This is a genomic window from Bacillus sp. SIMBA_074 (assembly GCF_046534555.1).
In the GTDB taxonomy this organism is placed as follows: domain Bacteria; phylum Bacillota; class Bacilli; order Bacillales; family Bacillaceae_G; genus Bacillus_A; species Bacillus_A mycoides.
Genome location: NZ_JAWRYM010000002.1, coordinates 171960 through 229630, shown reverse-complemented (window position 1 = coordinate 229630; position 57671 = coordinate 171960). Strand labels below are relative to the sequence as shown.

Below are 57671 nucleotides of genomic sequence, written 5' to 3'. Positions count from 1 at the left end.
CAATCGGGATTCCTCAAGAAGCGATAGCGGGAACGAACTTTGCGAGTAAGAAGTTGCTTCGCTTTGGGATCATTTTACTTGGAATGCGGTTAAATCTTGTAGATATTGCGAAGGCGGGGCCGAAAGTATTGGTCATCGCAGCGGTTGTTATTACATTTACGATTTTCGTTGTATATGGACTAACGAAAGTATTTAAGGTAGAAAAGAAACTCGGAATTTTAACAGCGTGCGGAACAGCAATTTGCGGTGCGGCTGCGGTCGTGGCAATTGCACCGCAAGTGAAAGCGAAGGATGAAGAAACGGCAGTTGGGGCAGCGATTATTGCAATTTTAGGTACAATATTTACACTTATTTATACGCTGTTATACCCAGTGCTTGGCTTCTCACCCTACGGTTACGGTGTGTTCTCAGGTGCGACATTGCACGAAATCGCTCACGTTATCGCTGCGGCGGCGCCAGGAGGTAGCACGGCTGTAGACATCGCAGTTATTGTGAAATTAACGCGCGTAGCGATGCTTGTGCCAGTAGCGATTTTAATTGGATTATGGTTTGGTAAGAGCGAGGGAAGCAAGGAAAAAAGATCGTGGCGCGACCTTCCAATTCCTTGGTTCATCTTCGGATTTTTAGCAATGAGTGCGGTGCATTCGCTTGGGATTATCCCAGAAGTTGTTGCCGGATATATTGTAGTAATTGCGTACATGCTTATTGCAATGGCGATGGCAGGGCTAGGTTTAAATGTAGAGTTTAAAACGTTCCGCAAATTAGGAAGTAGGGCATTCGTGGCAGGGCTAATTGGCTCGGTTTGCCTTTCGGTACTTGGGTATGTTCTTGTGTATGCTTTAGGATTTATGTAGTAGCAAAGAGGCATCTTATAGATGTCTCTTTTTTTTACCTTTTTTTGTAAAGATATCTTTACTTGGATTTGGAAAATATTTATAATTAAAGTAAAGATATCTTTACTTTCGAAGGTGGAGCCTATGGGTGTGAAAAATAAAATTAAGGAATTACGAAAACAACATCATATAACGCAAGTGGAAATGGCAAAGGCGATGCAGGTGACGCGGCAGACGATTGTGGCGATTGAAAACCATCATTATAATCCGAGTCTAGAGCTATCCCTAAAAATCGCCAAATATTTTGGGATGAAGGTAGAGGAAATATTTACGCTGGAGTAAGGGGAGAGAAAATGAACGACACTAAAAAGTTGTATATCGCTACTGTCTTAGGATTATGTGGAGGGGACGTTTTAGTTCGTATTATGGACCCATCCATACCGATGTTATCGCTTATAGTTAGTAACATTTTAGCAATTGTATTTCTGATATTGTATACGAATTACAAAAAGCGGAAGTACAAAAAAGAAGAACTTCCAGATATAGATGAGCGGGTAAATGAAAATATAAAAAAGTATGTAAATGTCTCATTTATATTCGCATTTCTTTTGCTTATTGTTTATATTGTTGCAAGCAAAGCGATAGGGCGAATTACTATACCGATTCCAGAAATATTCATTGTATGTAGTTTCTTATTTGCTGGTAGTCTCGTCATAGGAGTAATGGCGGGAAAACGAGCATAACGATAGGAGGAATGAAAATGCAAGATGAGTTTGAGAGATTTCAGTCGGATAAAGCGTTTAAATATTTAGGGTTGTTTTTAACAATGAGTTTAGCGGTATGGAGTTTGTATAATTTAATTGTTTATGGAAATGCGGGCATGCCGTTTGTTTTATTTGTATTAGGACAGTTTGTTTATTTCTTTGTGAACTATTGGCCGAAATGGAAATATAGAAATCAAAAAGAGGCTGATCATGTATGAGTAAGCAAGAGGTTATACGGTTCATAGGAAGTTTGTTTTTAGCGGGTCTTGTTTTAAATGTGAGTTTAATGATTTTAAGTATTTCTTGGGGAACGATCTTCATATCGAATGTAGCACTAGTCATTTTATATGGTATTTCGGAATATAGAGAACAGAAGCGTTTGGAAGAAGAGAGAGTACCGTCAATTGATGAGCGAGTTGTGAACAATATGAAGTCATATTTTACGATTTGTATTACAAGCTGCGTTTTTTTTGTTCATTATGTATCTTTGTGTAAATAAGTATTTAGATAGGCAAGTAGTACATGTAAATGAGTTATTATATATTGCTATTTTTGGTTTATTAATAAGTATGGCATCGACGAGTGTGTTAGCAACAAGGAATAGATAGAAAAAGGGGAACTGGGATGGGATTACCGGTATTATGTGTCGCTACGGCTATTTTTGCTTTGTTTTGGGGAATACAAAACTTCTCTCGTAATCCAGTGCCAAGTGCATGTATTATGATTGGTGCTGTAGGTTTATCATACTATTTATTAATTTTAGCGCATTATCATAAAACAGCAACAAGTGTTGTTGTAGGGGCAATTATTTTATTTTGTGGTCGTGCTATACAAAAGGGGTTATTTCCATAAAAGCTGTTTATACAAAAGGTATAAACAGCTTTTTGTATTTTTTTTACAAATCACTTGAAAGTTACGTTACGTCACCTTTTATAATGAAAGAGAAGAGGTGATGGAAGTGATTTCGATTCAAGAACTTACGAAGGAAACAGGGGTTACAGTAAGAACGTTACGCTATTATGATCAAATCGATTTATTAAAGCCGAGCGGAAAAACAGAGGGTGGTCATCGGTTATATAGCGAGGCTGATGTAATTCGTCTGCAGCAAATTTTATTTTTAAAAGAAATGGGTTTTTCATTAAAAGAGATTAAGAATATGTTAGTAAAAGGTGAACTTAACTTAAAAGACTCGCTTGAAAAGCAACTTAGATTTGTACAGGAAGAACAAAAGAAATTCAATCGAATGGAGCGTGTTTTACAGGCCGTTGTTTATTCGGTAGATGTGGAGGGAGAACTGGATTGGAAAGTTATGTTTGAACTCATTCAGCTTTCGAAACAGTCTCCTCGAATACGTGAAATATTCCAAAATGAAATATTTTCAAAGGAAGAGCAGGATTTACTTCGTAATTTACCAAATATGAGCGAGGAAGATCCGAATGTTTTAGAGTGGGTAGATTTATTAAAGCAATTTCGTAACTTTATGAAAGAAGGTAAGGGAGCATCAAGTGATGAGGTGCAGGAGGCTATAAGTAGGCTAATGCGGAAGTGTTTAGAGATGGCAAATGGTGATGAAGCATTTTTAGATAAATTGTGGGAAGTAAGAAAATCAAAAGAAGATTCACATAAAATGAGTATGTATCCAATTGAAGAGGAGCTTTTAGTATATATGGATGAGGCTTTTCTTATATATGATGAAAGGGAGAAGGATAAATGAGTATACTCGCAGAATATCGATGGTATTTTTTAATTGGTGCAGAGATTGTATTTTGGATATCAGCTATTGGATTCTTTTTATTGCGTTACGGGTTTCGCTTACGGAAAGCGAGCTTTATTATGGGGATTGTATTGCTGTTAAATGAAGTTTTTATTCTAACTTTAGGTGTAGTGGATTATTACCAAACAGGAAAGTTTTCTAACTTTCAAATCATCACGGTAATCATCTTATTATATGCAGTTTTTTATGGGAAAAAGGATTTGAAAAAATTAGATATACGTATACAAAAACTAGTTGCGAAATGGCGGAATGAACCGACGCCCATTATTGAAGAAGCGATAGAATTGACAGGTATGGCTTATGCAAAACAGGAAATAAAAAGTTGGGCTTTGCATCTCATTTTATTCGTTGCTGTTCATATATTCTTTTTCTTCTTGTATGGGTTTATACCGTTTGAACAATGGGGCAATTGGTTAGAGTCAGGAATCGTTTTAAATAAATCTGCAAGTCGTGTGAGCCAAGTTTGGGCGGTTATATTTGTAGTGGATACAGTTATTTCATTTTCATATGTGATTTTTCCAAAGAAGGAGAAAGGGAAAGAGAAGCTACTTTCATAGAGGAAAGTAGCTTTTTGTTTCCCTTTCGGTATACAAATAGTTTTTATAGGAGAGGATGACAATAGGAAAAAGAACTAGTTTTATATGTCTATTTCTCTTTAGTTTAGTAGCATGCGCACAACCTACCAGTACAATTGATAAGAAGAATGATGTCATTGCAAAGAGAAAAGACATTTCTAATCTAGATAAATTTGAAAAGTTTGTTTTGCATGTTGAACAAGGGAAAGTGAATAAAATAAGAATTGTACAGTATACACATGAAGGTGATCCGATTTTTCAAACGGTAGAATATAGAGGAGGAGACATATTTCATGTGTTAGATAATAGGCAAGATCGATTTTCTGGTGATCGTAAAGGGTTATATGAAGATAGTTGTAAGAGGATTGTTAAAGAACAGCGTGAATTAGAAACCGCTTATAGGTTAATAGATTGTACAAATGAAAATGGACGCAATGGATATGACTTATTATATATACCTAAAAAATAAAACTGATAGAGGAAGGAAGTTCTTACTCCTTCCTTTTTCCATATATATTGTCGAAAATTTTACCGAATATCTGTTCGTTTTTTTTTAGGTTTTTTATAGGCATTCGTGTTAAAATAATAATACAGATTTTTTATGAGGAGGTCGGTTTTTAGTTGGAACATCCATTTGAAATTATCTCAGAGTATTCCCCGCAAGGTGATCAGCCGGGAGCGATAGAGAAGCTTGTAGAGGGAATTAATAGTGGAAAGAAAAAGCAAGTGTTGCTTGGAGCGACAGGAACGGGTAAGACATTTACGATTTCAAATGTCATTAAAGAAGTGCAGAAGCCAACACTTGTAATGGCTCATAATAAAACGTTAGCAGGACAGTTATATAGTGAGCTGAAAGATTTCTTTCCTAACAATTCTGTGGAGTATTTTGTTAGTTATTACGATTATTATCAGCCGGAAGCGTACGTACCACATACGGATACGTTTATTGAAAAAGATGCGCAAATTAACGATGAAATTGATAAATTACGCCACTCGGCAACGTCTTCTTTATTTGAAAGAGATGATGTTATTATCGTTGCGAGTGTTTCGTGCATATACGGTTTAGGTTCTCCGGAAGAATACCGCGAGTTAGTTGTTTCGCTTCGAGTTGGTATGGAAAAGGACCGCAATCAATTGCTTCGTGAACTTGTTGATGTACAGTATGGACGTAATGATATTGATTTTAAGCGTGGTACATTCCGTGTGCGCGGAGATGTAGTTGAAATCTTCCCCGCATCACTTGATGAGCATTGTATTCGAATTGAATTTTTTGGGGATGAAATAGATCGTATTCGAGAAGTAAATGCATTAACGGGTGAAGTATTAGCAGAACGTGATCATGTAGCAATCTTCCCGGCATCTCACTTCGTTACACGTGAAGAAAAGCTGAAGGTCGCTATTGAAAATATCGAAAAAGAATTAGAAGAGCGTTTAAAAGAATTAAATGATAACGGTAAGTTGTTAGAGGCGCAGCGCATAGAACAGCGAACGCGTTATGATTTAGAAATGATGCGCGAGATGGGCTTTTGTTCAGGGATTGAAAACTATTCCCGTCATTTAACACTTCGTCCAGCAGGTTCAACGCCGTATACGCTTTTAGATTATTTTCCAGAGGATTTCTTAATCGTTATGGATGAGTCGCACGTATCGGTTCCGCAAGTAAGAGCGATGTATAACGGGGACCAAGCACGTAAGCAAGTGCTTGTTGATCATGGATTCCGTCTGCCATCAGCTTTAGATAATAGACCGCTCACGTTTGATGAGTTTGAAGAGAAAACGAATCAAGTTATTTACGTTTCGGCAACGCCAGGACCGTACGAGTTAGAGCAGTCACCGAAAGCAATAGAACAAATTATTCGTCCAACAGGGCTTTTAGATCCACCAATTGATATACGACCAATTGAAGGACAAATAGATGATTTATTAGGAGAAATCCATGACCGGATTGCGAAAAATGAACGTGTATTAATTACGACTTTAACGAAGAAAATGTCAGAGGATTTAACGGACTATTTAAAAGATGTAGGAATTAAAGTGAATTATCTTCACTCTGAAATTAAAACATTAGAGCGTATTGAAATTATCCGTGATCTTCGCCTTGGTAAGTTTGATGTACTTGTCGGTATTAACTTATTACGAGAAGGATTAGATATTCCAGAAGTATCACTTGTAGCTATTTTAGATGCTGATAAGGAAGGTTTCTTACGTTCAGAGCGTTCATTAATTCAAACAATTGGTCGTGCGGCGCGTAATGCAAACGGCCGCGTTATTATGTACGCAGATCGCATAACGAGATCAATGGGAATTGCAATTGAAGAAACACAGCGTCGTCGTAGTATACAAGAAGCTTACAATGAAAAGCATGGTATTACGCCGAAAACGATTCAAAAAGGAGTACGTGACGTTATTCGTGCGACAACAGCAGCTGAGGATACGGAAATATATGAAGCAACACCAGCTAAGAAGATGACGAAAAAAGAACGTGAAAATACAATTGCGAAGATGGAAGCAGAGATGAAAGAAGCAGCAAAGGCATTAGATTTCGAGCGTGCAGCTGAATTAAGAGATTTACTATTAGAATTAAAAGCGGAAGGGTGAAAAGAGTGAGTAAAGATTTTATTGTTGTAAAAGGTGCTAGAGCGCATAATTTAAAAAATATTGACGTAACCATTCCGAGAAATCAGCTTGTTGTTGTGACGGGATTGTCTGGTTCGGGGAAATCATCGTTAGCATTCGATACGATTTATGCAGAAGGGCAGCGTAGATACGTGGAATCTTTATCTGCGTATGCGCGCCAGTTTTTAGGGCAAATGGATAAGCCGGATGTTGATATGATTGAAGGTTTATCTCCAGCGATTTCAATTGATCAAAAAACGACGAGTCGTAATCCTCGTTCAACGGTTGGAACGGTAACGGAGATTTATGATTATTTACGTTTATTATTTGCACGAATTGGTACGCCGATTTGTCCGAATCATGGAATTGAAATTACATCACAAACAGTGGAACAGATGGTAGACCGTGTTCTTGAATATCCTGAACGTACGAAGTTGCAAGTGCTAGCGCCTATCGTGTCAGGGCGTAAAGGTGCGCATGCGAAAGTATTAGAAGATATTAAGAAGCAAGGTTATGTTCGTGTGCGCGTTGATGGAGAGATGCTGGATGTATCGGAAGAGATTACTTTAGAAAAAAATAAGAAGCATTCAATTGAAGTTGTTATTGACCGTATTGTTGTGAAAGAAGGAATTGCAAGCCGACTTGCAGATTCACTAGAAAGTGCTTTAAAGCTTGGCGGGGGCCGAGTTTTAATCGATGTAATGGGAGAGGAAGAACTTCTATTTAGTGAACATCATGCTTGTCCACATTGTGGTTTTTCAATCGGAGAATTAGAGCCGCGTATGTTCTCGTTTAATAGTCCGTTCGGCGCGTGTCCTTCTTGTGATGGACTTGGATCGAAGTTAGAGGTAGATTTAGAACTTGTTATTCCGAACTGGGATGTATCATTAAATAAACATGCGATTGCTCCTTGGGAACCGACAAGTTCACAATATTACCCGCAATTATTAAAATCTGTGTGTAATCATTACGGCATCGATATGGATATGCCGGTGAAAGATATACCGAAGGATTTATTTGATAAAGTGCTGTACGGAAGCGGGGAAGAGAAGCTTTATTTCCGCTATGTGAATGAATTTGGTCAAGTAAAGGAAAATGAGATTTTATTTGAAGGTGTTATTCCGAATATTGAGCGTCGTTATCGTGAGACGAGTTCTGATTATATTCGTGAGCAAATGGAGAAATATATGGCAGAGCAAGCTTGTCCGAAGTGTAAAGGTGGACGCTTAAAGCCTGAGAGTTTAGCTGTTTTCGTTGGTGATAAAACGATTGCCGATGTAACGAAATATTCTGTTCAAGAAGTACAGGAGTTCTTCTCAACTGTTGAGTTAACGGAGAAACAACAAAAAATTGCTCATTTAATTTTAAGAGAAATTCAGGAACGTGTTGGGTTCTTAGTGAACGTCGGTTTAGATTATTTAACGTTAAGTCGTGCCGCAGGAACTTTATCAGGTGGTGAGGCGCAGCGTATTCGTTTAGCGACACAAATTGGTTCTCGCCTTACTGGCGTACTTTACATTCTTGATGAGCCTTCTATTGGTTTACATCAGCGTGATAATGATCGTCTTATTCGTACATTGCAGGAAATGCGTGATTTAGGAAATACGTTAATTGTTGTTGAGCATGATGAAGATACGATGATGGCTGCTGATTATTTACTTGATATCGGACCTGGTGCAGGTATTCATGGTGGTCAAGTTGTATCAGCAGGTACACCAGCTGAAGTTATGCAAGACGAGAATTCATTAACTGGGAAATATTTAAGCGGTAAAGAGTTTATTCCGGTACCACTTGAAAGACGTAAAGGTGACGGACGTAAAGTGGAGATTGTCGGTGCGAAAGAAAATAACTTAAAGAATGCGAAAATGTCATTCCCTCTAGGAACATTTGTAGCAGTAACAGGCGTATCTGGCTCTGGAAAAAGTACGATAATTAATGAAGTACTATACAAATCATTAGCTCAAAAGCTATATAAAGCGAAAGCGAAGCCAGGGGCTCATAAAGAAATTAAAGGTCTTGAGCAGTTAGATAAAGTGATTGATATTGATCAATCACCAATCGGGCGTACACCACGTTCAAATCCGGCGACATACACTGGCGTATTTGATGATATTCGTGATGTATTTGCGCACACGAATGAAGCGAAAGTACGTGGGTATCAAAAAGGACGTTTCAGCTTTAATGTAAAAGGCGGCCGTTGTGAAGCGTGCCGTGGTGATGGAATTATTAAAATCGAAATGCATTTCTTACCAGACGTGTATGTTCCGTGTGAAGTTTGTCACGGTAAACGTTACAACCGTGAAACGTTAGAAGTGAAATATAAAGATAAGAATATTTCTGAAGTGTTAGGGATGACAATTGAAGATGGGGTAGAGTTCTTTGCTAATATCCCGAAAATTAAGCGTAAACTTCAAACTCTTGTAGATGTAGGGCTTGGTTATATGAAATTAGGACAACCAGCTACGACGTTATCAGGTGGTGAGGCGCAGCGTGTGAAATTAGCTTCTGAATTACATCGTCGTTCTACAGGGCGTACGTTATACATTTTAGATGAGCCAACGACTGGCTTACATGCACATGATATTGCACGTCTTCTAGAAGTGTTGCAGCGTCTTGTTGAGAGCGGTGAGACAGTACTTGTAATTGAGCATAATTTAGATGTTATTAAAACAGCTGATTATATCATTGACCTTGGACCGGAAGGCGGAGACAAAGGCGGACAAATCGTCGCTTCTGGAACGCCAGAACAAGTAGTGAAAGAAGAACGCTCGTATACAGGTAAGTATTTAAAAGAGATTTTAGATCGTGATAAGGCAAGAATGAAAGAGAAAATAAAAGAAGTAGAGTTATCGCAATAAGTTTAGTAATGAAAACCGAGTGGGAATTACACTCGGTTTTTATTTCATAGGGGGAGAAAATGGAGTTTTTAGAGATATTGAGAAAGAAAAATATGAAGGTAAGAGAGTTTCAAAAGTGGGGTGTATATTTTCGCAAGCGCTGGGAGGATCATTTTGCAAACCATTTAAGTGATGAGGAAAAAGAAGAAATTTTCCTGTATGGAGATAAGTATGCATGTGGGTATCTTTGGCACATATTTAGTTATGAGAAAAAGAAGTGTTTAGAGGGTGAAGAAGCGGAGAACGCGTTTCATAATGAAGTGAAAAATGGTTGCTATATCTTCTATCAACACTGTGATGATGTACTGCTAATAAAAGATGCGAGTTTATTAATTATGGATGATATATTATGTGAAACAGATGATATGTATAAAGGCGATATCTATATTGTAGATAAAGATTTCACTTGGACCTTTGTAAAAACTCATGAACATAGATGGTGTGGCCCTTATTTCACAAGAAAATGTTAGTAGGTATACAAGCATGAAGAATAGAATAAGTTGATATAAGTGTTCGTATCATACTTGCGTTTATTGTCTATTAGCGTATGATGAAATATATATGTTAAAAGGATGTGTAAGGAAATGAGATGGATTGTATCACTTCTTGTAAATAGCGTTGTGTTAATCGCTGTATCCGGACTTTTAAAAGGGGTTGCACCAGACGCATTTTACATAGCAAATATACAAACTGCAATTATTGCGAGTATTATATTGGCGATTTTAAACGTATTTGTAAAGCCACTTTTAATTTTAATTACGCTACCAATTACTCTTGTAACTTTCGGTTTCTTCTTAATCGTTATTAATGCGATTACGTTAAAGATGACGGATTCGTTATTAGGGGACGCCTTTAATATATCTGGATTTGGTGTAGCGATTGTTGCGGCAATTTGTATTTCTATTTTTAATATGATAATTGAAAAAGTAATTGTTGAACCATTACATGAAAAAAAGAGAAAATGACAAAAAGAAAAACATTTCATGATTCACATGAAATGTTTTTTTCTATTTATTAGAAACCGAGTTTCTTGTTTCCAGAAAAAAATGGTACAATATCCGATAGAATGGAATTTTACATCAAATGAGACTGAACCCGCAGCGGAGTGGAGGTTTATACATATGCCGAAAGTAAGGACAAAAGATTTAATTGAACAATTTCAATTGGAGTTAGTAAGTGGTGAAGAAGGGATTCATCGTCCGATTGATACGAGTGATTTATCGCGACCTGGAATTGAAATGGCAGGATTTTTTACATATTATCCAGCTGATCGCGTGCAGCTTCTTGGGAAAACGGAGCTTACGTTCTTTGATACGTTAACGACAGAGCAAAAGCAAGAGAGAATGAAAGCGCTTTGTACTGAGGAGACGCCTTGTATTATTGTAACTCGTAATCAAGATGTACCGGATGAGTTATTACAAGCATCACGTGAATCAGGCGTGCCTTTATTACGTTCTGCTCAAACGACGACGAGATTATCAAGTCGTTTAACAAACTATTTAGAAGGTAAGTTAGCGCCAACAACAGCTGTTCATGGTGTGCTAGTAGATATTTATGGTGTTGGTGTTTTAATTACAGGTCAAAGTGGTGTCGGGAAAAGTGAGACAGCGCTTGAACTTGTAAAGCGTGGTCACCGCCTTGTTGCGGATGATAGCGTAGAAATTCGTCAAGAAGATGAAGATACATTAGTAGGGAGCTCACCTGATTTAATTGAGCACTTATTAGAAATTCGTGGTCTAGGTATCATTAACGTAATGACGTTATTCGGTGCAGGGGCAGTACGAAATTATAAACGTATTACACTTGTTATTAATCTTGAAATTTGGGATCAAAAGAAAAATTATGATCGCTTAGGTCTTGATGAAGAGAAGATGAAGATTATTGATACAGAACTTACGAAGATTACACTTCCAGTTCGTCCTGGTCGAAACTTGGCTGTTATTATTGAAGTAGCAGCGATGAACTTCAGATTAAAACGTATGGGAGTCAATGCGGCACAACAGTTCTCTGAACGATTAATGAGTGCGATTGAGTTAGGAAATCAAGAGTAGACTCTGGAGAGGGAGGTCATATATATGCTGTTAGGTTCTGTACCACAGCTTGACCGTATAGCAGTCCAACTTGGGCCGTTCCCTGTTTATTGGTATGGGGTTATTATCGGTACAGGTGTGCTATTAGGTCTTTGGCTAGCAACTCGCGAGGGAGAAAGGCTTGGTATTCACAAAGATACATTTATCGACCTTGTATTAATCGCAGTACCAATTGCCATTCTTTTTGCGAGAATGTATTATGTCATTTTTGAATGGGAATATTATTCGCAAAATCCGAGTCAAATTATTAATATTCGTCAAGGTGGTTTGGCGATTCATGGTGGTTTAATCGGGGCTGTTATTACAGGAATCCTTTTTGCGAAACGACGCGGGCTTTCATTCTGGAAGTTAGCGGATATTGCTGCGCCGAGTATTTTACTAGGACAAGCAATTGGCCGATGGGGAAACTTTATGAACCAAGAGGCGCATGGTGATGAAGTAACGAGACAGTTTTTAGAAGGTCTTCATTTACCAGATTTCATTATTAATCAAATGTACATTGATGGTGTGTATTATCACCCAACGTTTTTATATGAATCATTATGGAACTTTGCAGGTGTTATTTTACTACTCGCGTTACGAAAAGTGAATTTACGCCGTGGTGAATTATTCTTCACGTATTTAATTTGGTATTCAGTGGGACGCTTCTTCGTAGAAGGTTTGCGTACAGATAGTTTAATGTTAGGACCACTTCGTATTGCACAAGTAATGTCTATTGGAATTGTTGTTATTTCTATCATTTTCATTATTGTGAGACGAAAAATGGGGCAAGCTGATAAAAGATATTTAGAAAATTAGAGAAAAGTAGCATCTTATATAAGATGCTGCTTCTTTCATATTCAGGTAATGAAAGGATTAAGGACGATGGAAATAAATACAGTGTTATTTGATTTAGATGGAACGTTAATTAATACAAATGAACTTATTATCTCTTCTTTTTTACATACGTTAAATCACTATTATTCTAATCAGTATAAGCGTGAAGATGTATTGCCATTTATCGGTCCATCTTTGCATGATACTTTTAGTAAGATTGATGCAAGTAAGGTTGAAGAGATGATTACATGTTATCGTCAATTTAATCATGAGCATCATGATGAATTAGTGGAAGAGTATGAAACTGTATATGAAACGGTTCAAGAATTGAAGAAGCAAGGTTATAAGATCGGCATCGTTACAACGAAAGCGAGACAGACGGTTGAAATGGGATTAAAGCTTTCGAAACTTGATCAGTTTTTTGATGTTGTCGTGACGATTGATGATGTGGAACATGTGAAACCACATCCAGAACCACTTCAAAAAGCATTGAAATTATTAGATGCAAAGCCAGAAGAAACATTGATGGTTGGTGATAATCATCATGATATCGTCGGTGGACAAAATGCAGGTACGAAAACAGTAGCGGTTTCATGGACATTGAAAGGTAGAGCGTATTTAGAAGCGTATAAACCAGATTATGTGCTAGATAAAATGAGTGATTTACTACCGATTTTGTCCCGCATTAACGGGTAGTAAGATTCCTGCCGGTTAAAGTGTCACTTTTATATAAGTAGAGGAGAGAGTTCAGTGCGACGGACAACGCGCTATCCTGTTTCAGGAGAAAATTCATTGTGGAATGTGTATAAAACAGTTTCTTTTTGGAAGGTAATGAAAAACTTTATTATCATCCAAATCGCACGTTACATGCCATTTTTATCCGTAAAGAATTGGTTATATCGCACGTTTTTACGGATGGAAGTAGGAAAGAAAACGTCGTTTGCACTTATGGTAATGCCAGATATTATGTTTCCAGAAAAGATTACTGTGGGAGACAATTCAATTATCGGCTATAATACAACGCTTTTAGCGCATGAATATTTAATTCGTGAGTATCGACTTGGAGAAATCGTCATAGGGAATGAAGTTATGATTGGAGCGAATACGACAATTTTGCCAGGTGTGAAAATTGGAGATGGAGCTATCGTTTCTGCAGGCACACTTGTCCATAAAGATGTACCAGGCGGCGCTTTCGTAGGCGGAAATCCGATGCGTATTATTTATACGAAAGAGGAAATGGCCACTAGAGAAGGTTGATGTTAAAAATGTAACATTTCCCTTCTCTTTTTATGAATAAAAAGGAAATAATTGATTATAATATACTGTTTTGTTTTTTACGGAATCGTTTATACTTATAGATAGAAGAATGTGTGAACGAAGAAAACAAAAAACTGGAGGATATATGGGGAAAAATCAAAGAATATATAAGGAGAACGGACAAGTTATCTCTTTTAATCAGTTAGCGGACTTCTTTTATAAAAAAGGGATGAGGGCTTATAAAGGGCAAAAATTGCAAGATGCAATTAAATATTTTCGAAGAGCAGCGCAAAGCGAGAAGGAGCCGTTTATTTTATGCCAACTAGCAATAGCATTATCTGAATCTGGTGAATATCAAGAGTCGAATCAGATATTTCTAAAGCTTGTTAGATCCAATCCTGAACTTGAGCAATGCTATTATTTTATTTCAAATAATTATGCATATATGGGCTTGTTTCAACAGGCGAAGAAGTATGCAGAGCGATATTTAGAAGTTGCGGAAGAGAAGGAATTTGTAGAAGATACATTAGAATTGCTTGAGATTATGGAAGAAGATGCAATGGGTGCGGAAGAGATTGAGGATGAAGATGAGCTAATTGTTATGCAAGAAGAAGCGAACCGCTACATTCGTAACGGACAATTAGAAGAGGCGATTGCTACACTAGAGGTTGTTACGAAAGAATATCCAGAATTTTGGTCAGGACATAATAATTTAGCGATTGCACATTTTCAATCAGGTAATGTAGATCAAGCGCTTAAGTTAACAGAAATGATTTTAGAGAAAAATCCTGGTAATATGCATGCGCTTTGTAATACGCTTATTTTTCTATATTCAATTGGAGAGCATAAGCAAGTAGAGTCATTAGCGGGGCAGTTAGTTTCGGTATATCCAATTTCATTTGAGCATCGTTTGAAACTTGGAACAACGCTTGCAACAATTGGTCATTTTGAACCTGCATATAAATGGTTCAAAGTATTAAAGCGTCAAGGGTACGAAGGAGACGTCAGTTTTTATTACTGGTTTGCATACTCTGCGTATATGGTGAAGGAACAGCAAGTAGCTGAAAAAATGTGGCAACATGTTGTAGAATTGCATCCTGATAAAAAAGGAAAAGAACCGTGGAATGCACTGAATTTAGCAGATGAAGGACAAAATCTTTTATTTGAAGAGTTACGAAAATCATTTCAGCAAAGTACGACGCTAGAAGAGAAAATGCTAGCTTTATATTTAATGAATGAATTGTCAACACCAGAGAAGGTTGGATTCTTCTTTGATGTAACGCAAGCGAAAAATGGTGTTCCAATCGTATCGCAACTTGCAAAATATTTCTTTTTACTTAATAGTCATAAAAGCATCCCAGCTGATTTACAGCAATTTGAACAGTGCGTACGAATCGCGGATGCATTATACAATTATACGAAAAAAGACGATGAATTAATCGAAGAGTGTTTAAATTTTTGGTTTTGCACGTTCATACGTTTATATACATCTGGAGCGACTTTTACAAATGTGTACGGTTGGTCAGCGGCAATTGAATACATTGTACGCGGCGAACAAAGAAATAAGATGACACAGGCAGAGCTTGGTGATGTATATAATGTATCTGTAGCGACTGTACGAAAGTATGTGCAGGCTGTTAAGCGCACGCACACGTAGGGTAGGCAAATCATTGGGAAAAAAATGATGCTAACAGTATAATGAGGGTAACTTAATGTGTATGAATGAATGGGAGTGAATAGTGTGTCAGAAGAAAAAATTTATGATGTCATTATTATTGGTGCAGGACCAGCTGGTATGACAGCTGCGGTATATACATCTCGTGCGAATTTAAGCACACTGATGCTTGAGCGTGGTATTCCAGGTGGACAAATGGCAAATACAGAAGATGTAGAGAACTATCCAGGTTATGAGTCTATTTTAGGACCAGACTTATCAAATAAAATGTTTGAGCATGCGAAGAAATTTGGTGCTGAATATGCATACGGTGATGTAAAAGCAATCATCGATGGTAAAGAGTACAAAACAATTATTGCCGGTAAAAAAGAATATAAAGCACGTGCAATTATCGTTGCAAGCGGTGCAGAGTATAAAAAAATTGGTGTGCCAGGTGAAACAGAACTTGGCGGCCGCGGTGTATCATATTGTGCAGTATGTGATGGTGCATTCTTTAAAGGGAAAGAACTTGTTGTTATTGGCGGCGGAGATTCTGCTGTTGAAGAGGGTGTGTTCTTAACACGCTTCGCATCAAAAGTAACGATCGTTCACCGTCGTGACACTCTTCGTGCACAGAAAATTTTACAAGATCGTGCTTTCCAAAATGAGAAAGTAGATTTCATTTGGAATCACACTATAAAAGAAATTAACGATGCAAATGGTAAAGTAGGAAGCGTAACACTTGTAGATGTAAATAGTGGAGAAGAACAAGAAGTTAAAACTGACGGCGTTTTCATATACATCGGTATGTTACCATTATCAAAACCGTTTGTTGAGCTAGGTATTACAAATGAAAATGGTTATGTTGAAACGAACGAGCGTATGGAAACGAAAGTTCCTGGTATTTTCGCAGCTGGTGATGTTCGTGAAAAAATGCTTCGTCAAATTGTAACGGCAACAGGCGATGGTAGTATTGCAGCGCAGAGTGCACAGCATTATATAGAAGAGTTAGTAGAGGAACTAAAGACTGTAACAGAAAAATAAGGTTATTTTTCCTTTTGAGAAGAAAGCTACCGATAGGTGGCTTTCTTTTTTTGTCCAAATGTCAAACTATTGTCAAAAATAATTAAGAATATAATGATTCTTATTGTTATACTAGAATTTACGGGAAAAATCATTATAAGAAATGAGGAATTTATTCAGTATGGAATGGCGTAATATATATCGTGGATTTTGTATGGGCGTTAGTGATTTAATTCCTGGTGTGAGCGGCGGAACAATCGCTGTTGTGTTAGGGATTTATGAACAATTGCTCGCAGCAATTAGCGGATTCTTTAGTCGTGAATGGAAAAAACATTTAGCGTTTTTAATACCACTTGCAGCTGGTGTAGCGGCAGCTTTTCTAACGTTAAGTCACGTTATTAAATATTTATTAGCAAATCATTATGAACCGACTCAATTTTTCTTCCTCGGTTTAATTATTAGTATATTACCGATGTTAATGAGAGAAGCTGATGCAAAGGCAACGTTTAAAGGTAGTCATATTGCCCTGTTAATAATTGCAGCAATTCTTGTTGCAATAACAGCATTCTTTAAACCAGATAAGGCAGCTGATCCGATTACGACGTTAACAATTTTAAATGCAATTGGTTTATTTTTCGCAGGATGGATGGCTAGTATGGCTATGCTTCTTCCTGGAATTAGTGGATCGTTTATTTTATTAATTATTGGTGTGTATCCAACAGCAATTAACGCTTTAACTACACTCAATTTACCGTTAATCGTGGTTATCGGTGCCGGCGTGATGGCCGGATTTGTTGTAAGTAGTAAAGGAATTAGTTATTTGTTAGATCGTTATAAAAGTATGACATTTGCGGCAATTATTGGGCTCGTTATCGGGTCGATTGTCATTGTATTCCCTGGCATTCCGACTGGTGGAATTTCAATTGTAAGTTCAATTATTACTTTTATTTTAGGATTTGCGGTTGTTACTTATTTCGGTAAGAAATAAGTGTTTTAATCCCCTTAACGATAAAAATCGTTAAGGGGATTTTTATGTGCTATTCATGGGAAGTAAGGCATTTTGATTGCTTGTTATAGAAAGAATTTTTACAATTGCTTAGCGAAAGGGGACTGGCACCTTCGTTGTAGCAAACTGTTTTTGATAGTATAATGAAATGAGTATGCAGTGAGAAATTTTGCTGCAAGTAGCTGAGGTGAAGAAACATGCAAAGAGTGACAAACTGTGTGTTAATTAGAGATAATGAAGTACTCTTACTCCAAAAACCTCGCCGGAATTGGTGGGTTGCACCGGGCGGGAAAATGGAGCGTGGTGAGACAGTAAGAGATTCCGTTGTTCGCGAGTATCGTGAAGAAACAGGTATTTATTTAAAGAATCCAGCATTAAAAGGGGTCTTCACTTTTGTCATCCAAGAAGGTGATAAAGTTGTTTCTGAATGGATGATGTTCTCCTTTTTAGCAACAGATTTTGCAGGAGAAAACAAATTAGAGAGCGAAGAAGGCATCATTGGTTGGCATACATTTGATAAAATTGATGATTTAGCAATGGCACCAGGAGATTATCACATTATTGATTATTTAATTAAAGGGAATGGTATAATCTACGGTACATTTGTATATACCCCAGATTTTGAGTTGCTTTCATATCGATTAGATCCGAGTTAAACCTGCAAGGAGAGGATACGATGACAGAGAATAATGATATAAAAATGGTAATTATTACAGGGATGTCTGGAGCTGGAAAAACAGTAGCATTACAAAGTTTTGAAGATTTAGGATATTTTTGTGTAGATAATTTACCACCGATGTTATTGCCGAAGTTTATTGAACTTATGGCGGATTCAAAGGGTAAAATGAATAAAGTAGCACTCGGTATTGATTTACGTGGCCGAGAGTTTTTTGAATATTTATGGGGAGCACTTGATGATTTATCAGAACGTACATGGATTATTCCTCATATTTTATTTTTAGATGCGAAAGATAGCACACTTGTAACTCGCTATAAAGAAACGAGACGTTCGCATCCACTTGCGCCAACTGGCTTGCCGTTAAAGGGAATTGAAGCTGAGCGTGGTCTATTAACTGATATGAAGGCGCGAGCGAATATTGTGCTTGATACGTCTGATTTGAAACCGAAAGAATTACGAGAGAAAATTGTTCACATATTCTCAACAGAAACTGAGCAAGCATTTCGTGTAAATGTTATGTCATTTGGATTTAAGTACGGAATTCCAATTGATGCTGATTTAGTATTTGATGTTCGTTTTTTACCAAATCCATATTATATTCCACATATGAAGCCATTAACAGGACTGGATGAAGAAGTTTCGTCGTATGTGTTGAAATTTAATGAAACACATAAGTTTTTAGAGAAATTGACGGATCTTATCACTTTCATGCTGCCTCATTATAAAAGAGAAGGCAAGAGTCAACTTGTAATTGCGATTGGATGTACAGGTGGGCAACATCGTTCTGTTACGCTTACAGAGTACCTTGGGAAACATTTGAAACCAGAGTATAGCGTTCATGTATCTCATCGTGATGTGGAGAAGAGAAAGGGCCATTAAGGGATGAAAAAAGAGAGAAAACCTAAAATTGTTATCATGGGAGGTGGAACTGGACTTTCTGTTTTATTAAGGGGATTAAAACAATATCCTGTTGATATTACAGCAGTTGTAACAGTAGCCGACGATGGAGGCAGTTCAGGTAGATTACGTGATGAGCTAGAAATTCCACCTCCAGGTGATATTCGTAACGTACTTGTTGCGTTATCGGATGTAGAACCATTAGTGGAGGCTTTATTTCAGCACCGTTTTACAACTGGAGACGGACTGAAAGGGCATGCGTTAGGAAATTTACTATTGGCAGGTATGACTTCGATTACAGGAGACTTTTACCACGCGATTACGGAAACGAGTAAAGTATTAAATGTCAGAGGACGTGTATTACCGGCAGCGAATCAAAGTGCGGTACTTCATGCAGAATTAGAAGATGGAGAAATTGTAACAGGTGAATCAAAGATTCCTCATTTCGGGAAGAAGATTAATCGTGTCTTTTTAACTCCAGAAGATGTAGAACCGTTATGTGAAACGTTGACGGAAATTAAACGAGCTGATTTGCTTGTTTTCGGTCCAGGAAGTCTGTACACAAGTATATTACCAAATTTAGTTGTTAACAAAATTGGAGACGCTGTTCTTGCTGCAAAAGCGAAGAAGGTATATGTATGTAATGTTATGACGCAAGCGGGCGAAACGAAGGGTTATACTGCGTTTGATCATGTGCAGGCGTTACATGATCATTTAGGTAAACCATTTATCGACACTGCGATTGTAAATAATCGTGATATTCCTCGTGAATTACGTAAGTTATATGAGGAAGAAATGTCGGAACCAGTTGCACTGGATACAGATCGCTTTGCTGAACATAATATTGAAATCATTCAAGATCGATTAGCGAAATATGATGATCGTGTTGTAAGACATGATACATTAAAGTTAGCTTCTATTTTATATTCATTGTTATAAATGTGCGTTGCCTCGTTTGAGGTAACGCTCCTCATTCATATAGGACAAGATTTTTGTTCCAAAGTAATAGTATAAGGAGGTGTTGACTGTGTCATTTGCATCAGAAACAAAGAAAGAGTTGACCAATCTTGAAATGAAGGAATGCTGTGAGAAATCAGAATTATCGGCGTTGCTTCGAATGAATGGATCGCTTTCTTTTTCAAACCGTCGCCTATCTATCGATATTCAAACGGAAAATGCGGCAATTGCAAGAAGGATTTATACGCTTTTGAAAAAAGGATATGATGTGACGGTAGAATTACTTGTTCGTAAAAAAATGCGATTGAAGAAAAATAATGTATATATCGTGCGGCTTGTTGAGAAGTCTCGCGAAATATTAGCAGATCTTCACATTGTTCGAGATGACTTTTCGTTTATTCGAAATATATCGCAGGAATTAATCGAGAAGAAATGTTGTAAACGATCGTATTTACGCGGTGCATTTTTAGCAGGTGGTTCAGTAAATAACCCAGAAACATCATCTTATCATTTAGAGATCTTTTCGTTATATAAGGAACATAATGATTCTATATGTGAACTGATGAACGGATTTGATTTAAATAGTAAGACGTTGGAAAGAAGAAAAGGGTACATTACGTATTTGAAAGAAGCTGAAAAAATTACAGAGTTTTTAAATATTATAGGTGCTCATAATGCACTTTTAAGATTTGAAGATATTCGAATTGTTCGCGATATGCGTAATTCAGTAAATCGTTTAGTTAACTGCGAAACAGCTAATTTAAATAAAACAATTGGTGCAGCGCTAAGGCAAATTGAGAACATCCGCTATATTGATGAGACGGTTGGGCTTGATATTTTGCCAGATAAATTAAGAGAAATTGCACAGTTACGAAGAGATTATCAAGATGTAACATTGAAAGAGTTAGGTGAGATGGTATCCGGGGGGAAAATTAGTAAATCGGGTATTAATCATCGTTTGCGTAAAATCGATGAAATTGCAGAGAAATTACGCGCGGGGGAAACAGTAGCAAAAAAATAAAAGGTTAAAGGGGAAATGGAGCTGTGGTTCAAAAACTGGTTAAAGTGGCATTAAAAAACGGCTTACAAGCACGTCCGGCTGCGTTGTTTGTACAAGAGGCAAATCGCTTTCATGCGGATATCTTCATCGAGAAAGATGGAAAGACAGTGAATGCAAAGAGCATAATGGGGATTATGAGCTTAGCAATCGGAACTGGTAGCATGATTACAATCACAACAGAAGGTTCAGATGCAGAAGAGGCTTTGGAAGCATTAACTGCATATGTACAATAAAGGGTTATCGCGAATGTGCGATAGCTTTTTTTATTTTTCTGTTTGTGGGGTGCGTGATACCCTTGTACATAATAAAAAAGCGCCCTGTAATAGGACGCTTCCGCTTTTAGATGTATCCAGCTCCAGTGGCTAGAATCTTCGGTCGTTTCGCTTTTACATTCGAGGCAAAAAGCGCCTCGGATGTAAAAGCTCCAACGCCCTGCGATTCTGAACGAGCCACTTCCGCTTTTAGATGTATCCAGCTCCAGCGGCTAGAATGGTCGGTGGCTTCGCTTCTTCCGTCGAGGTAAAAAGCACCTCTTTGTCAGAAGCTCCATCCTCCTCTCATTCTGAACGAGCCGCCTCCGCTTTTAAGTATATCCAGCTCCGGCGGCTAGAACAGTCGGTCGTTTCACCCCTTCATTCGAGGCAAAAGGCGCCGCGGAATCAGGGGTTCCAACTTCCTCCTGTTCTAAACGAGCCGCCTCCGCTTTTAAGTGTCTTAACGATTTGTAAAGATTTTATCGATTAAGCCGTATTCTAGAGCTCTTTCTGCTGTCATGAAGTTGTCGCGGTCTGTGTCGCGTTGTAGAACTTCAAGTGGTTGACCTGTGCGGTCAGCAAGAATTTGGTTTAATTTTTCACGTAAGAATAGGATACGTTTTGCAGCGATTTCGATTTCAGTCGCTTGACCTTGTGCTCCGCCAAGTGGTTGGTGAATCATAACTTCACTGTTTGGAAGTGCGTAACGTTTTCCTTTTTCACCTGCTGCAAGTAAGAATGCACCCATAGATGCAGCCATACCGATACAGATTGTTGATACTTGTGGTTTAATAAACTGCATTGTATCGTAAATTGCCATACCAGCTGTGATAGAACCACCAGGGCTGTTGATGTAAATGTGAATATCTTTTTCTGGATCTTGAGATTCCAAGAATAAAAGCTGGGAAACGATTGAGTTTGCTACATTGTCATCAATTGCGCTACCAAGCATAATGATGCGATCCTTTAATAGTCGAGAGTAAATATCGTAAGCGCGTTCTCCACGATTTGTTTGTTCAATTACTGTAGGAATTAAATTCATCTGTTATTTCCTCCTTTAAAAGCTTTCTTAGTCTTATAATACAATTATGGTCAATGAAGGTCAAACGAAACCACTTTAAATCAAAAAATATGTAGTTGTATCATGATTTATTCGCTATGTTTTTAAAATTCCCTGCTTATGTATCTTCAACATCATAACCGAATTACATAAATTTAAACGTGATTAATGGTGTGGGAAAGGCAAAAGAACGCCTTTTGTATAGAAGCGTTCTTTCATTTTTTATTCTTTTAACAGATAGGTTACTTTATTTAAGATTTTCTCGATTTGTTTTGCGTTTTTACTATACATATCACTCGCTGATTTTGATTTCGTTTCTAAAGAGAATAATTCAAGATCAGCATTGCATTTCTTTAAGGATGCCAATAGTAAAGGCTTGTTTTGAGGAGAAGGCATTTGGAGTTTATCATTATAGATGTCGATAGTAAGTTGTCCGTATGAATCAACTTGACCAAGAAAGACATTTTCAATGACAACACCGAGTTTTTCTAGCTCAGAATGTAACCAAGCGCGATTATGTCCGCTAGCAGAAAGAGGTTCATCTAGTACATTTCCATCCATAATAACAGTTTGCGGTTCTTTTTCGTTTGGCACTTTTAAGCTGATATCTTTTGCTGTAAGTGGTTGGCGATCTTTCTTTAATAATACATTTAATTCACCGCTCGGTTCTAGTACAGCAAATTCAACATCAGCTACGCTGAACGCATTTTTTCCTCTGAGAAGCTCAAGTAATTCATCACTTGTATACTTTTCTTTCTTTAAATTATCTTCAAGTATTTTGCCATCTTTTATTAATACGGTAGATTTTCCTTCAAAAAAATCTCGAGCTGTTTTGTTCTTTAAAGAGAGGATTCCAGTGAAAAAAGGTACCACAGCGAAAATGAGTATCGCAAAGACGCCGTGGAAAAATTTTGAATCAAGCCCTGTAGATACTTGGGCAGCGATGTCACCGATTGTCATTCCGGCTATGTATTCAAAAAAGGAGAGCTGAGAGATTTGTCTTTTTCCTAACCATTTCGTAATAGCGAATAAAATAATTAATATGAATACAGAGCGAAGAATGACAAGTGTCCATTCCGGCAGGTGAGACATAGTCATTTCCTCCAGTCTACTTAAAACCCTTTATATTGAGGTTCTTCACGTTCTAATACTGAAACCCTATTCTGTAAATCAGCGATGATGCTGTCCATTTCTAACATACATTCATGAAATACACGTTTTGATTCCGCGTCCTGTGAATTTAGTGAAAGGGAGCTTAAACTTGCTTGAGCGCCCCTTACACTGGCAAGGCAGGTTTTAACGCTAGCGATAACTGTCATACGAACACCTTATCCTTTCGGTTTGAATAGCAATGCTCCAATGAAGCCGAAAATAATGGCAGCTGATACACCAGCACTCGTTACTTTAAACATGCCGGTAATAACGCCGACGATGCCATGTTTGGCTGCTTCCTCCATCGCGCCATGAACGAGGGCATTACCGAAACTTGTAATAGGTACAGTTGCCCCAGCGCCTGCAAAGTCGATTAATGGTTCATACAGATTGAATCCATCTAATATAGCTCCAGCAACAACGAGTGTTGCCATCGTATGAGCGGGGGTTAGTTTGCCGACATCAAACATAAGCTGTCCGATTACGCATATGAGTCCACCAATGACGAAAGCCCAGAAAAAAATCATTGCGTTGCACCTCCAAATTCAATCGAAACAGCGTGAGCGATACACGGAATCGTTTCTTCTTGTTGGAATGTAAGTGGAGATAGTAAAGCGCCTGTCGCAACGACAAGTATTTTTTTGAATTCTCCCCTTTTCATTCGGTTTAATAAATGTCCGTATACGACTGTTGCTGAACAGCCTGGACCACTTCCACCAGCTATGACAGGTTGACCTTCTCTATAAATGATGATTCCGCAATCTTGAAATTGCTCGCTCTTTACCTTTGTTCCATGTTTATGTAGTAGGTCGTAAGCGATTTCGCGACCGACATGTCCAAGGTCACCTGTTACGATTAAGTCGTAATAAGAGGCGTCAATTTGTCGTTCGCGTAAATGAGCTTCAATTGTATCGACAGCAGCTGGGGCCATCGCACCACCCATATTAAAAGGATCTGTTAGTCCCATATCAATAACTCGTCCAATGGTGGCCGATGTTACTTGTGGACCATATCCAGTGTCGCTTAAAATAGCCGCGCCTGCACCGGTCACTGTCCACTGAGCCGTAGGAGGTTTTTGACCACCATATTCAGTTGGATAGCGGAATTGTTTTTCTACCGCAGCGTTATGACTTGATGCCCCAGTTAATAAATACTTTGCACCTTTTGCATTTACGATACTTGCGCCGAGTGCTAAGCCTTCCATAGAGGTAGAACAGGCGCCGAATAAACCGAGATAAGGTGTTCCGAGTGTGCGGCATGCAAAGCTCGTTGGAGTTATTTGGTTAATTAAATCCCCTGCGAGTACGAATTGAATATCGTCTTTACGGAGCTTTGCCTTTTCGGTAGCGCGGCTACAAGCTTCTTCAAATAAAATTTTATGCGCCTTTTCGTAAGAATCTTGTCCGAGCCATAAATCTTCATGCAGGGTATCGAAGTCTTCAGGAATTTTTCCATTTGCCTCAAATGGGCCACCGACTACACCTGTTGAGATGATAACTGGTTTGTTTTCAAATACCCATGTTCGGTGTCCTTGTAACATTTACAGCCCTCCCCATTGAAAGAGAATCGTTTTAATAAGTGCGATGACGAAAGCGGAAAATACGCCAAATAAGATGACCGATCCTGCTAGTTTAAACATGTTACCACCAACGCCGAGAACGAACCCTTCTGTACGGTGTTCAATACACGCGGCAATAACAGAGTTACCAAATCCAGTAACGGGAACTGCGGTACCAGCACCAGCAAATTGTCCGAGGCGATCGTAGACGCCAAATCCCGTCAGTAGCATGGAGATAAAAATAAGAGTTGCAACGGTAGGGTTCCCGGCAGATCTTTCAGTGAAATCAAAGTACGTAATATAAAAGGTGGAAATCAGTTGGCCTATTAGACAAATTAATCCCCCGACGAAAAAAGCTTTCATACAATTTTTTAAAACGGGGCGCTTCGGCTCGCGCTGTTGTTCGAATTTTTTATATTCCTGTTGTACAGGTGTTAAATTTTTATCTTTACTAGACATTTGAATCCTTCCTTCTCTTTTAGAAAGCTTAAATATTAGATCCCATTTCTGATTGAATGAGTTTTAACTGTTCTTTAATGCCATCCTTACTCACTTTCTTTTTCTTAATTTTGTTTTCAAGTTCTTCTATGAGCATAAAGATCTTTTTGTCTGTACTTACACGAATATCGAAAGTAGGGTTTTCATCACTTAGCTTCTTTTTTAATTTACTTCTTAAAGGCTTTAAACCAAATCTTTCGTGATGTTCAGGTTTAACGGCTATGTAAAGATCTAAATTTGTATTAACTGCGGTGGCTTCTGTAATTCCCTCTATAGTGAGAGCTTTTTTCTTAGCGTCTTGCGATATAGATTGATTAAAGGATTCTGTACTCATTTTTGTTAATTTAGGGCCCTTTTTCTCATCTGTTCGCTTAGCTTCTTCTTTCTTTACTTTTTTATCTAACGGGCTATTATCACATCCGGTAAGTGAACCGAATAGGAGCATAAATAACGCGGTTATGATTCCGAGTTTTCGCATTATAATCATTCCATTTCTATTGCATTATGTAATTTGAGAAAAAAGGATGATTGCATATCACCCTTTTTCTCAAATTGTGTACCATTAGATACAATGGCACCTTTGGTTATTGCTGTGTGTATTGTGGTTCTTCTTGCTGGACTTCTTCAACACGTGGGTTTAAAGAATCAATAATTGTTTGTGTTTGCTGCGCAGCTGCTTGGAAAAGTTGCTTTGCTTGTTGGTTATCCGTATCAAGAGCGAATCCCTCTAAGCTAGCTTGTGCACTTTTTAATCCAGAAACAGTTTGCTTTAGTTTTGTAATTACAGTCATTGAATGAAGCCCCCTTTGGAATATCAATTCAAAGATTATAATTTGTGTGTTTGGGTGAATTTATGTTTGGAAAATTAAGGTGAAGGAATGTGTTTAATATAAATATTGCTATGGAGTATAAAGGAAGTAGGGGATATTTTTATTGATTTAGATGGGTTTTATTGCTATTATTATGAGAAGAAAATAAGCAGGTCTTTACTTGTTGCATTTCACTTCTATTAGAGGTTTTTCGCAAGAAATTAAATGTGGAAAAGCGGAATAGAAGAAGGCTTAAAACCTTGATAATAAACGGTTTATAAAATTTTATCATGCGCCCATAGCTCAGTCGGATAGAGCGGTGGTTTCCGGTACCACGTCTGCCGGGGGTTCGAATCCCTCTGGGCGCGTCAAAAAGTCCTAACTTACGTTTTGTAGGTTAGGACTTTTTTATTTATACGTGTACGTTCAAAATGCCTTGTCGCATTGCTTCTGTTAAAGCTTCGGAGCGTGATCCTACTTTTAATTTTTTGAAGATTTTTGTTAAGTTGTATTCTACAGCTCTTGAACTCATGTACAGCTCATCAGCAATTTGTTTATTGCTACTTCCTTTCGAAACGGATTCTAAGATCTCTAATTCTTTTTGTGTAAGAAGAGCGGTTTTATTTTCAAGTTGTTGAGTCGTTATCTCGTCTGTACGTAGTTGACGTAATAAAGAAATAGGAAGTAAAGTATATCCGTTTACAGCTGCACGAATCGCCATTAATAGTTCTTGCTGCGATGCTGATTTGCTAATGATGCCACTAATACCAGAGTTTATTAACAAATTAAATTGGGATACGTATTCAAAGCCTGTGTATAAAATGATTTTTGCATCTGTTTGCATACGTAATATTTTCTGTGCGAGTTCAATCCCGCTACAATTGGGCATATTCATATCCAATAGGTATACATCAAAAGGTGTAGCGTCACTTCTCATAAGTGCTTCTTGTTCATTTAAAATATATTCCGCTTGCATATCTTCTTCTAATTCAATCATGCTTTTTGTTCCTTCACCAACAATTTGATGATCATCTACGATTAATACTTGAATCATTATTTACCACCTCGGAACTGTAATGTTTACTTGAAGTCCTTTTTCAGCTTCGGATACTATATGTATTTCTCCACCAATTGATTGAAGCCTTCCTTTTATACCGGAAAGTCCCATATGCTGCTTAGGAGAGTAGGGAGTGTCTATATTAAAACCTTTGCCGTTGTCTCGGTAGTCTAGGAAAATACAGTTATTCTCTTCCCATAAAAAGATTGATACGATGGTTGCCTCAGAATGTTTATCTGCATTTGTTAGTAGTTCTTGAATGATACGATATAAAGATAAAATTTTGTCAAAATCGTAATGATGTTCTTGAATTGATTCATAATCAAATTGAATTTGAAATTGCACACGTAATTGTGTTTGGGCTAGCAATTCTCTTAATGCACCAATTAAACCGGCATCTGATAAAAGTGATGGACGTAATTCATTACATGTATCACGAATTTGCTGTATTACATCGTGCATACCGAAGTGGATTTTTTTAAGTTCATTTTTTAATTCTAGTGAAACTGGTTTGTTTTTTAGTAAAGAGTCTAGTTTACGGTACCATACGATTTGATCTTGTAATGCAGAGTCGTGTAAATCTGAAGCGAGTCGCCGCCTTTCTTGTTCAGAAATTTGAAAGAGTAGGCGTGACAAGCTTGCAGAATTTGTTTTGGATTCTAAACTCTCCTGCTCTAAAGAATGGATAATTTCATTGATGGTATACAAATTTTCGTAAATAAGCCGGACGTATGTTGTAACGGTGATGAACCATGATTTTTCATGTGTATTATATTTAATATTATTCACTTTTCTTCCAAGCCAGATGTAGTGTTTTATGTGTTTAGTAGAGTATAAGTAAATGCCGATGCATCCATCATCCTCTAATAAATCATTAATTAGTAATGCTGCCATGCTCCATTTTTTATTTTTAGAAAGTGCGAAATCTTTCGTTTGTCCGTATCCGTTGTATAGTGTATATGTGTTGTCTTTCATATCATATTGAACAAATTGAATAAAAGAAGGTTGCAACATCGAAACGATTTCATTAGTGAATTTTTTCTCTAATTCTTCTGTTTTCATAATAGATGATAGTTGTGCGGTAAATTGTTCGATGTTTACGTATAAATTTGTTTTAGTCCGAAAGAGATGATTACGGAATGTGAAATCTAATCTTTCTTTTAGTATGAGAAATAGAATGTTTAACGGAAAAATAATAATAAAGCTTTGCAGCAGTCGAGAGAGAGAATTGTCTTCGTAATGAATGCTCCAGCTCGTAATAATTGCAATTAATAGAGTTGGAATTATTGAGAGAAATGCGTAATACCGTAAACGGTCAAATACAAACTCTATATCAAAAATCTGCTTCGTCGCTACTAAATAAAAATAACCGATTGGAAGAGAGATTAAGAACATAGCTCCGATATCTGCTGAGAGAATAGGTGTTCCGAATATTGCATCTGGAAGAGCATAGAGCGTAACGAACGGAAAGAAGGCAATGAAATGAATCGTGAGCATTAATTCTAAAAATGGTTTATGGATTGTGCTGTGATATTTGATATAGGCAAGAATTAAAAAGTATATGCAAAAGATAATATTTATTGAAAGGTAAATTAGTTCTAATCCACTGGTATTAACCGTGAAAAACGGAATGAACATCATTAAAATAGAGAGTGATAGTACAAGAATGCCGATTGTAATATTAATTTGTAGAAATATATTAGAAATAACGTATATTTGCTTCTTTTTAAAGAGTTCATTCAACAAGAGAATGAGAGACATAGGTGTACCTTGAAATACAATACCTAAAATAATGATGGCGATAAAATCACCTCTACCAGATTCAACTGCAATTAGAAGGCTCAAAGATGTCATAAAGAGAAATGTTATTAAAAAGAATGTTTCTCGGTTTAAAGGCTTCTGTTTATACAGAAAAATAGATAACCCTGAACAAATAAGAGCGAGTAGGGAGGGGAAGTATACCGAAATGATTTTATCGCGATAATCAATAAAATGTTGTGTTCCTTTATAAGTTTGGGTGATATTGTCTCTTTTAACTTGTATTTCAGATGCAGTTAGTGATTGATTTTGATATCTTGGAAGTATTCCTAAATGAGGCTTTTCTTTATTAATTGAATAGATTACATCTCCTTCTTTTAAGTCCGTATAAGAAGCCCAACCGGAGGATTTAATTTTTGCTATTGTGTATGTAGCTGATTCTGTTTTAGAAATAAGAACGCCGCTGTATGGTTGATTTATTTTATATAAAATATATCCTTGTAAACAAAAATACAGGAAGGTTACACATAAAATGAAAACAAAGTTACGTTGTATTTGCAACGGTTTGGACACCTCTCTTTAAAGGTTTATCATTTAAATTCCGAATATTTTTATAATAACATTTAAGGAGCTTTCATACAATTGACATCACATATTGAAATTGCGGTGAACCACATGAGAGTGGTTCGCCTTTTTTACGGTAAATACAGTACGGATTGCGGACAATAGCATCAGAAAGAAGTCTATGATAAAGATACAACTTAACAAGTAAATGAAGGAGGAAATAGTGATGAAAAAGTTTTTGTTGATGGTAGGCGGAATCGTATTAGGAATGGCGGTTATTTATTTCGTAAAAAGTTAAAAGGAGCTGTTATGGATGGCATTTGAAATTCAAGGATTAAATAAAACATTTGGTGAATATAAAGCCGTTAACGATTTAAATATACGTGTAGAAGAAGGCGGGATTTTAGGGATGCTGGGCCGGAATGGTGCTGGTAAGACGACAACAATTCGTATGATTTTAGATTTAATTAAACCGGATAGCGGCCAAATTCTATGGAATAATCGCCCTTTTTCAAAGAAAGACTTGTCTATCGGCTATTTACCAGAAGAGCGTGGATTATACCCGAAAATGAATGTAGTGGAGCAATTAGTGTATTTCGGAAGGTTAGAAGGAATGCCAGCTAATCTTGCAAAAAGGCATGCGTTACAATGGCTAGAAAAATTAGAAATGACACCACATTTAAAGAAGAAAACAGAGGAATTGTCAAAGGGAAATCAACAAAAAATCCAATTGATTTCAGCGATATTGCATAATCCGGAATTCATCATACTAGATGAGCCATTTAGTGGATTGGATCCTATAAATGCAGAGATGTTAAAAAATGTTGTGCTCGAGTTAATCGCACAAAGAAAAACGATTATCTTTTGTAGTCATCAAATGGACAGTGCAGAAACGTTCTGTGAGGAAATTTGTATTATGAAAAACGGTCAACTTGTATTATCGGGTGCTTTGTCAGATATTAAGAAAAGTTATCAATACAAATATATGACGTTGCAAACGGAAGGAGATATTGAACCTATTCTCAAGGAAAAAAATTTCAATTTTGAAAAAAATAATCGTACGTTCATGATTAAAGTTAATGATGGAGAGGATGCATTTTCGCTGCTTGAAGATATTAAAACTAAACAATATATCCGAGATGTTTCAATTAAAGAACCTTCTTTACATCAAATCTTTGTTGAAAAGGCGGGTGCATAAGTAATGAGGAATTTCTGGATTGTTTTAGGGCAAACGTACTTGGATCGTGTGAGAACGAAAATATTTATTGGGATGACATTGTTATTAATAGGAGGCGGGATATTTTTATTCTCTTTTCCAACTCTAGTACAAAAGTTTTCTGGAGAGAAAGAAAAAGAAAAGGTTGTATTTATTTCTGAAGCACCTAATGTTACGGTGGATCAATCTAATCTTAGTAAAGCTTTTCCAGAATGGGATTGGTCTTTGGGAGATAAAACAAAATTAAATCAATATAAGCAAGACTTGTTAGATAAGAAAGTCGAAGCGCTCTTTATATTAAAAGAGGGTGCGGGTGCTGAACCAGTATTAGATTATTTCATGAAGCTGGATAATCCTAAGTTGATTCAAAGTGCACAGGTATTTGTACAAAATCAGTATTTCCAAAGTACAGTAGTTAAACAACAGTTATCAGAAGAGGCTGTGAAATCACTTACGATGAACGTGCAAGCGAAAAAGCAAAACTTAAATAACGAAGAAACAAGTTCATTTTTACTAGTATATTTATTAGTAGCGATTATGTACTTAGCGATTATGTACTTAGCGATCACTTCATATGGAAATGCTATCGCGACAGCAGTTGCGTCAGAGAAAGCCTCACGTGTTATGGAAGTGATGGTAACAAAAGTATCTCCTGTCCATATGGTTTTCGGAAAAATTTTAGGGGTCGGTCTTGCTAGTTTGACACAGTTATTTATTTTCTTCCTTAGTATAGCGCTATATATTAAATCGGGAGTTTTTAAGGTATCGGATTCATTTTTTGGAGTGAATATTGATGTGAATATGATTACAGGTGAGCACGCTGCATATTTCTTGTTATATTTTGTTCTCGGTTACTTCGTTTATGCAGCGCTTTTCGCAGTGTTTGGTTCCATGGTCAGCAGGCCAGAAGAATTATCAGGAACAACGATGCCGATTACCCTTATATTGATGGGAAGCTTAGTGGTGGAGTTATTAGTAGTACTTGATAATCCTGAGGGGCTAGTATCAAGGGTGACATCATATGTACCATTTACAGCCCCGATTAGTATGGTAGTTAGGATTATTAATGGATCTGTTGGGAGTTTAGAAATTATTACATCTATGGTTGTATTACTGGCTAGCATCAGCTTAATTGCTATGTTTGCAGCGAAGGTCTATCCGAAAGGTGTATTAAGAAGTGGTAAGAGCCTTAAATTTAGTCAATTGTTAAAAAATAATTAATTGTAGGGGGGAATAAAAAATGGGATTTTTTTCGAAAAGAAAACAAAAAATGATGGATAGTAGTGGCGAGAGAAGCGTGAAAAAAATAGTTGAGTTGTCTGTGGAAGAGATGAGAGGAATTCAAGGAGCGTCTAGTGAATCGAACGATTATCTCTATGATTCCTATGTAATTAGGAATCAAAGTTCCTTAGCTTTAAATAAGAGGTTTCTTACTTAATAGGAATCATAAAAGAGTAGTTAGGCATAGTGAAGTGTCACTATACCTAAACTGCTCTTTTTATTTTGGAATTGAACAGAGATAAATTTAATGTTGTTATATATAAAATTAAGGGTTACTATTAGTATGTGGTAATAAAATATTAAGCTTATTATTTTCTTTCAATATTATTCAAATTTAGGTTGTAAGATGTAAATCTCATTAATACATATAAATTAATAATATTTTGGAATGGGTGTCTGCGATAGGATTCTCCTTTTACCAAACTTATTGTACAATAGAAACAAGGGGGAGATTAGTTTGAAGGCAAGTCTTTTACAAGAACAAAGCTTACGTTTGGCAATGACACAAGAGTTAAGGCAAGCGATTACAATGCTCCAGTATAATGTACAAGAATTATCGGAGTTTTTGTATGAGCAATCGTTAGAGAATCCCCTTATTGAGTTAGGTGGTTTTGAGAGGGAGAAGAAAAAGAGCTCTAACACAAGTAAAAGTACCCGCAAACAAGTCGAGAATCAAATGGAAATCTACAGTGTGGATTCTACAACGATTCAGCAACATTTATTAAATCAACTACAGTATTATAAAATAGATGAAGAAGAGCGAAAAGCAGCTTCTTTCATTATTATGAACATGGATGGAAATGGTTATTTACAAGAAACAAATGAAGAGTTATCAGAGCTTCTTTCTGCGCCAATTGATGTAGTGGACTGTTCCGTGGAGCTTGTTCAATCGTTAGAGCCAGCAGGGGTAGGTGCGCGTAATATTCAGGAATGTCTATCAATCCAATTGAAGCGCTTACAAAGAAGAAATGGGTTAGCGGAAGAAATTATAGATGATCATTTTAATTATTTCGTTAAGAAAGATTGGCGAAAGCTCGTTCAGGTGTTGAAGTGTACCAACGAGGAATTACAGGATGCGGTGAACTGTATTACATCATTGCAGCCGAAACCAGGTCTTGCATTTTCTTCTGATAAACCACTTTATATTGTGCCTGATATGGCGGTAAAAAAAGATGGCGATCATCTCGTTTTACAGATGAATGAGAGAAATATGCCAAGAATTGAAATTCACTCTGAGTATAGTGCGTTACTAAATAATAGTGAAAGTGAAGTGGCTTCTTACGTATCGGAGAAGTATCAGCATGTGCAATGGATTATGCGCAGTTTGAAACAGAGAAAACAAACACTCTTACAAGTGATGAATATTATTATGGAAAAACAGCATGATTTCTTCTGGGGAGGTCCAGAGTATTTAAAACCACTTGCTTTAAAAGAGGTGGCGGAAGAGTTAGGTGTGCATGAGTCTACAATTAGTCGTGCAACGCGTAATAAATATGTGCAAACGCCGTACGGTTTATTTGAGATGAAATCGTTCTTTAGTAATTCTATTTCTACGACGGAAGATGAGGCGGTTTCTACAAAGCGTGTGAAACAATTCATTCAAACGCTTGTTGGAGCAGAAAATAAGAAAAAGCCACTTTCGGATCAAAAGATTTCAAAATTATTAGAAGAAGAGCATGAAATCGTTATTTCTCGAAGAACGGTTGCGAAGTATAGAGAACAAATGCATATTCCTGCTTCGTCTCTAAGAAAAACAATTGGATAGGTGAAGAAGATGAAGGTTGTACTATATACAAAAAAAGATTGTGGTCTTTGCGTGAAGGCGAAACAAGTTTTAAAAGAAGTACAATATGAATATTCTTTTCAAATTGAGGAAATAGATATATATGAAGATAATGACCTTTTAGAGAAATACCATCTAATGATTCCTGTTGTAGAAATAGGCGGAAGACAAGTAGAATATGGTAACATTCACAAAGGTGTCATAATAAACTATATAAACAATGCAGTTAAGAGTTGAATAAGTTTCTGTCTCCTGTTACAATAATACACGTAGCAGGGATTATTTTTTTAACCTAAGTGGGACACAAAATGTCACTACGGGACATAAAGTGACCACGAAGGGAAATGAACCGATGTAGTGAGGAGAAAAGATATGCGCTCATGGATTCAGAACACAAAAAAATTATTACCTGATCTGCTACCTGTTATGCAAACGAGAATGCAAGTGCTTCAGTACATTAGGCTTATGCAGCCGATTGGAAGAAGAAACTTATCTGCAAGTCTCGGTATGACAGAACGAGTATTGCGAAGTGAAGTTCAAGTTTTGAAAGAACAAAACTTAGTTCACGTCGCTTCTTCTGGAATGACTTTGACAGAAGAAGGAACAGCTTTAGTTCTTGCTTTGGAAGACTTTATGAAAGAAATTTCCGGGTTAAAGGTTTTAGAAAAACAACTTAAGGAAACATTAGACTTGGATGAAGTTTTCGTTGTCCCTGGTGATAGTGATGAATCACCTTGGGTCAAACTGGAGATGGGCCGTGCTTGTGTGACTTGTATAAAAGACCGTCTGACAGTGAATAATATCGTTGCTGTGGCTGGAGGAACTACGCTAGCTGCTGCTGCGGACATGATGCAACTTGATTGCAAAGATTTACATATGCTATTTGTCCCAGCACGTGGTGGAATTGGAGAAGGTGTCGAGTTAGAAGCCAATACTATTTGCGCCAAAATGGCACAAAATACGATGAGTAATTATCGCTTATTGTATGTTCCAGATCACGTTAGTAGCGAAGCATATGCGTCTATTGTAACAGAGCCCTCCGTGAAAGAAGTTCTTGAGTTGATTCGATCTTCCAATATCGTCATTCATGGAATTGGTGATGCGTTAACAATGGCACGTCGCAGAAATACTTCAGAAGCAGATTGGTTAAAGATTCAGGCAAGCGAAGCAGTTGGCGAAGCTTTCGGTTACTACTTTAATGAACAAGGAAATGTTGTTCATAAAGTAAGAACAGTTGGTATGCAACTTGAAGATTTACAACATGTATCTCATGTTGTCGCAGTCGCTGGAGGTTCTTCAAAAGCAAAAGCAATACAGGCTGTAATAAAGCAAGGGCACACTTCAATTCTAATTACAGATGAAGGTGCAGCAAAACAATTAACAAAGGGTATTACCCTTTAATATAATCCCCCAAGGAGGAAATTTAAATGACTAAAATTGGTATTAATGGATTTGGACGTATCGGACGTAACGTATTCCGCGCAGCTCTTAACAACTCTGAGGTAGAAGTAGTAGCAATCAACGACTTAACAGATGCTAAAACATTAGCTCACCTTTTAAAATATGATACAGTTCACGGAACTTTAAATGCAGAAGTATCTGCTAACGAAAACAGCATCGTTGTTAACGGTAAAGAAATTAAAGTTATCGCTGAGCGTGACCCAGCTCAATTACCATGGAGCGACTACGGAGTAGAAGTAGTAGTAGAATCTACTGGCCGTTTCACTAAAAAATCAGACGCTGAGAAACACTTAGGTGGATCAGTTAAGAAAGTTATCATCTCAGCTCCAGCTTCTGACGAAGATATCACTGTAGTTATGGGTGTTAACCACGAACAATACGATGCAGCTAACCACAATGTAGTATCTAATGCTTCTTGTACTACAAACTGTCTAGCTCCATTCGCTAAAGTATTAAACGAAAAATTCGGCGTAAAACGCGGAATGATGACAACAATTCACTCTTACACTAACGACCAACAAATCTTAGACTTACCACACAAAGATTTACGTCGTGCTCGTGCAGCAGCTGAAAACATGATCCCAACATCTACTGGTGCTGCTAAAGCTGTAGCATTAGTATTACCAGAACTTAAAGGTAAATTAAACGGCGGCGCTGTACGTGTTCCAACTGCTAACGTTTCTCTTGTTGACTTAGTTGTTGAACTTGACAAAGAAGTAACAGTTGAAGATGTAAACGCAGCATTCAAAGCAGCTTCTGAAGGCGAATTAAAAGGTATCCTTGGATACAGCGAAGAGCCATTAGTATCTATCGACTATAACGGATGTACAGCTTCTTCTACAATCGATGCATTATCTACAATGGTAATGGAAGGTAACATGGTTAAAGTACTTTCTTGGTACGATAACGAAACTGGTTACTCTAACCGCGTAGTAGACCTAGCTGCATACATGACTTCTAAAGGTCTTTAATTCTTAAGTATATAAGCAATCAATGACAAAACGAGGGAGAGGGTTTGTTCCCTCTCTCTCTTCTTTCGTTTTAGAAGCAAATGTGTTAAGCTTTTGAATGGGTTTTGTCAATCCTAACTAGTAGTCGGAGGGAAATCCAATGAACAAAAAATCAATTCGTGACGTAGATTTAAAAGGTAAGCGTGTATTTTGCCGCGTTGATTTCAACGTACCTATGAAAGAAGGCAAAATTACAGATGAAACTCGTATCCGTGCAGCTCTTCCTACAATTCAATATTTAATAGAGCAAGGTGCGAAAGTAATTTTAGCAAGTCATTTAGGCCGTCCAAAAGGTCAAGCAGTAGAAGAATTACGTCTTACGCCAGTAGCAGCACGTTTAGGCGAGCTTCTTGGTAAAGATGTTAAAAAAGCGGACGAAGCATTCGGACCAGTTGCACAAGAAATGGTTGCAGCAATGAACGAAGGCGACGTATTAGTTCTTGAAAACGTACGTTTCTATGCGGGCGAAGAAAAGAACGATGCAGAACTTGCGAAAGAATTTGCAGCTCTTGCTGATATCTTCGTAAACGATGCATTCGGTGCAGCTCACCGTGCTCACGCTTCTACAGCAGGAATCGCAGACTACCTACCAGCAGTATCTGGTTTATTAATGGAAAAAGAGTTAGATGTATTAGGTAAAGCACTTTCTAACCCAGAACGTCCATTCACAGCTATCATCGGTGGTGCGAAAGTAAAAGATAAAATCGGTGTAATTCGTCATCTATTAGACAAAGTAGATAACTTAATCATCGGTGGCGGACTTGCTTACACATTCGTTAAAGCATTAGGTCATGAAATTGGTCTATCTCTATGTGAAAACGACAAAATTGAACTAGCTAAAGAATTTATGCAACTTGCAAAAGAAAAAGGCGTAAACTTCTATATGCCAGTTGATGTTGTAATCACAGAGGAATTCTCTGAAACTGCAACAACTCAAATCGTTGGTATCGACTCTATCCCTTCTACATGGGAAGGCGTGGACATCGGTCCTAAAACACGTGAAATTTATGCAGATGTAATTAAAAACTCTAAGCTTGTTGTATGGAATGGACCAATGGGTGTATTCGAAATGACTCCATTCGCAGAAGGTACAAAAGCAGTAGGGCAAGCATTAGCAGATGCAGAAGATACATACTCTGTTATCGGCGGTGGTGACTCTGCAGCAGCTGTTGAAAAATTCGGTATGGCTGATAAAATGAGCCACATTTCTACTGGCGGCGGTGCGTCATTAGAATTCATGGAAGGTAAAGAACTTCCAGGTGTAGTTTGTCTTAACGACAAATAAGTAGCAGCCAAAGAAAAAGGACGGTGCAAAGCATGCGTAAACCAATTATCGCAGGTAACTGGAAAATGAATAAAACTCTATCTGAAGCAGTTAGCTTCGTAGAGGAAGTTAAAGGTCAAATCCCAGCAGCTTCAGCTGTTGATGCAGTAGTTTGTTCGCCAGCTCTATTCTTAGAGCGCTTAGTAGCAAAGGCTGAAGGAACTGACTTACAAGTAGGTGCACAAAACATGCACTTCGAAAAAAATGGTGCATTCACTGGCGAAATTAGCCCAGTAGCACTTAGCGACTTAAAAGTAGGCTACGTAGTACTTGGCCACTCTGAGCGTCGTGAAATGTTTGCTGAAACAGACGAGTCAGTAAATAAAAAGACTCTTGCAGCATTTGAACATGGTTTAACACCAATCGTTTGTTGTGGTGAGACTTTAGAAGAGCGCGAAAGCGGAAAAACATTTGATCTAGTAGCAGGTCAAGTAACAAAAGCACTTGCAGGTTTAACAGAAGAGCAAGTTAAAGTAACTGTTATCGCTTATGAGCCAATCTGGGCTATCGGTACAGGTAAATCTTCTTCTTCTGCAGATGCAAATGAAGTATGTGCGCACATCCGTAAAGTTGTTGCAGAAGCTGTTTCTCCAGAAGCTGCAGAAGCTGTTCGTATTCAATACGGCGGTAGCGTAAAACCAGAAAACATTAAAGAGTATATGGCACAATCTGACATCGACGGCGCTTTAGTTGGCGGTGCTAGCTTAGAGCCTGCTTCGTTCTTAGGTCTTCTGGGGGCGGTAAAATGAGAAAGCCAACAGCTTTAATCATTCTTGATGGTTTCGGACTACGTGAAGAAACTTACGGGAATGCTGTAGCACAAGCTAAGAAACCTAATTTTGATGGTTACTGGAACAAATTCCCTCACACAACGCTTACAGCTTCTGGTGAGGAAGTAGGTCTTCCAGCAGGTCAAATGGGTAACTCAGAGGTTGGTCACTTAAATATCGGTGCTGGCCGCATCGTATATCAAAGCTTAACACGCGTAAACGTTGCAATTCGTGAAGGTGAGTTCGATCAGAACGAAACTTTCCAAAATGCAATTAAAAGCGTGAAAGAAAAAGGTACTGCTCTTCATTTATTCGGTTTACTCTCTGATGGTGGTGTGCACAGTCACATGAACCATATGTTTGCTCTTCTTCGCTTAGCAGCAAAAGAAGGCGTGGAGAAAGTATATATCCATGCATTCTTAGATGGCCGCGATGTTGGACCACAAACAGCAAAAGGTTATATCGATGCAACAAATGAAGTAATTAAAGAAACAGGAGTAGGACAATTCGCGACTATCTCTGGTCGTTATTACTCCATGGACCGTGACAAGCGCTGGGATCGCGTAGAAAAATGTTACCGTGCTATGGTGAATGGTGAAGGCCCTACTTATAAATCAGCAGAAGAGTGTGTAGAAGACTCTTATGCAAATGGTATTCATGATGAATTCGTATTGCCGTCTGTAATTGTTAACGAAGATGACACGCCAGTTGCAACAATCAATAATGATGATGCAGTTATCTTCTATAACTTCCGTCCAGACCGTGCAATTCAAATTGCTCGTGTATTTACAAACGAAGACTTCCGTGAGTTCGATCGTGGTGAAAAAGTACCTCACATTCCTGAATTCGTTTGTATGACACATTTCAGTGAAACTGTAGATGGTTACGTGGCATTCAAGCCAATGAACCTTGATAACACATTAGGTGAAGTTGTTGCGCAAGCGGGATTAAAGCAACTTCGCATCGCGGAAACTGAAAAGTATCCGCACGTTACATTCTTCTTTAGCGGTGGTCGTGAGGCTGAATTCCCAGGAGAAGAGCGTATTTTAATTAACTCACCGAAGGTTGCAACGTATGACTTGAAACCTGAAATGAGCATTTATGAAGTAACGGACGCTTTAGTAAATGACATCGAAAATGATAAACATGATGTTATCATTCTCAACTTTGCAAACTGTGATATGGTTGGCCATTCTGGGATGATGGAACCAACAATTAAAGCAGTAGAAGCAACTGACGAATGTTTAGGAAAAGTTGTAGAAGCGATTCTTGCAAAAGATGGTGTAGCACTTATTACTGCTGACCATGGTAATGCCGATCAGGAGTTAACTGCTGAAGGTGGACCAATGACAGCTCATACAACTAACCCGGTTCCTTTCATCGTTACAAAAAATGATGTAGAGCTTCGTGAAGGTGGTATTTTAGGAGATATCGCCCCAACAATGCTTACACTTTTAAATGTGGAACAACCGAAAGAAATGACAGGTAAAACAATTATTAAATAATTTGCTTATATAAAAAGGAGAGAATTTATTATGTCAACAATTATTGATGTTTATGCTCGCGAAGTCCTTGACTCTCGTGGTAACCCAACTGTAGAAGTAGAAGTTTACACAGAAAGCGGCGCATTCGGACGCGCTATCGTACCAAGTGGTGCATCTACTGGTGAGCACGAAGCAGTAGAATTACGTGACGGTGACAAATCTCGTTACCTTGGTAAAGGTGTTCTTAACGCAGTAAACAACGTTAACGAAGCAATCGCTCCAGAAATCGTTGGTTTCGACGTAACTGACCAAGCTGGTATCGACCGTGCTATGATCGAATTAGATGGCACTCCAAACAAAGGTAAACTAGGTGCTAACGCTATCCTTGGTGTATCTATGGCAGTAGCTCACGCAGCAGCTGACTTCGTAGGTCTTCCATTATACCGTTACCTTGGTGGATTCAATGCAAAACAATTACCAACTCCAATGATGAACATCATCAACGGTGGTTCTCACGCTGATAACAACGTTGACTTCCAAGAGTTCATGATCTTACCAGTTGGTGCTCCAACATTCAAAGAATCAATCCGTATGGGTGCTGAAGTATTCCATGCACTTAAAGCTGTATTACATGATAAAGGTCTTAACACTGCAGTAGGTGACGAAGGTGGATTCGCTCCAAACCTTGGTTCTAACCGTGAAGCATTAGAAGTAATCATCGAAGCTATCGAAAAAGCTGGTTACAAAGCTGGCGAGAACGTATTCTTAGGAATGGACGTTGCTTCTTCTGAGTTCTACAACAAAGAAACTGGTAAATATGACCTTGCAGGCGAAGGCCGTACTGGCTTAACTTCTGCAGAAATGGTTGATTTCTACGAAGAGCTTTGCAAAGACTTCCCAATCATCTCTATTGAAGATGGTTTAGACGAAAACGACTGGGATGGTCACAAATTATTAACTGAGCGTATCGGTGATAAAGTACAATTAGTTGGTGACGATTTATTCGTAACTAACACTCAAAAACTTGCTGAAGGTATCGAAAAAGGTATCTCTAACTCAATCTTAATTAAAGTTAACCAAATCGGTACTTTAACTGAGACTTTCGAAGCAATCGAAATGGCTAAACGTGCTGGTTACACAGCAGTTGTATCTCACCGTTCTGGTGAAACTGAAGATGCTACAATCGCTGACATCGCAGTTGCAACTAACGCTGGCCAAATCAAAACTGGTTCTATGAGCCGTACTGACCGTATTGCTAAGTACAACCAATTATTACGTATCGAAGACGAGCTAGGCGAAATCGCTGTTTACGCTGGTTTACAATCTTTCTACAATATCAAACGATAATTGTAGAAAATAACGACAGACCGTGAGAAATCACGGTCTGTTTTTTTTGTTAAAATTGTTCGTCTGTCATAAGTGACATGAAGTATTTAAAGAAGAGATTATAATCAAAATCGATAGCAATTTGCTGCGAGGGCCGATTGGTGAATGGGCTTGATCCTACTAAAGAGCGGAAATCACCGATGCTTGCTCCTTGAGCGTAAGATTCGGTCATGACGGTAATTGGTGATTTGTAGTAGGTAAACATAGAATTATCAAGTAAAGCTAATATCGGTATCGTGTCATGAAAAGGGCAGCCTTTTAATTGTGGTAAAATTTTTTCGTAATATCCATAGTAGTAATGATCGAATAGAGGTTTGACGAGAGAAGCCTTTCCTTTCGCCTCAATATATTCAGCCATATCAGGTGTAACGATGGAATACTGAGTTACATTTAAAGGGTATATGTACATGTTGGATGCAGATTGTAATACAATGTTAGCCGCGATTGGATCGCCATAAAAATTCGCTTCTGATACGGGAGTTACATTACCTGGGTGCAGAAAGGAACCACCCATTACATAATAAGATTTAATTTGCTGCATTAAGTTTTTACATAAAATAAATAAAGCAGCTAGGGAAGTGAGTCGCCCTAAACTTACAATGATTAGTTCGTCTTTATACCGCTCGATAAGAGGGATAACTTCAAAAAAATTCTCCATTTCTCCGTTTTGTAACTTTTCATTTTGGATGATTGGCCCTAACCCTTCTTTACCGTGAATATTAGTAAAAAAAGCGGGTGGACCTCCATTGAGAGGACGGTCTGAACCACCAAATATTTTCATATCTCTATTTCTTGATTTTTGTTTAAGAAAATGAGCATTTTGTACGGCCATTTCTTTTGGAACATTGCCGTAATCAGCGACAATCCCAACAATTTCAATTTCATCGATAAAGAATGCGAGGAGGAGGGCTATCGCATCGTCGATTCCAGGATCACAAAAAATGAGAATTTTTTTAGACATGCGTTCACCACCTATCTTTATATATATATGTGTGCTAGAGAGAAGGCAGAATAAAAATGGAGTGAAGAATTTTGTTTTATTAAAATAATAACCAATAAAATTCAGAAAATATAAACTTTATATATTAGGTCAAGGTTTTTGACGTAAATCACATTAGGAAACGCAGTCATATCAAGGGTGTAAGCGTATAATATAGTGGGTTTTCGTTGTCGATTTGATAAATTGCAGGTTTTTACAATTTATACTATGATAAGGATATTAACAGAAGATCGTATAAACATGAGGGATGATGAACATGAAACTTACAAAGATTCTTGTCCAAATTGCTGCTCTTTATGTATTTTATATGGTTGGAAATTGGGTGCAAGAAATGTTAAATATTCCGATTCCAGGTAGTTTGATTGGGATGTTCTTCCTACTTGTTTTACTTAGCCTAAAAGTACTTCCAGTGAAATGGTTTGATTTAGGAGCAGAAACACTCGTTGCTATTATGCCGTTTTTATTAATTCCGCCAACGCTTGGCCTAATGAATTACGGTGCTTTTTTTATGACTAAAGGAATTTCTCTTTTCATTACAGTTGTAGCGAGTACGTTTTTAATTATTATTGTCGCAGGACATACAGGACAATATCTTGCGAATAGAGAGGAAAAAGAGACACAATGAGCCAAATATTAATCGGAATCGGTTGGGTTCTTTTCACGGTGCTATTATATCAATTATCTAAAAAAATCTATAAATTATTTCCAACACCATTTACCATTCCAATGCTTGTAGCGACAGGATTAATGGCTTTCTTATTTATAGTGCTTGATATACCATATCAAAATTATATGGAAAGTGGTGGAGGTTGGATTGCGAAGCTACTTGGACCAGGTGTAGTAGCATTTGCAATCCCGCTTTATAAACAACGTCATGTTCTGCAAAAATATGTTGTACCAATTGCTGGTGGTGTACTAGTAGGTACAACAGTTGCTATTGCAAGTGATTTTGCTATCGCCTCACTTATGGGAACAGATAAAAGTTTAATTTTATCTTCTTTACCAAAGTCAGTGACAATGCCAGTTGCGATGAGTGTATCTGAACAAGTTGGCGGTGTCCCGTCCTTAACAGCAGCCTTCGTCGTTATCGCAGGTATTACTGGAACGATTACGGGACCAATTTTATTAAAATGGAGCCGCGTTACAAACTCGGTTGGTAAAGGAATCGGATTTGGATGTGCTTCTCATATTATGGGTGTTATGAGAGCGATGAAAAATAACGAGCATGAAGGTGTTATTGGATCGGTAACAATGACATTGACAGCAATTTTGACATGTTTGCTCGGACCTTTATTTGCAATGATGTTTATGTAATAGAAGAAAAGCGGGAGTGACTCTATAGCTCTCGCTTTTCTATAGGATTTATGCTAACATTTAAACTAACTGAATCTTTGTAGGAGGTACGCCAAGTGCATACGTTATTATCAGTTTTACTTATTGTTGTATCGATTTTAATGATTGTTATGGTACTTATGCAGTCTAGTAATAGCTCAGGCCTTTCAGGCGCTATTTCAGGTGGTGCAGAGCAATTGTTTGGTAAGCAAAAAGCACGTGGAATTGAAGCGGTATTAAACCGTGTTACAGTTGTCTTAGCTGTATTATTCTTCGTACTAACAATTGGTGTTACGTACTTAAATTTATAGAATTAAAAAGAAGAAGCGTTAGCTGATTTGTGCTAATGGTTCTTCTTTTTTTAATTTGTTATTCGAAAAAAGTTTCTAATTAGATTATAGAATTATAAATATGGTACACTAAGAATAGAAAGAATACGACTAGATTACAGAAGAGAAAGAGGAGAAGTACATGATGAAATTAGCATCTCCAAAACCATTTACATTTGAAGGTGGAGACCGCGCTGTTTTATTATTGCATGGATTCACAGGGAACTCAGCTGATGTACGCATGCTAGGGCGTTTCTTAGAGAAGAAAGGCTATACTTGTCATGCGCCAATTTATAAAGGACACGGCGTACCACCAGAAGAGCTTGTTCATACAGGTCCTGAAGACTGGTGGAAAGATGTAATGAATGCCTATCAGCATTTAAAAGATCAAGGCTACGAGAAAATAGCTGCGGTTGGATTATCATTAGGCGGAGTATTCTCATTAAAACTTGCTTATACATTACCGATTTTAGGTGTTGTACCAATGTGTGCACCGATGTACATTAAAAGTGAAGAAATTATGTACCAAGGTATATTGGCATATGCCCGCGAATATAAAAAGCGTGAGCAAAAATCACCAGAACGTATTGAGCAGGAAATGTTTGAATTTAAACAGACACCGATGAATACATTAAAAGCATTACAAGAGTTGATTCGTGACGTACGCAATAATGTTGATATGATTTATGCTCCAACATTCGTTGTACAAGCACGCCATGATGAGATGATTAATACAGATAGTGCTAACATTATTTATAACGGTGTAGAATCTACGTTAAAAGACATTAAATGGTATGAAGACTCTACGCATGTCATTACACTTGATAAAGAACGTGATGTGCTACATGAGGATGTATATAACTTCTTGGAGCAACTAGATTGGTAAGGTCTAGTTGCCTCTTTTTTTCATAAGGAATTTTTTGTGAAAACTGTAAAAAATCATTGGGAGATGATGAAAGTTTCACTTTATACATCCCCCATCTTTCGGATACACTAAATAATATAAGGGTTTAAAGGAGGTATTTCTGCTTGGAAGAAATCATGCAAGAACATATTGATAAGTTGTTATTATTTATGAGGGAAGAAGCGTATAAACCGTTAACGATACAAGAATTAGAATCGGCATTTGGAATCGAAGGCTCTGAGGGCTTTAAAGATTTCGTAAAGGCACTTGTAATGATGGAAGAGAAGGGGCTTGTTATCCGCACACGTAGTAACCGCTACGGTCTTCCAGAAAAAATGAATTTAGTACGCGGTAAATTAATTGGGCACGCACGTGGTTTTGCGTTCGTCGTTCCAGAGGAGAAGAAAACAGGAGATGATGATCTTTTCATCCCGCCGACAGAATTAAATGGTGCACTTCATGGTGATACAGTATTAGCACGTGTTAGCGCACAATCAAGTGGATCACGCCAAGAAGGCGCGATTGTTCGTATTTTAGAGCGTGGAACGAAGGAACTAGTTGGTACATATACAGAGTCAAAGAACTTTGGATTTGTTATACCTGATAATAAACGCTGGACAAGTGATATTTTCATCTTGAAAAGTGCATCTATGGGCGCTGTAGAAGGCCATAAAGTAGTTGTGAAAATTACGGGCTACCCAGAGAACCGTTTAAGCGCAGAAGGTGAAGTTATTCAAATTCTAGGTCATAAAAATGACCCAGGAGTAGATATTTTATCTGTCATTCATAAACATCATTTACCTTTAGCATTCCCTGAAGAAGTGATGGAGCATGCAAACAGTGTACCAGAAACGATTTCAGAAGAAGATATAAAAGATCGTCGTGATTTACGTGATCAAATGATTGTTACAATTGATGGTGCGGATGCGAAAGACTTAGATGACGCTGTTACAGTAACGAAGCTTGAGAACGGTAACTATAAGCTTGGCGTTCATATTGCGGATGTAAGTCATTACGTTCAAGAAGGTTCTCCAATTGATGTTGAAGCAGCAGAGAGAGCGACGAGTGTATATCTTGTAGATCGTGTAATTCCGATGATTCCGCATCGTTTATCAAACGGTATTTGTTCATTAAATCCGAAAGTAGACCGTCTGACACTATCTTGTGAAATGGAAATCAACAATCTAGGTGATGTTGTAAAACACGAGATTTTCCAAAGTGTAATTAAAACGACAGAGCGTATGACGTATGCTGACGTAAGAAGCATTTTAGAAGATGAAGACGAAGCACTAATTGAACGTTACGAGCCGCTAGTACCAATGTTTAAAGAAATGGGGCAGTTAGCACAAATTTTACGTGAAAAACGTATGCGCCGTGGTGCGATTGACTTTGACTTTAAAGAAGCGAAAGTACTAGTAGATGAAGAAGGAAAACCGACTGATGTTGTAATGCGTGATCGTTCTGTATCAGAGAAGTTAATTGAAGAGTTTATGCTTGTTGCGAACGAAACAGTAGCGGAGCATTTCCACTGGATGAACGTACCGTTTATGTACCGTGTCCATGAAGATCCGAAAGAAGATAAGCTTGAGCGTTTCTTCGAGTTTGTAACAAACTTCGGATATGCAGTAAAGGGACGTGCGAATGAAATACACCCTCGTGCATTGCAGCAAATTCTTGAAATGGTTCAAGGTCAGCCGGAAGAAATAGTCATTTCAACAGTTATGCTTCGTTCTATGAAGCAAGCACGTTACGATTCGAACAGCTTAGGACATTTTGGTTTATCAACTGAGTTCTACACGCATTTCACATCGCCAATTCGTCGTTACCCAGATACGATTGTTCATAGATTGATTCGTGAATACATCATTAATGGTAAAGTAGACAACGAAACGCAAGCGAAATGGCGTGAAAACTTACCTGAGATTGCAGAGCACTCTTCTAATATGGAACGCCGTGCTGTTGAAGCAGAGCGTGAAACAGACGAAATGAAAAAAGCAGAGTATATGGTCGATAAGATCGGTGAAGAGTATGACGGTATGATTAGCTCTGTAACAAACTTCGGTTTATTCGTAGAGCTTCCAAATACAATTGAAGGTCTTGTACACGTTAGCTATTTAACAGATGATTACTACCGTTATGACGAAAAACATTTTGCGATGATCGGAGAACGTACAGGTAACGTATTCCGCATCGGTGACGAAATTACAATTCGTGTTATTAACGTAAATAAAGACGAGCGTGCAATCGACTTTGAAATCGTTGGCATGAAAGGCACACCTCGTCGTAAGTTCAAAGATCGTCCAGTTGTGATTGAACAGCCAAGAACAGGAAGAAAGAAACGCGGTGGACGTAGCGAACGTAGTAATGAGCGCGGTGGTGAACGCGGCACAGGAAGAAAGTTTGATCGTGGTGGACAAGGAAAAGGAAAAGCATCTGCATCTGCATCCACATCCGCTAGTCAGCCAGGGAAAAAAGATGGTAATAGTAATAGTAATGGTAAGAAGAAAAAAGGATTCTTTGAAAATGTACCAGGATTCAAGAAGAAAAAGAAAAAGCGCAAGTAAGAAAAGAGTGGCTTCGCCTTACATTCTGAGCGAGCCACTTTCGCTTTTTGTGGAATCCAGCTACAGTGGCTAGAATGTTTGGTGGCTTCGCTTCTTCCCAGGAGGCAAAGAGCGCCTCAAGGTCAGAAGCTCCATCCATCTTACATTCTGAGCGAGCCACTTTCGCTTTTTGTGGAATCCAGCTACAGTGGCTAGAATGTTTGGTGGCTTCGCTTCTTCCCAGGAGGCAAAGAGCGCCTCAAGGTCAGAAGCTCCATCCATCTTACATTCTGAGCGAGCCACTTTCGCTTTTTGTGGAATCCAGCTACAGTGGCTAGAATGTTTGGCGGCTTCGCTTCTTCCCAGGAGGCAAAGAGCGCCTCAAGGTCAGAAGCTCCATCCATCTTACATTCTGAGCGAGCCACTTTCGCTTTTTGTGGAATCCAGCTACAGTGGCTAGAATGTTTGGCGGCTTCGCTTCTTCCCAGGAGGCAAAGAGCGCCTCAAGGTCAGAAGCTCCATCCACCTTACATTCTGAGCGAGCCACTTTCGCTTTTTGTTTACATTTGTTACAATGGTAAAAATAGAGGAGGGACGTTATATGCCAAAAGGTACAGGTAAGGTTATTGCGCAAAATAAAAAAGCATTTCATGATTATTTCATCGAAGAAACATACGAAGCAGGGCTTGTCCTTCAAGGAACGGAAATTAAGTCGATTCGCGCTGGACGCGTGAACTTGAAAGACGCGTTTGCACGTATACATAACGGTGAAGTATGGGTTCATAATATGCATATTAATACATATGAACAAGGGAATCGTTTCAATCACGATCCGCTACGTACAAGGAAGTTACTTCTTCATAAAAAAGAAATTGATAAGCTAGCAGGTTACGCAAAAGAAACAGGATATGCATTAGTTCCAGTTAGAATCTATTTGAAAAATGGATTTGCGAAAATGGCACTTGGTTTAGCAAAAGGTAAGAAGCAATATGATAAGCGTCACGATTTAAAAGAGAAAGAAGCTAAACGTGAAATTGCACGCGTGTTCCGTGATCGTCAAAAGATGTAATACAGATATTTACATTTGTAAAACGGCGCGCGTATGATATAATAACTTATGTAAGATTGTTGCACATTGAAAAACAGCTCTTAGTAGCTATCACGATATTTCTTCGTATGCTCCATTTTTATCATGGGGACGTTACGGATTCGACAGGGATAGTTCGAGCTTAGGTTGCGAGTCGAGGGGATCGGCCTCGTTAAAACGTCAAAGCCTATAATTGGCAAACAAAACAATCTTTCTTTAGCTGCTTAATTGCACTAAAGGTTCCTCCCTCCATCGTCCATGTGGTAGGGTAAGGGACTCAAACTAAGTGGACTACGCCGGAGTTCGCCGTCTGAGGGCGAAGGAAGAGAACAATCAGACTAGCAACTTGGAAGCCTGTCGATAGGCCGAAGAGTTCGCGAAATGCTAATATATCGACTACACTCGTAGAAGCTTAAGTGCCGATATTTTTGGACGTGGGTTCGACTCCCACCGTCTCCACCAATACATATTTGGTGGTTTTTTTATTTTGTATGATATGAACCATAACTTTGCCAGATTGGCGGGGTTATGGTTCTTTTTGTTTGCGGCAGAGTTATGGTTCCAAAAACAGAATGTATCTAATTCTTCGGTTCTTTCAATTACATTCTCAATACACCTTGTGTGTGTTATCCCCTAACGATCACAATTTTATCTAAAATAAACAACAACAAAATCACTTCTACACAAGTATTTATAAGTAGAAAAATAGAAAGAATACAGTTTTTTTGTTTTGTGGTTTTATAAAATGCTTAAGGTGATGGGGGTGGGATGGTACCCCTGAAACAGAAAATGAAGAAATAGTTATTGATGATAAGCAGGTAGATACTATAGCTGCCCCTTAATGATTAAAAAATATTTATTTAAATCTTCATATATTTTGTGTTTTCATCCATATCTATTGTAAGATTATATAGAGTTCTCCTAATAAGCCGTTATAACGGCTTTTTTAGGGATTTAATATTTATAGATCTTAAATTATTTTTGGGGGATAACTTTTTATCCAACTAAGTTATATTGAAGTAGAGGTGAACCATCGGTGAAGCAGGTGTTAGTAATTAAGAATGAGCGGTCTTTTGCAAAGAAAATCGTAAGCGGTCTAACGCAAGAGGGCTATTTCATTTTAAAACTTCACAATGAAAACCAAGGTTTAAATATAGTATATGAACAAGATTGGGATATTATCATATTGGATTGGGATTCGTTAAGTATATCGGGGCCAGAAATTTGTAGACAAATACGACTTGTTAAAACGACACCGATAATTATTGTGACCGACAATATTTCTAGCAAGGATTGCATAGCAGGGCTACAAGCAGGAGCAGATGATTATATTAGAAAACCATTTGTGAAAGAAGAATTAGTAGCAAGGGTTCAAGCTATTTTAAGGAGAAGTGACTGTATCCAGCAAAATGAGACAAACTTTTTTCAGTTTAAAGATCTCTTTGTTGATGCATCTAGCCATATTGTGAAAAAAGGTGGTAAAAATCTCACGCTTACTAAGCGCGAGTACGATTTACTTGTATTTTTAATTAAGAATAAAAATACAATATTGAGTCGTGAAATGCTTTTGAATCAGGTTTGGGGATATAACGTAGTAGTCAATCCAAATGTAGTAGACTTATATATTGGGTATGTAAGAAAAAAGTTAAAGTGCGAGAAGAAAGATAGATATATTCAAACGATACATGGCAGAGGCTATTCAATGGTTGAATGATAAAAATAAGATAATAGGTAAAGTACAGTTTGTCATAATAGCAAAAACGAGTAAAACTATTTCATACAGTTTTACTCGTTTTTTTCTATTAAACCTGATAATCAAATAGTTTCTGTGAAATATTAAAAGACGGAAACTATAAAAAGAAGATTGCTACCAGGCAATGGATTATGAAAATATTAGCTATTAATGGGCATTTTTTTGCAGTAGAAATCATGGTTTATAAGGTGCCCAATCTATTGATTAGTACGTGTGGGGGATGACTCTGGTGCGCATTAGATGAGACTGTATCTAATGTATGTTTAATTTTATTAACTCACATCATTCACAAGATTTTCACATAATTAATGACTATACTTATTAACAGGATATTCAAATGAAAATGATTATCAATAGCAATTTAGATGCGTAAAAGTTACTATCTAATTTAATCTATGGACGGTATCATTTTCGAACTAAATTACATTATAAGGAGTATACGTATGAAAAAAACTATGCTTTTAAAATTAGTAAGTATTCTAGCAATTTTCACTTTAATGTTAGTAGCTTGTTCAGATTCAAGTAAGGAAACTTCGAAAGCTAATAAAGGTGATAGTAGTGATAAGCCAAAAACGGTTGAAATCACTGATGCACATGGAACTGTTAAAGTCCCTGTAAATCCAAAAAATGTAGTTGCTTTAGATAATAGAACTTTTGAAACTTTAGCTGATTGGGGAATTAAATTAGCGGCTGCTCCAAAGGATGTAATGCCTGCAGATTCAGCATATGTAAAGGATAGTAAAGTTCAAAATATTGGAAATCACCGCGAACCAAATCTTGAAATTATTGCAGCGGCAAACCCTGACCTTGTAATCGTTGGTCAAAGATTTGCTGGCCATTACGAAGAGATCAAAAAATTAGTACCAAATGCAGCTGTTATTGATCTTAATGTTGATGTTTCTGAGAAAGCTACTAAGCCTGGAGAAAACTTAGTAAAAGGACTTAAAGATTCTACAATTTCTTTAGGAAAAATCTTTGATAAAGATAAAGAAGCTAAACAATTAGTAGCTGATTTTGATAAATCTATTGAAAATGTAAAATCTGCTTATAATGGAAAAGATAAAGTTATGAGTGTTATCGTTACTGGTGGGAATATTGGTTTTGCTGCTCCTCACTCTGGTCGCGTTTGGGGACCAATGTATGAGATTTTCGGTTGGACTCCAGCACTAGAAGTGTCTAATTCTACTGCAGGTCATAAAGGTGATGACGTTTCTGTTGAAGCTATTGCACAAACAAATCCTGATTGGCTTTTCGTATTAGATCGTGATGCTGCAACATCTGATGCAGCTACTTCATCTCCTGCTAAGGATGTTATTTCTAAATCACCTGCTCTTCAAAACACAACTGCTGTTTCTAAAAAACAGGTTATTTATGCACCAGAAGATACTTACACAAATGAATCAATTGAGACTTATATAGAGTTATTTGGAAATATTGCAAAAACTTTAGCTAAGTAGTGTAAAGGAGTACGAAACAGTGTCAAAAAATATAATTTCTAGGGTTGAGAATATTTCTCAACCCCAGTTTTATAATCACAATAAATTATGGACAAAACCTTTTATAATAGCGATTATAGTTGTTATAATTTTAGGGATTATATCACTGTTTACTGGAGTTTATGATATACGTGGACAAGAGGACGGAATGGAGATGTTTTTCATAACTCGTGTTCCGAGAACAGTTGCATTAATGCTTACTGGCGCTGCAATGGCGATGGCAGGGCTCGTAATGCAACTCATTACACAGAATCGCTTTGTTGAACCTACTACAACGGGGACTATTGAATGGTCAGGCTTAGGCCTCCTTTTTGTATATTTATTATTTCCTGCCCCGACTTTAGTTCAAAGAATGACTGGTGCAATCATTTTTTCTTTTATAGGAACTATGATTTTCTTTCTATTTTTAAGAAGAGTTAAACTTCGTTCGTCTTTAATTGTCCCGATTATTGGATTGATGCTTGGGGCAGTTGTTTCTGCAGTATCTACTTTTCTAGGACTCCTTTTTCAAATGACGCAAAGTATTGAAACTTGGTTTGTAGGTTCATTTGCTAACATTCAGGTGGGAAGATATGAATATTTATGGCTGATTGTTATCATTACTTTGCTTATTTTTATGTATGCTAATAGACTGACTTTAGCTGGACTAGGAGAAGATGTCGCAACAAGCCTTGGAGTTAATTACAATAGAATTGTTCTTTTTGGGACTGGCCTTATCTCTGTTGCAGTTGGAATTGTTGCAGCTGTTATTGGAAACTTACCTTTCTTGGGATTAATTGTTCCAAACATTGTTTCAATGTTTAGAGGTGATGATCTTAGGAGTAATTTACCTTGGGTATGTGTGATCGGAATGGGGACAATAACTGCCTGTGACATCATTTCTCGAACAATTATAAAGCCTTTTGAAGTACCTGTTTCTTTAATACTTGCAACAGTGGGAGCAGTCGTGTTTATTACTATTTTATTGAGACAAAGAAAACCAAGGAGGCTACGATGATCACATTAGAATATAGAAATAAAGAAAATGTCGAAATCGATTCTAGCCTTCATAATAAAAGTAGATCAGCTAGTGCTTTTCGTTCTAAGAAGGAAGCAAGACGTTATTGGATTTTACTGATCACATTGATTGCTTTAGGTCTCCTTTCTTCATATGGACTTTTAGTTTATAACAATCCAGTTCCGATAGACTCACCTTCTTTTATCCCAGTTGTTAAGAGAAGGATAGTAGCTATTGTTGCAATGATTATTGCTGCAGTTTGCCATAGCTTGTCGACAGTTGCTTTCCAATCTATTACGAATAATAAAATTATTACTCCTTCGCTTTTAGGTTTCGAATCACTTTATTCAGCAATTCAAACGAGTACAATATTCTTCTTTGGTGCTAGTGCATTGATCAATTTTAATGGAATTGGATCATTTTTATTCCAAGTTGTTGTTATGGTCTTCATGAGTTTGATACTTTATGGATGGTTACTTTCCGGTAAATACGGGAATTTACAACTTATGCTTTTAGTTGGAATTATTATTGGTACCGGGCTAAATTCTGTGTCAACTTTCATGAGAAAACTACTTGCACCTTCAGAATTTGATATTTTACAAGCAAGATTGTTTGGTTCTGTTAATCATGCAGATCCTGCATATTTTCCTATTGTAATTCCCATGGTCATAATTGTAGCAGTATTAATTTTGGCTCACTCTAAGAATTTGAATGTTTTGTCACTAGGAAAGGATGTTGCTACTTCTTTCGGGGTTAAATATCAACCTAGTGTAATTTATACGCTTGTATTAGTAGCTATTTTAATGTCCATTTCAACAGCTCTAATTGGGCCACTTACTTTCTACGGCTTTTTAGTAGCAACTTTGAGTTATCAGGCGGCTTCAACTTATGATCATAGATATATTTTTCCAATGGCTTTTGCTATAGGATTTTTGATAATGACGAGTGCATACTTTTTAATGTATCATGTATTCCATGCTCAAGGTGTAGTTTCAGTTATTATTGAATTATTTGGTGGAATAATATTCTTAACTATAGTTTTAAGGAAGAGGGCTTTATGATAAAAATTGATAATGTTAAAAAGTTCTATACTGATAAGGTGAAAATAGGACCTTTGGATATTGAAATACCAAAAGCGGGCTTTACTTCTTTAATTGGACCAAATGGCGCTGGAAAGTCAACGACACTATTGATGATTGGAAGACTTTTAGATATGGATGAAGGCCAAATTCAGGTAGCAAATATGGATGTTTCTGAATCCAAATCAAAAGACTTAGCAAAAGTTTTGACTATATTGCGACAAGAGAATCATTTTGTAACTAGGCTTACTGTTAGACAATTAGTTGGATTTGGGCGCTTTCCTTATTCAAAGGGAAGATTAACTAAAGAGGATGAAGCTATTATTTCTAAATATATCGATTTCCTAGATTTAACTAATTTAGAGAATAGATATTTAGATGAGCTTTCTGGTGGTCAAAGACAAAGGGCATATGTAGCGATGGTATTGTGCCAAGAGACTGAATATGTACTTTTGGACGAGCCTCTGAACAACCTTGATGTTGCTCGTTCTGTTCAAATGATGGAGCATTTGAGACGTGCAGCTAATGAATTTGGAAGAACAATTTTGACTGTTATGCATGACATAAATTTTGCAGCCAAATATTCGGATAAAATTTGTGCTATGAAGGATGGACAAATTGCTGCTTTTGGAACAGTAGAAGAGGTTATGGACCCAACAATTTTAACAGATATTTTTGAAACGAAAATTGAAATTATCAAAGGTCCTTATGGGCCAATCGCTGTTTATTAGTTACAAAATGTGGAAAATGAGTATGTCAAAAAAATACTGTAGCTTGTGTAAATCATGCCAGCTACTCTAGTTGAAGTTGCTGTCTGTATTTTATAGGCAGCAGCTTTTTTTAATGCGGTTGCCCATGATAACTCTTAATATTTCTGGCTGCTCGTAACAGTCCTACATGTATTTCATTACTTCCGGTCCTGCGATGCTTCCAACAATAAACTTGTAAATTACTCATGAAATGCAAAGGAACGCTTCGTATTTCAAGTATTTACCAAACGAAAAATTTATCTCTGTATAACTTTTTATAAGAATTCAGCTTGTTTTTTTGTATGTAATATTGCATATAAGAGTGTATTGATAAAAGTGTAAGGGGTCACTATAATGAGGGCATAAAGATAAATCACATTTTCGTAGCAATAAAAAAGGAGGAAATAATATGGAAATCGCAATGGCAGTTTTGAAATTTGTAGGTGGCGTAATCCCGTTAATTCAAGAACTTTTGAAAGCATTTATGTAGGTTTATTAGTTAGCTATCATTTATCAATCATTATCATATCTTACTAAAAAAAGAACGGGGTGATTTTTCTGAATATTAAGAAAAACACTAAAAGAAGAAAGTTCCTTGCGTGTTTATTAGTTAGTCTATGCACTATTAATTATTCATCTATTTCCTTCGCAGAAACACAAGTAGGTAATGCAACTGATGTAACCAAAAATGCTAGTGGCATTGATACTGGTATAGCAAATCTTAAATATAATAATCAAGAGGTTTTAGCTGTAAATGGTGATAAAGTAGAGAGCTTTGTTCCGAAAGAAAGTATCAATTCAAATGGTAAATTTGTAGTAGTGGAACGCGAGAAAAAATCACTTACAACTTCACCAGTCGATATTTCGATTATTGATTCTGTGGTGAATCGTACGTATCCAGGAGCGGTACAACTTGCAAATAAAGCTTTTGCAGACAATCAACCGAGTTTATTAGTGGCTAAGAGAAAGCCTTTGAATATTAGTATAGACTTACCTGGCATGAGAAAAGAAAATACAATTACTGTCCAAAATCCGACATATGGTAATGTGGCTGGAGCAGTAGATGATTTAGTATCTACTTGGAATGAAAAGTATTCTAAAACACATACGTTACCCGCAAGAATGCAGTATACAGAATCTATGGTTTATAGTAAATCACAAATCGCAAGTGCCCTTAACGTTAACGCCAAATATCTTGATAACAGTCTAAACATTGATTTTAATGCGGTTGCAAATGGAGAGAAAAAAGTGATGGTAGCGGCATATAAGCAAATATTTTATACCGTAAGTGCTGAACTACCTAACAATCCATCCGATCTTTTTGATAATAGTGTTACTTTTGGTGAGTTAACTCGTAAAGGTGTAAGTAATTCGGCCCCACCTGTTATGGTCTCGAATGTAGCTTATGGTAGAACTGTTTATGTAAAATTAGAAACAACATCTAAGAGCAAAGATGTACAAGCTGCTTTTAAAGCCTTACTTAAGAATAACAGCGTCGAAACGAATGGACAGTACAAAGATATTTTTGAAGAAAGTACCTTTACTGCTGTAGTATTAGGCGGAGATGCGAAAGAGCATAACAAGGTTGTTACTAAAGATTTCAATGAAATCCGAAATATCATTAAAGATAATGCTGAATTAAGTCTTAAAAATCCAGCATACCCAATTTCATATACAAGTACTTTTTTAAAAGATAATGCAACTGCTGCTGTTCATAACAATACAGATTATATCGAGACGACAACTACAGAATATTCAAGTGCTAAAATGACACTGGATCATTACGGTGCTTACGTTGCGCAATTTGATGTATCTTGGGATGAATTCACATTTGATCAAAATGGTAAAGAAGTACTAACACATAAAACATGGGATGGTAGCGGCAAAGACAAAACGGCTCATTACTCTACAGTTATCCCTCTTCCACCAAATTCAAAAAATATAAAAATCGTAGCAAGAGAATGTACTGGTGTTGCATGGGAATGGTGGAGAACAATTATTAATGAACAAAATGTTCCATTAACAAATGAAATAAAAGTTTCAATTGGAGGAACAACATTATACCCAACTGCTAGTATTAGTCATTAGGTATAAAAAGGCGCCCTGTAAGCAGGGCGCTTTTTTACTTAGTCACAAATTTTACTCTTTCCAAAACTGTTCCAATAGAATGACAAGCATGGTACCCACAAGTAATCCATTACTTAAAACATATTGTAAGGAAGAAGGAATTCCGCTAAACGCACTTTCTGGAAGAAACATTATTCCCAAACTGATTAATAATGAAATTCCTAATATAGTTAATCGGCGTTGATTTAATTCTTCACGTAAAATGGATTGAAATGAAATGCCTATTAATTGGACAAATGTTGCTAAAAGTGCAGCATTAGCAATAGGACCTGGTAGCAAGGATATAAAGTTTACAATTGAAGGAATAAAAGAAATTCCTGCTAATATAAGACTTGCTATAAGGAACGACTTCACTTTTCTTTGTCCTGTTAGTTGAATAAATCCTGCTGATGCAGGTAATGGTACAATTCCAATTGTAGAAAACAACGACGAGATAATATGCGATATACCTCCGGCCCACACGCCGCGGTTCAGTATTTGCTTTTCATTTTCTTTAGATAACGGAGCCACTTGTTTTACAGCCGAAATAGCAGCGATTGTATTTGCAACTAAAAGAAATGTAAATAAAGTTGCAGTTAGAGCCATTCCAATATCTAATCTAGGTGTGCCCCAAGAAAATAGCTCTGGTAACTTAACTAACGGTGTGTGTGAAGGCATATGAGATGATTTTCCTAATACAGCGTACAAAAGCCAACCACATGAAATTCCAAGTAACACAGCGTAACTTTTCATCCATCCGTTCCCTTTAATTGATAAGAAAGTAATAAGGGCAAAAACAAAGAGCGCAATAGCAGCCGTTGTATAATCAGGATGAGTTACAGCTCCTTGTAATCCCATCATTCCTTTTAGTAACACACCACTAAGCTGAAGAGATAATATTAAAAGAAAAGTTCCTGTAACCAAGGGTGTAAATAAACGTAGAATTCGATGAACAAGCCCTGTTATACCAAGG

59 protein-coding genes, 1 tRNA gene, 1 other RNA gene and 1 pseudogene (2 of these 62 cut by a window edge) are annotated in these 57671 nt (G+C 37.4%); 50 read left to right on the top strand and 12 right to left on the bottom strand.

The window, feature by feature from the left end:
* The 25 genes and pseudogenes from SB773_RS03505 to SB773_RS03385 all read left to right on the top strand — a co-directional run.
* Positions 1-854: the 3' portion of a YeiH family protein gene (locus SB773_RS03505; protein ID WP_410588601.1), read on the top strand. Its footprint begins 169 nt before the window's first position; 854 of the gene's 1023 nt are visible here — the last part of the coding sequence; its start codon lies off the left edge, out of view; its stop codon occupies positions 852-854.
* A gap of 123 nt (positions 855-977) precedes the next feature.
* The gene (locus SB773_RS03500) at positions 978-1175 is read left to right on the top strand and encodes a helix-turn-helix transcriptional regulator (RefSeq protein WP_000538358.1); all 198 of its coding nucleotides are present in this window, start codon (positions 978-980) and stop codon (positions 1173-1175) included.
* An 11-nt stretch (positions 1176-1186) separates the two neighbouring features.
* Complete coding sequence (locus SB773_RS03495) at positions 1187-1576, top strand: hypothetical protein (RefSeq protein ID WP_113708889.1); 390 nt, start codon at positions 1187-1189, stop codon at positions 1574-1576.
* A gap of 17 nt (positions 1577-1593) precedes the next feature.
* The gene (locus SB773_RS03490) at positions 1594-1815 is read left to right on the top strand and encodes a hypothetical protein (protein WP_002089582.1); all 222 of its coding nucleotides are present in this window, start codon (positions 1594-1596) and stop codon (positions 1813-1815) included.
* Positions 1812-2205, top strand: a pseudogene (locus SB773_RS03485) (ATPase). Before SB773_RS03490 ends, SB773_RS03485 begins: the two are co-directional and overlap by 4 nt.
* A gap of 16 nt (positions 2206-2221) precedes the next feature.
* Positions 2222-2449, top strand: coding sequence for a hypothetical protein (locus tag SB773_RS03480; RefSeq protein WP_088033345.1), 228 nt, complete (start codon positions 2222-2224; stop codon positions 2447-2449).
* Positions 2450-2549: 100 nt separating this feature from the next.
* A complete protein-coding gene (locus SB773_RS03475) occupies positions 2550-3311 on the top strand; it encodes a MerR family transcriptional regulator (protein WP_410588597.1) in 762 nt (253 codons plus the stop codon).
* Positions 3308-3928 carry a hypothetical protein gene (locus SB773_RS03470; protein WP_410588595.1) on the top strand — a complete coding sequence of 207 codons (621 nt, stop codon included), beginning with the start codon at positions 3308-3310 and terminating at the stop codon, positions 3926-3928. The genes SB773_RS03475 and SB773_RS03470 overlap by 4 nt, the downstream gene beginning before the upstream one ends.
* Before the next feature lie 55 nt (positions 3929-3983).
* Positions 3984-4415 carry a DUF4362 domain-containing protein gene (locus SB773_RS03465; protein ID WP_410588593.1) on the top strand — a complete coding sequence of 144 codons (432 nt, stop codon included), beginning with the start codon at positions 3984-3986 and terminating at the stop codon, positions 4413-4415.
* A gap of 152 nt (positions 4416-4567) precedes the next feature.
* Positions 4568-6544, top strand: a complete 1977-nt coding sequence (uvrB, locus tag SB773_RS03460) for an excinuclease ABC subunit B (RefSeq protein ID WP_002016097.1) — start codon at positions 4568-4570, stop codon at positions 6542-6544.
* Between the two features lie 5 nt (positions 6545-6549).
* Complete coding sequence (gene uvrA, locus SB773_RS03455; RefSeq protein WP_410588591.1) at positions 6550-9420, top strand: excinuclease ABC subunit UvrA; 2871 nt, start codon at positions 6550-6552, stop codon at positions 9418-9420.
* Positions 9421-9479: 59 nt separating this feature from the next.
* Complete coding sequence (locus SB773_RS03450; RefSeq protein ID WP_131246537.1) at positions 9480-9929, top strand: DUF4275 family protein; 450 nt, start codon at positions 9480-9482, stop codon at positions 9927-9929.
* 114 nt (positions 9930-10043) lie between these two features.
* Positions 10044-10424 (top strand): phage holin family protein, encoded by a 381-nt coding sequence (locus SB773_RS03445; RefSeq protein WP_002089574.1) that lies wholly within the window; start codon positions 10044-10046, stop codon positions 10422-10424.
* A gap of 156 nt (positions 10425-10580) precedes the next feature.
* Complete coding sequence (gene hprK / locus SB773_RS03440) at positions 10581-11510, top strand: HPr(Ser) kinase/phosphatase (RefSeq protein ID WP_002016091.1); 930 nt, start codon at positions 10581-10583, stop codon at positions 11508-11510.
* A gap of 24 nt (positions 11511-11534) precedes the next feature.
* Positions 11535-12347 (top strand): prolipoprotein diacylglyceryl transferase, encoded by an 813-nt coding sequence (gene lgt / locus SB773_RS03435; protein WP_002034719.1) that lies wholly within the window; start codon positions 11535-11537, stop codon positions 12345-12347.
* A 66-nt stretch (positions 12348-12413) separates the two neighbouring features.
* A complete protein-coding gene (gene ppaX, locus SB773_RS03430) occupies positions 12414-13061 on the top strand; it encodes a pyrophosphatase PpaX (RefSeq protein ID WP_410588587.1) in 648 nt (215 codons plus the stop codon).
* Positions 13062-13115: 54 nt separating this feature from the next.
* Entirely contained in the window at positions 13116-13622 is a 507-nt protein-coding gene (locus SB773_RS03425; protein ID WP_131246538.1) for an acyltransferase, read from the top strand.
* 145 nt (positions 13623-13767) lie between these two features.
* Positions 13768-15279: a tetratricopeptide repeat protein gene (locus SB773_RS03420; protein WP_002129890.1), complete on the top strand. Its 1512-nt coding sequence runs from the start codon at positions 13768-13770 to the stop codon at positions 15277-15279.
* Positions 15280-15363: 84 nt separating this feature from the next.
* The gene (trxB, locus tag SB773_RS03415; protein WP_002089563.1) at positions 15364-16320 is read left to right on the top strand and encodes a thioredoxin-disulfide reductase; all 957 of its coding nucleotides are present in this window, start codon (positions 15364-15366) and stop codon (positions 16318-16320) included.
* A gap of 160 nt (positions 16321-16480) precedes the next feature.
* Positions 16481-17287, top strand: coding sequence for a DUF368 domain-containing protein (locus tag SB773_RS03410; RefSeq protein WP_002016085.1), 807 nt, complete (start codon positions 16481-16483; stop codon positions 17285-17287).
* A gap of 215 nt (positions 17288-17502) precedes the next feature.
* Complete coding sequence (locus SB773_RS03405; RefSeq protein ID WP_001190080.1) at positions 17503-17961, top strand: NUDIX hydrolase; 459 nt, start codon at positions 17503-17505, stop codon at positions 17959-17961.
* 20 nt (positions 17962-17981) lie between these two features.
* Positions 17982-18863 (top strand): RNase adapter RapZ, encoded by an 882-nt coding sequence (gene rapZ, locus SB773_RS03400; protein ID WP_000138460.1) that lies wholly within the window; start codon positions 17982-17984, stop codon positions 18861-18863.
* Between the two features lie 3 nt (positions 18864-18866).
* Entirely contained in the window at positions 18867-19820 is a 954-nt protein-coding gene (locus SB773_RS03395; RefSeq protein WP_131246539.1) for a gluconeogenesis factor YvcK family protein, read from the top strand.
* Between the two features lie 88 nt (positions 19821-19908).
* Positions 19909-20859 carry a DNA-binding protein WhiA gene (gene whiA / locus SB773_RS03390; protein ID WP_002016082.1) on the top strand — a complete coding sequence of 317 codons (951 nt, stop codon included), beginning with the start codon at positions 19909-19911 and terminating at the stop codon, positions 20857-20859.
* Between the two features lie 23 nt (positions 20860-20882).
* Entirely contained in the window at positions 20883-21131 is a 249-nt protein-coding gene (locus tag SB773_RS03385) for an HPr family phosphocarrier protein (RefSeq protein WP_002016081.1), read from the top strand.
* Positions 21132-21612: 481 nt separating this feature from the next.
* Here SB773_RS03385 and clpP read toward each other — a convergent pair whose 3' ends face one another.
* From clpP to SB773_RS03345, 8 genes are all read right to left on the bottom strand, one after another.
* The gene (clpP, locus tag SB773_RS03380; RefSeq protein ID WP_001049163.1) at positions 21613-22194 is read right to left on the bottom strand and encodes an ATP-dependent Clp endopeptidase proteolytic subunit ClpP; all 582 of its coding nucleotides are present in this window, start codon (positions 22192-22194) and stop codon (positions 21613-21615) included.
* Positions 22195-22434: 240 nt separating this feature from the next.
* On the bottom strand, positions 22435-23304 hold the full coding sequence (locus SB773_RS03375; protein WP_002016080.1) for a DUF421 domain-containing protein: 870 nt from the start codon (positions 23302-23304) through the stop codon (positions 22435-22437).
* A 20-nt stretch (positions 23305-23324) separates the two neighbouring features.
* Entirely contained in the window at positions 23325-23531 is a 207-nt protein-coding gene (locus tag SB773_RS03370; RefSeq protein ID WP_002167398.1) for a DUF1657 domain-containing protein, read from the bottom strand.
* A gap of 9 nt (positions 23532-23540) precedes the next feature.
* Positions 23541-23891 (bottom strand): stage V sporulation protein AE, encoded by a 351-nt coding sequence (gene spoVAE / locus SB773_RS03365; protein WP_000575919.1) that lies wholly within the window; start codon positions 23889-23891, stop codon positions 23541-23543.
* Complete coding sequence (gene spoVAD, locus SB773_RS03360; protein ID WP_000938981.1) at positions 23888-24904, bottom strand: stage V sporulation protein AD; 1017 nt, start codon at positions 24902-24904, stop codon at positions 23888-23890. Before spoVAD ends, spoVAE begins: the two co-directional genes overlap by 4 nt.
* Positions 24905-25381 carry a stage V sporulation protein AC gene (spoVAC, locus tag SB773_RS03355; RefSeq protein ID WP_002129887.1) on the bottom strand — a complete coding sequence of 159 codons (477 nt, stop codon included), beginning with the start codon at positions 25379-25381 and terminating at the stop codon, positions 24905-24907. It abuts the gene before it with no gap.
* A 28-nt stretch (positions 25382-25409) separates the two neighbouring features.
* Complete coding sequence (locus tag SB773_RS03350; RefSeq protein WP_131246540.1) at positions 25410-25898, bottom strand: YhcN/YlaJ family sporulation lipoprotein; 489 nt, start codon at positions 25896-25898, stop codon at positions 25410-25412.
* A 106-nt stretch (positions 25899-26004) separates the two neighbouring features.
* Positions 26005-26211 carry a DUF1657 domain-containing protein gene (locus tag SB773_RS03345; protein WP_410588580.1) on the bottom strand — a complete coding sequence of 69 codons (207 nt, stop codon included), beginning with the start codon at positions 26209-26211 and terminating at the stop codon, positions 26005-26007.
* Between the two features lie 310 nt (positions 26212-26521).
* Between SB773_RS03345 and SB773_RS03340 the strand changes: the two genes are divergently transcribed.
* Positions 26522-26597: transfer RNA gene (locus tag SB773_RS03340), tRNA-Arg, on the top strand.
* 44 nt (positions 26598-26641) lie between these two features.
* Here the strand turns inward: SB773_RS03340 and SB773_RS03335 are convergent.
* Together SB773_RS03335 and SB773_RS03330 are read right to left on the bottom strand one after the other, a co-directional pair.
* A complete protein-coding gene (locus tag SB773_RS03335) occupies positions 26642-27283 on the bottom strand; it encodes a response regulator (RefSeq protein ID WP_410588578.1) in 642 nt (213 codons plus the stop codon).
* Positions 27284-27286: 3 nt separating this feature from the next.
* On the bottom strand, positions 27287-29605 hold the full coding sequence (locus tag SB773_RS03330; protein WP_410588576.1) for a sensor histidine kinase: 2319 nt from the start codon (positions 29603-29605) through the stop codon (positions 27287-27289).
* 316 nt (positions 29606-29921) lie between these two features.
* On the opposite strand from SB773_RS03330, the gene SB773_RS03325 reads away from it, so the two are divergent.
* The 11 genes from SB773_RS03325 to eno all read left to right on the top strand — a co-directional run bounded on the left by SB773_RS03325 (position 29922) and on the right by eno (position 41284).
* A complete protein-coding gene (locus SB773_RS03325) occupies positions 29922-30806 on the top strand; it encodes an ABC transporter ATP-binding protein (protein WP_410588574.1) in 885 nt (294 codons plus the stop codon).
* A gap of 3 nt (positions 30807-30809) precedes the next feature.
* Positions 30810-32045, top strand: a complete 1236-nt coding sequence (locus SB773_RS03320) for an ABC transporter permease (protein ID WP_410588572.1) — start codon at positions 30810-30812, stop codon at positions 32043-32045.
* Positions 32046-32064: 19 nt separating this feature from the next.
* Complete coding sequence (locus tag SB773_RS03315) at positions 32065-32262, top strand: hypothetical protein (protein WP_201032090.1); 198 nt, start codon at positions 32065-32067, stop codon at positions 32260-32262.
* A 300-nt stretch (positions 32263-32562) separates the two neighbouring features.
* Positions 32563-33870: an RNA polymerase factor sigma-54 gene (gene rpoN, locus SB773_RS03310; protein WP_002129881.1), complete on the top strand. Its 1308-nt coding sequence runs from the start codon at positions 32563-32565 to the stop codon at positions 33868-33870.
* A gap of 9 nt (positions 33871-33879) precedes the next feature.
* Positions 33880-34125, top strand: a complete 246-nt coding sequence (locus tag SB773_RS03305) for a glutaredoxin family protein (RefSeq protein ID WP_002089547.1) — start codon at positions 33880-33882, stop codon at positions 34123-34125.
* Positions 34126-34260: 135 nt separating this feature from the next.
* Complete coding sequence (gene cggR / locus SB773_RS03300) at positions 34261-35289, top strand: gapA transcriptional regulator CggR (RefSeq protein ID WP_002089545.1); 1029 nt, start codon at positions 34261-34263, stop codon at positions 35287-35289.
* A 26-nt stretch (positions 35290-35315) separates the two neighbouring features.
* A complete protein-coding gene (gene gap / locus SB773_RS03295; RefSeq protein ID WP_002016071.1) occupies positions 35316-36320 on the top strand; it encodes a type I glyceraldehyde-3-phosphate dehydrogenase in 1005 nt (334 codons plus the stop codon).
* Between the two features lie 139 nt (positions 36321-36459).
* The gene (locus SB773_RS03290; RefSeq protein ID WP_002016070.1) at positions 36460-37644 is read left to right on the top strand and encodes a phosphoglycerate kinase; all 1185 of its coding nucleotides are present in this window, start codon (positions 36460-36462) and stop codon (positions 37642-37644) included.
* A 32-nt stretch (positions 37645-37676) separates the two neighbouring features.
* Positions 37677-38432 carry a triose-phosphate isomerase gene (gene tpiA / locus SB773_RS03285; RefSeq protein WP_002016069.1) on the top strand — a complete coding sequence of 252 codons (756 nt, stop codon included), beginning with the start codon at positions 37677-37679 and terminating at the stop codon, positions 38430-38432.
* Entirely contained in the window at positions 38429-39958 is a 1530-nt protein-coding gene (gene gpmI, locus SB773_RS03280) for a 2,3-bisphosphoglycerate-independent phosphoglycerate mutase (protein ID WP_002129880.1), read from the top strand. Before tpiA ends, gpmI begins: the two co-directional genes overlap by 4 nt.
* A 30-nt stretch (positions 39959-39988) precedes the next feature.
* A complete protein-coding gene (gene eno / locus SB773_RS03275; protein WP_002034740.1) occupies positions 39989-41284 on the top strand; it encodes a phosphopyruvate hydratase in 1296 nt (431 codons plus the stop codon).
* A 49-nt stretch (positions 41285-41333) separates the two neighbouring features.
* Here the strand turns inward: eno and SB773_RS03270 are convergent, their stop codons facing one another.
* Positions 41334-42284, bottom strand: a complete 951-nt coding sequence (locus tag SB773_RS03270) for a nucleoside hydrolase (protein WP_410588567.1) — start codon at positions 42282-42284, stop codon at positions 41334-41336.
* 286 nt (positions 42285-42570) lie between these two features.
* On the opposite strand from SB773_RS03270, the gene SB773_RS03265 reads away from it, so the two are divergent.
* The 13 genes from SB773_RS03265 (at position 42571) to alo (ending at position 56680) form a co-directional block, all read left to right on the top strand.
* Positions 42571-42948 (top strand): CidA/LrgA family holin-like protein, encoded by a 378-nt coding sequence (locus tag SB773_RS03265; protein ID WP_201025589.1) that lies wholly within the window; start codon positions 42571-42573, stop codon positions 42946-42948.
* The gene (locus SB773_RS03260) at positions 42945-43637 is read left to right on the top strand and encodes an LrgB family protein (protein WP_002174165.1); all 693 of its coding nucleotides are present in this window, start codon (positions 42945-42947) and stop codon (positions 43635-43637) included. The genes SB773_RS03265 and SB773_RS03260 overlap by 4 nt, the downstream gene beginning before the upstream one ends.
* 95 nt (positions 43638-43732) lie before the next feature.
* A complete protein-coding gene (gene secG, locus SB773_RS03255; RefSeq protein ID WP_002139173.1) occupies positions 43733-43966 on the top strand; it encodes a preprotein translocase subunit SecG in 234 nt (77 codons plus the stop codon).
* Between the two features lie 163 nt (positions 43967-44129).
* Positions 44130-44870 (top strand): alpha/beta hydrolase, encoded by a 741-nt coding sequence (locus SB773_RS03250; RefSeq protein WP_162836430.1) that lies wholly within the window; start codon positions 44130-44132, stop codon positions 44868-44870.
* A 155-nt stretch (positions 44871-45025) separates the two neighbouring features.
* On the top strand, positions 45026-47452 hold the full coding sequence (gene rnr, locus SB773_RS03245) for a ribonuclease R (protein WP_372421278.1): 2427 nt from the start codon (positions 45026-45028) through the stop codon (positions 47450-47452).
* A gap of 580 nt (positions 47453-48032) precedes the next feature.
* Positions 48033-48500 carry an SsrA-binding protein gene (smpB, locus tag SB773_RS03240; protein WP_193652127.1) on the top strand — a complete coding sequence of 156 codons (468 nt, stop codon included), beginning with the start codon at positions 48033-48035 and terminating at the stop codon, positions 48498-48500.
* Between the two features lie 125 nt (positions 48501-48625).
* Positions 48626-48980: a transfer-messenger RNA gene (ssrA, locus tag SB773_RS03235) on the top strand.
* 574 nt (positions 48981-49554) lie between these two features.
* On the top strand, positions 49555-50232 hold the full coding sequence (locus tag SB773_RS03230) for a response regulator transcription factor (RefSeq protein ID WP_131246545.1): 678 nt from the start codon (positions 49555-49557) through the stop codon (positions 50230-50232).
* A 482-nt stretch (positions 50233-50714) separates the two neighbouring features.
* Positions 50715-51728 carry a siderophore ABC transporter substrate-binding protein gene (locus tag SB773_RS03225; RefSeq protein ID WP_410588563.1) on the top strand — a complete coding sequence of 338 codons (1014 nt, stop codon included), beginning with the start codon at positions 50715-50717 and terminating at the stop codon, positions 51726-51728.
* A 19-nt stretch (positions 51729-51747) separates the two neighbouring features.
* A complete protein-coding gene (locus SB773_RS03220; RefSeq protein WP_215576660.1) occupies positions 51748-52764 on the top strand; it encodes an ABC transporter permease in 1017 nt (338 codons plus the stop codon).
* Complete coding sequence (locus SB773_RS03215) at positions 52761-53825, top strand: iron chelate uptake ABC transporter family permease subunit (protein WP_410588560.1); 1065 nt, start codon at positions 52761-52763, stop codon at positions 53823-53825. Before SB773_RS03220 ends, SB773_RS03215 begins: the two co-directional genes overlap by 4 nt.
* Positions 53822-54574 (top strand): iron ABC transporter ATP-binding protein, encoded by a 753-nt coding sequence (locus tag SB773_RS03210; protein WP_002089518.1) that lies wholly within the window; start codon positions 53822-53824, stop codon positions 54572-54574. The genes SB773_RS03215 and SB773_RS03210 overlap by 4 nt, the downstream gene beginning before the upstream one ends.
* A gap of 567 nt (positions 54575-55141) precedes the next feature.
* Positions 55142-56680, top strand: a complete 1539-nt coding sequence (gene alo, locus SB773_RS03205; protein ID WP_410588558.1) for an anthrolysin O/cereolysin O family cholesterol-dependent cytolysin Alo — start codon at positions 55142-55144, stop codon at positions 56678-56680.
* A 51-nt stretch (positions 56681-56731) separates the two neighbouring features.
* On the opposite strand, the gene SB773_RS03200 is transcribed toward alo, so the two are convergent.
* Positions 56732-57671, bottom strand: partial view of a purine/pyrimidine permease gene (locus SB773_RS03200; protein ID WP_410588556.1) — the 3' portion only. It continues 341 nt past the right edge of the window; only the last 940 of its 1281 coding nucleotides appear in the window; its start codon lies off the right edge, out of view — the gene reads right to left on this strand; the stop codon is at positions 56732-56734.

What these genes read in the sequence shown, in the direction of transcription:
- SB773_RS03500 (WP_000538358.1), top strand. Translation starts at nt 978, where the DNA reads ATGGGTGTGAAAAATAAAATTAAGGAATTACGAAAACAACATCATATA.
- SB773_RS03495 (WP_113708889.1), top strand. Translation starts at nt 1,187, where the DNA reads ATGAACGACACTAAAAAGTTGTATATCGCTACTGTCTTAGGATTATGT.
- SB773_RS03490 (WP_002089582.1), top strand. Translation starts at nt 1,594, where the DNA reads ATGCAAGATGAGTTTGAGAGATTTCAGTCGGATAAAGCGTTTAAATAT.
- SB773_RS03480 (WP_088033345.1), top strand. Translation starts at nt 2,222, where the DNA reads ATGGGATTACCGGTATTATGTGTCGCTACGGCTATTTTTGCTTTGTTT.
- SB773_RS03475 (WP_410588597.1), top strand. Translation starts at nt 2,550, where the DNA reads ATGGAAGTGATTTCGATTCAAGAACTTACGAAGGAAACAGGGGTTACA.
- SB773_RS03470 (WP_410588595.1), top strand. Translation starts at nt 3,308, where the DNA reads ATGAGTATACTCGCAGAATATCGATGGTATTTTTTAATTGGTGCAGAG.
- SB773_RS03465 (WP_410588593.1), top strand. Translation starts at nt 3,984, where the DNA reads ATGACAATAGGAAAAAGAACTAGTTTTATATGTCTATTTCTCTTTAGT.
- SB773_RS03450 (WP_131246537.1), top strand. Translation starts at nt 9,480, where the DNA reads ATGGAGTTTTTAGAGATATTGAGAAAGAAAAATATGAAGGTAAGAGAG.
- SB773_RS03445 (WP_002089574.1), top strand. Translation starts at nt 10,044, where the DNA reads ATGAGATGGATTGTATCACTTCTTGTAAATAGCGTTGTGTTAATCGCT.
- hprK (WP_002016091.1), top strand. Translation starts at nt 10,581, where the DNA reads ATGCCGAAAGTAAGGACAAAAGATTTAATTGAACAATTTCAATTGGAG.
- lgt (WP_002034719.1), top strand. Translation starts at nt 11,535, where the DNA reads ATGCTGTTAGGTTCTGTACCACAGCTTGACCGTATAGCAGTCCAACTT.
- ppaX (WP_410588587.1), top strand. Translation starts at nt 12,414, where the DNA reads ATGGAAATAAATACAGTGTTATTTGATTTAGATGGAACGTTAATTAAT.
- SB773_RS03420 (WP_002129890.1), top strand. Translation starts at nt 13,768, where the DNA reads ATGGGGAAAAATCAAAGAATATATAAGGAGAACGGACAAGTTATCTCT.
- SB773_RS03410 (WP_002016085.1), top strand. Translation starts at nt 16,481, where the DNA reads ATGGAATGGCGTAATATATATCGTGGATTTTGTATGGGCGTTAGTGAT.
- SB773_RS03405 (WP_001190080.1), top strand. Translation starts at nt 17,503, where the DNA reads ATGCAAAGAGTGACAAACTGTGTGTTAATTAGAGATAATGAAGTACTC.
- rapZ (WP_000138460.1), top strand. Translation starts at nt 17,982, where the DNA reads ATGACAGAGAATAATGATATAAAAATGGTAATTATTACAGGGATGTCT.
- SB773_RS03395 (WP_131246539.1), top strand. Translation starts at nt 18,867, where the DNA reads ATGAAAAAAGAGAGAAAACCTAAAATTGTTATCATGGGAGGTGGAACT.
- clpP (WP_001049163.1), bottom strand. Translation starts at nt 22,194, where the DNA reads ATGAATTTAATTCCTACAGTAATTGAACAAACAAATCGTGGAGAACGC.
- SB773_RS03375 (WP_002016080.1), bottom strand. Translation starts at nt 23,304, where the DNA reads ATGTCTCACCTGCCGGAATGGACACTTGTCATTCTTCGCTCTGTATTC.
- SB773_RS03370 (WP_002167398.1), bottom strand. Translation starts at nt 23,531, where the DNA reads ATGACAGTTATCGCTAGCGTTAAAACCTGCCTTGCCAGTGTAAGGGGC.
- spoVAE (WP_000575919.1), bottom strand. Translation starts at nt 23,891, where the DNA reads ATGATTTTTTTCTGGGCTTTCGTCATTGGTGGACTCATATGCGTAATC.
- spoVAD (WP_000938981.1), bottom strand. Translation starts at nt 24,904, where the DNA reads ATGTTACAAGGACACCGAACATGGGTATTTGAAAACAAACCAGTTATC.
- spoVAC (WP_002129887.1), bottom strand. Translation starts at nt 25,381, where the DNA reads ATGTCTAGTAAAGATAAAAATTTAACACCTGTACAACAGGAATATAAA.
- SB773_RS03350 (WP_131246540.1), bottom strand. Translation starts at nt 25,898, where the DNA reads ATGCGAAAACTCGGAATCATAACCGCGTTATTTATGCTCCTATTCGGT.
- SB773_RS03345 (WP_410588580.1), bottom strand. Translation starts at nt 26,211, where the DNA reads ATGACTGTAATTACAAAACTAAAGCAAACTGTTTCTGGATTAAAAAGT.
- SB773_RS03335 (WP_410588578.1), bottom strand. Translation starts at nt 27,283, where the DNA reads ATGATTCAAGTATTAATCGTAGATGATCATCAAATTGTTGGTGAAGGA.
- SB773_RS03325 (WP_410588574.1), top strand. Translation starts at nt 29,922, where the DNA reads ATGGCATTTGAAATTCAAGGATTAAATAAAACATTTGGTGAATATAAA.
- SB773_RS03320 (WP_410588572.1), top strand. Translation starts at nt 30,810, where the DNA reads ATGAGGAATTTCTGGATTGTTTTAGGGCAAACGTACTTGGATCGTGTG.
- SB773_RS03315 (WP_201032090.1), top strand. Translation starts at nt 32,065, where the DNA reads ATGGGATTTTTTTCGAAAAGAAAACAAAAAATGATGGATAGTAGTGGC.
- SB773_RS03305 (WP_002089547.1), top strand. Translation starts at nt 33,880, where the DNA reads ATGAAGGTTGTACTATATACAAAAAAAGATTGTGGTCTTTGCGTGAAG.
- cggR (WP_002089545.1), top strand. Translation starts at nt 34,261, where the DNA reads ATGCGCTCATGGATTCAGAACACAAAAAAATTATTACCTGATCTGCTA.
- gap (WP_002016071.1), top strand. Translation starts at nt 35,316, where the DNA reads ATGACTAAAATTGGTATTAATGGATTTGGACGTATCGGACGTAACGTA.
- SB773_RS03290 (WP_002016070.1), top strand. Translation starts at nt 36,460, where the DNA reads ATGAACAAAAAATCAATTCGTGACGTAGATTTAAAAGGTAAGCGTGTA.
- tpiA (WP_002016069.1), top strand. Translation starts at nt 37,677, where the DNA reads ATGCGTAAACCAATTATCGCAGGTAACTGGAAAATGAATAAAACTCTA.
- gpmI (WP_002129880.1), top strand. Translation starts at nt 38,429, where the DNA reads ATGAGAAAGCCAACAGCTTTAATCATTCTTGATGGTTTCGGACTACGT.
- eno (WP_002034740.1), top strand. Translation starts at nt 39,989, where the DNA reads ATGTCAACAATTATTGATGTTTATGCTCGCGAAGTCCTTGACTCTCGT.
- SB773_RS03270 (WP_410588567.1), bottom strand. Translation starts at nt 42,284, where the DNA reads ATGTCTAAAAAAATTCTCATTTTTTGTGATCCTGGAATCGACGATGCG.
- SB773_RS03265 (WP_201025589.1), top strand. Translation starts at nt 42,571, where the DNA reads ATGATGAACATGAAACTTACAAAGATTCTTGTCCAAATTGCTGCTCTT.
- SB773_RS03260 (WP_002174165.1), top strand. Translation starts at nt 42,945, where the DNA reads ATGAGCCAAATATTAATCGGAATCGGTTGGGTTCTTTTCACGGTGCTA.
- SB773_RS03250 (WP_162836430.1), top strand. Translation starts at nt 44,130, where the DNA reads ATGAAATTAGCATCTCCAAAACCATTTACATTTGAAGGTGGAGACCGC.
- rnr (WP_372421278.1), top strand. Translation starts at nt 45,026, where the DNA reads ATGCAAGAACATATTGATAAGTTGTTATTATTTATGAGGGAAGAAGCG.
- smpB (WP_193652127.1), top strand. Translation starts at nt 48,033, where the DNA reads ATGCCAAAAGGTACAGGTAAGGTTATTGCGCAAAATAAAAAAGCATTT.
- SB773_RS03225 (WP_410588563.1), top strand. Translation starts at nt 50,715, where the DNA reads ATGAAAAAAACTATGCTTTTAAAATTAGTAAGTATTCTAGCAATTTTC.
- SB773_RS03215 (WP_410588560.1), top strand. Translation starts at nt 52,761, where the DNA reads ATGATCACATTAGAATATAGAAATAAAGAAAATGTCGAAATCGATTCT.
- SB773_RS03210 (WP_002089518.1), top strand. Translation starts at nt 53,822, where the DNA reads ATGATAAAAATTGATAATGTTAAAAAGTTCTATACTGATAAGGTGAAA.